The following is a 57671-nucleotide window of genomic DNA, read 5'->3' as shown; positions in this document are numbered from 1 at the left end:
CGATAACTTGGATGTATTTATCCTCGATGAGGAAAATCAACTAAGCCATTACGTGCAGGCGGGATCAAACATGGCCGAGTTGGTAAATAAAGTGAGCCATCACTATGTGTTCGATGAGCATTATGCTTCACGGGCCCGGTTTAATATTCCGCAATTTTTCCATTTAGTGCGGGTAGCCGGAGAGTTAACGGTGGCGCCTTTCGGTATCGATGTTAGCGATCAAGACACTGAGTTTTAGCTGGTTTTTAACATAAATAATGCGAGCCAAGGCTCCCATTATTGTTTTGCACTATTACGGTTTTGCACTACGACAGGCTTAGATTAGAAGCTAAGCTTAATGCCGCCTTGGCGCTCGATAGACTCTTGCACGAATGGCATAAACTCGCCGCCATTTCGTCCGTCCATCCATTTACCTTCAACAAAACCAAAGTGATATCCACCAAAGCGTGTGGCGACCCAAATCTCATGCAAAGGTTCTTGCTTGTTGATCACTATCTTAGAGCCATCAACAAATTCTAATTGCAATACGTTGCCACTGGCATCGATATCAAGATCGGCATCTTGCTCATCAATCGCAGTTTCAATCGCATTTTCTATGGCTTGGAACATGTCATCGGCGAGCTGGTGAAATTCTGTATCTGTCATGGCCATGCATTTCTGTCCTTTGCTTTCGTCAAGATGGGTGCGATTATAAGGCCATTAGTCACCAGATGCACAGATGTTGAGAAAAATGAGACTGTTTTTATTGTTATTGCTTGGTAGCCTATTCATTACTGCGTGCGGCCAGAAGGGCCCCCTCTATCGATCTCCGGCCACAGAGGTGAATCAGCCTAAAAAGGTTGAGGCGTCTAAACCAGAGCCTGAAGTAGAAGAGATTAAAACTGAAATTCGAGCCATCGAAGTACAAAAAACACAACAATAATAGCAGCTATAACTATCATCACTATCGCAGCGATAAAGCGCAGTAAGGAATCAGACATTGGATCACTTTCTCTACCAACAAAATGCCCTGCACGCCGAAGGCTGCCAGGTCGCCGACTTAGCTCAAACCTATGGTACGCCGCTGTATATCTATTCCCGCGCCACGCTAGAGCGCCATTGGCATGCCTTTAATAACGCCGTGTCAGATCATCCACATTTGATTTGTTACGCGGTTAAAGCTAATTCGAACTTGGCCGTACTGAATGTGTTGGCACGTTTAGGCAGTGGTTTTGATATCGTGTCGGGTGGTGAGTTAGCAAGAGTGATTGAAGCGGGCGGCGATCCCGCTAAAGTGGTGTTCTCTGGCGTGGGTAAAACTGCGGCTGAAATGGAACAGGCACTTAATCTGGGCATTTATTGCTTTAACGTCGAGTCGAGCGCCGAGCTTGAGCAGTTAAATTTGGTCGCAGGTCGTTTAGGTAAAGTGGCGCCAGTTTCCTTGCGAGTCAATCCCGATGTGGATGCGGGGACTCACCCCTATATTTCGACTGGTCTTAAAGAAAATAAATTTGGTATCGCTATGGATGAGGCCGAAACCGTCTTCGCCCGTGCCCATGCTTTGCCACATTTAAAAGTGAAAGGTGTCGATTGCCATATCGGTTCGCAATTGACCGAAATTCAACCTTTCCTCGATGCAATGGATCGTATGCTCGCGTTGATCGATCGTCTGGCTGAACAAGGTATCGTCATTGAGCATTTTGATGTGGGTGGCGGTTTAGGGGTGACCTATGATGCTGAAACTCCGCCGCATCCTGATGTGTATGCCGCAGCCATATTGGCGCGTATGGGCGACCGTCAACTGAAGCTAATCTTCGAACCGGGCCGTGCGATTGCCGCTAATGCGGGGATTTTTGTTACTCAGGTGCTATATCTGAAAGAAAACAGCGACAAGCGTTTTGCGATTGTCGATGGCGCGATGAATGACTTAATTCGCCCAGCACTTTACAGTGCATGGCAAAATATTATCCCAGTCGTGCCAAGGGACTCTGAGGCCTATGAGTTTGATATTGTTGGTCCAGTCTGCGAAACAGGTGATTTTTTAGGTAAAGATCGCAAGCTGGCTTTAGTGGCAGGGGATTTACTTGCTGTGCGTTCGAGTGGTGCCTATGGTTTTGCGATGGCCTCTAACTACAACACGCGTCCTCGTGCGGCTGAAGTCATGGTCGATGGTGAGCACGCTTTCTTAGTGCGTGAGCGAGAAAAATTGTCTCAGCTCTGGCAAGGTGAGCAACTCCTGCCGTAAACTAGAAAAATTATATTGATTCAGGCGCTTGGTTTCATACTTAATGAGCGGCGCCTCGGCTTAAAGGATAAGTATCTTGATCCAATTCACTAAGATGCACGGACTGGGTAACGATTTTATGGTGGTCGATGGGGTCACGCAGAACGTGTTCTTTTCGCCTGAGCAGATCCGCCGTTTAGCCGACCGTAACTTTGGCATAGGTTTCGATCAATTACTGTTGGTTGAGCCGCCCTATGATCCCGATTTAGATTTCCATTATCGCATCTTCAATGCCGATGGTACTGAAGTCGAACAATGCGGTAATGGCGCCCGCTGTTTTGCCCGTTTTGTGCGCAATAAAGGATTGACCAATAAGAGTAAAATCCGTGTTAGCACTTCATCAGGTAAGATGACTCTGCGTTTAGAGCGAGATGGCACAGTTACCGTGAATATGGGCGTGCCTATTCTTGAACCAAGTCTGATCCCCTTTAAAGCCAAGAAAGCCGAAAAAACCTATTTACTGCAAACACCACTGCAAACCTTTTTATGTGGCGCGGCTTCTATGGGCAATCCCCATTGTGTGCTCGACGTTGAAGATGTGGCGAGCGCCGCTGTTGCTGAAATTGGTGCCATGCTCACTAAGCATGAGCGCTTTCCCCGTGGTGTGAATGTGGGATTTATGCAAGTAGTAGATTCGGGCCACATTAAGCTGCGGGTGTATGAACGTGGCGCGGCCGAAACTTTGGCCTGTGGCACTGGCGCGTGTGCGGCCGTGGTTGTAGGTCAAGTGCAAGGGAAGCTCGGCCAGCAAGTGCGGGTGGATTTACCCGGCGGTACTTTAACCATCAACTGGGAAGGCGAGGGGAAACCTTTGTGGATGACGGGCCCAGCGCAGCATGTTTACGATGGACAAATTCAGTTATGACAGAGCCTTTGATGCCGCAGACGAATGTGCCCTTTGATGAGTTGATTATTCGCGAGTATCTGCTGGATAATCCTGATTTTTTCAATCGCTATCCTGAGCTATTGCTGGCAATGCGTCTGCCCCATCTGGAGCGCGGCGCCATCTCTTTGGTGGAACGTCGTCAAGAAATGCTGCGCCAGCGAGTCAGCCAGTTGGAAGAAGAGATCACCAGTCTGTTAACGATGGCGGCGCGCAACGAGAAAATTTACCAATTCAATACTGAGTTATCCTTCCAGCTACTGAATTGTGCCGATCTTGTGTCACTCAAAGAAGTGTTGGCCGACAGTTTAAAATTACAGTTTAATTTCAGTCATGTGCGTTTGATCAGCGTTCTCGATGCCGATATGAAGGCAATATGGGATCAAAGACTGCATAAAGGTCACTATTTTGGTCGGCTAACGCAACAAGAAGCCAAACGGTTATTTGGTAGCGAAGTGGGCTCGGTGGCACTGACTAAATTGTCGGAAGACAACCCAGTGATTTTTGCCATTGCTAGTCAAGATGTCACCCATTTTCATCCTGATATGGATAACATGCTGCTGGAACAGTTGCGGCGTTTACTGGCGCATATGCTTGCAAAGCTGTAACGGTCGTTGAGCTATAGTGCTCACCCAAAGCTTAGCAAAACCCACGAGGAAACCGATATGAGTACGCAAACAGGCGAAGTGTCGGCATTAAATACTCAATGGTTACAAACCTTTGAACGTTATCTGAGTACCGAGCGACAGTTGTCTGCCCATACAGTACGGAATTACCTTTACGAGCTTAATCGCAGTAGCGATCTTTTGCCCGAAGGCGTGCATTTACTCAATGTGAGCCGCGAGCATTGGCAGCAAGTGTTAGCCAAATTGCACCGCAAAGGTTTAAGCCCGCGATCGCTTTCTCTGTGTTTATCGGCGGTAAAACAATGGGGTGAATTTTTGCTGCGCGAAGGCGTGATTGAGCTTAATCCCGCCAAAGGCTTAAGTGCCCCCAAACAGACCAAACCTCTGCCGAAGAATATCGATGTCGATGCCATCAGTCACTTGCTGGACATTGAAGGTACAGATCCGCTGAGTCTGCGGGATAAAGCCATGATGGAGTTGTTTTATTCCAGTGGCTTACGTTTAGCAGAACTCGCCGCGCTCAATTTATCCAGTGTGCAATACGATTTGAAAGAAGTGCGAGTCTTAGGTAAAGGCAATAAGGAGCGTATCGTCCCTGTCGGTCGTTTAGCGATTGCTGCGCTGCAGAATTGGCTTAATTGCCGAAAGCAGATCCCCTGTGAAGATAACGCCTTATTTGTGACCGAAAAGGGCAAGCGACTCTCCCATCGTAGTATTCAGGCGCGGATGGCGAAATGGGGTCAAGAGCAGGCATTATCGGTGCGCGTACATCCCCATAAGTTGCGTCATTCCTTTGCCACTCACATGTTAGAAGCGAGCGCCGACTTGCGGGCGGTGCAAGAATTATTGGGTCATGCGAACCTAGCGACCACGCAAATTTACACCAGTTTGGATTTCCAACACTTAGCTAAGGTGTATGATAACGCCCATCCTAGAGCGAAAAAAAACACAGGATAAATAATGCGTTGCTATCTTAGACCTCAACATATTCAAGCGATCAGTTTCGATCTCGACGATACCTTGTACGACAATCTACCGCATATTTTAAATGCCGAAGCTGAGCTGGCGACGTTTCTGTTGCAGACTTATCCATTATCGCAGGCGTGGCAACCCCATGATTGGCGCAGGCTAAAACTGCAACTTTTGCAGCAAAATCGTGAGCTCGCCCACGACACTAGCGCAGCCCGTTTAGCTACGCTTCGCCAAGGTCTAATACAATTAGGGTATTCGGCGACTGAAGCCGAACGCGGCGCCGAGCAAGGATTAGCATGCTTTTATTTTTACCGCAGCCATTTCCAAGTGTCTGACGAAGTGCTCTTATTACTCAAGCGCTTATCGCAGCATTTTAGATTAGTCGGCATCACCAATGGCAATGTGGACGCCGAGCGGATTGGTTTAGGGGAAACTTTCGAGTTTGTGTTGCATCCAGGTAATGGCGTGCATATGAAACCCGCTAAAGACATGTTTGCATTAGCTTGCTCGCGGTTAAAGATTGCACCGCAACACTTACTGCATGTTGGTGATAGCATGAATGCAGACGTTCGTGGTGCTCGATTGGCGGGGTGCCAGTCTGTGTGGCTAAATCCCAGTTTTGGTCGAGTCGATTCCTTACCGATAGCCGCCTTGTTGCCCCATTTAGAAATAGCCTCCCTCGACGCTTTGACAAAAGTATTGGCTATCGACGCAAACTAGCTTTGCGTGCATTTTTAATCTGTATCTTTGGGTGATTGAGATCAAGGTTTGCCAGCCAAATTTGCACTAAAGTTAAGTTTTATATCACTAAAGTCACTGACTAAGGCTATTTTATGGCGCGTATCGGGTTGTTATTACTGCTCTCTTTATGTTGGATCGCGCCGGTATCGGCCCATGAGATCCATTCAGGTGGCGGTTTCATGTCGGGTTTTAATCATCCCGTATTGGGCTTCGATCACTTGCTGGCTATGTTGAGTGTGGGCATGTTGAGCACCCAGCTCGGTGGCCGCGCGATTTGGACTGTCCCCTTAGCATTTGTCACCTTTATGTTAGTGGGCGGGATTTTAGGTTTATATGCGATTGCCGTTCCCTTTGTTGAAATAGGTATTGCCCTTTCTGTGTTGTTGCTCGGTCTTGCTATCGCCTTCGATCGTCAAATTCCGCTGTTATTCGCCATGGCCTTTGTGGGCGTATTCGCGATTTTCCACGGGCATGCCCACGGCGCTGAAATGCCGGAATTGGCTAGCCCAGTCCTGTATGCCCTAGGGTTTTTATTTGGTACAGCAGTCATCCATTTAGGCGGCGTAATGATAGGCCTTGGAATGCAGCGGATGACAGGGCAACGCAATTTAATGCGCGTTACTGGCGTGGCGATTGCGGCCATGGGCGGCTATCTATTAGCAGGTTTTTAACGTAATAACAGGATGTTAGATTTACTGGATTAACGCGCCTTGAGTTGCTTCATGCAAAGATGGGCGCGGCGCAGCAGTAGATTGACCTGCCGACGGCTCGCATGCATGTCGGCATCTCCCACCCTAAAATAACTCCCAGTGTAAGGATCGCTGCCTACGTAGATAGGTTTTAGCTGCTCAGGCGCTAGTGGTACGCGGATACGAATGAGTTTTTTGTTCATAATTTCAATAATCTGTACATCCGAAATCGCTAAAAGATTGTGACTAGTGCGACTCGGGTCATCGAGGATTTCCCAAAATTCTTGTAAAACAGGAAGCGGATTGGGAATGCCTTCAATGCTGAAATGGCCACGCTCTTCCCGCACACCTAGGATGATCTCGCCACCCAAAGTGTTGGCAAAAGAGCTATAAGTCGCCCAAATGTCTTCGGGTAATTGACCTTGGCCATCGCGGCCACCTGCGAGTTTAAATTCTACTTGGGCCGATTCGTGCAAATTGGCAATATCATCGAGTGCAAATGATTGAAATGTCATGGCAGCTTATCCGTCAGCGACACATGACTTGTTGTAGCACGTCAACAATTGAAAGGCCAGACTTAGGTCTGGCCTCAAGGTTAAGCGGAAAATCTGTAATTTGGAGCCGCTACGGGATAAACATTTAATCAATTATTGATTCAGAACCAATGCCTTAGGAAAAAGAATATTGTTTTCTAAGTGAATATGCTGATGTAAGTCCGCCTCAAATTCCGCCAGAGTGGCATAACAAACACGCCATGTAGTGCACGCATATTCAGGTGGTGTGAAGTCGTTAGTGAGCTCGTGTAATTTTTGCAAAATCAAACCGACTTCTTCATGCTCATGTTGCATCGCATTGATGGGGTTGCCAATATGGCCAAAGCAAGCCTCAACCTGCTCTCCATGACTCATGGCGCGGATCGCCGGAAACAGTATTTTTTCTTCCTTCATTAAATGTGGCATTAAGTCTTCAACTAAGGCTCGTACCCAACCCGCAAAGGGAACGATTTCGGCATAGTGCTCACCGTGAGCGCGAATCATCTTTTCGGAATATTCGACTAATAAAGGGGCTTTTTCGCGCACGTATTGATGGTGCGTTGATTCTATATATTCGATAAGTTGATCTAAGGGTAATTGATTTAATTCATCTTCTTTGCTACCGGTAAGTGTTGCGGCATTCAGCGCAGCAACCACTTTTGCGGGATCTACATCTGCACGCTCACAGGCGACTGCCAGTGATTTACCCCCGCCACAACAAAAATCGATACCAAATTGACTAAACACATGTGCGCGGCGAAAGTCTTCTGCCACTAGTTCACCTATTTTTCGTTCTAGCCAATGATTGTGTTGAGAATTAAACCCATGGGGTGGGAGTTGTGCATCTTTTGAGACAGAAGTAGCAGACATGAGTAGCTCCAGAGCAGCAATAAAATTACATTCATATTATTTGCAGCTTTTAATCGTGGCAACTAAACCCGACTAAAATAGTCAGGATTTGCAGTTGATGTCACAGTCTATACTGAGAGATATCGCTTAAGGAGTAGCGAGAGCTGACTTAGTTTGGATGTAGCAAATTTACACTCGGGATTATTAATATGAGTTGATATTGCTGCTGGAATGGTTAGAGCGATATGAGGGGTTTGGTTTATTATTATATTTTGGACTCAGTGAGGTGTTGCAGACCCCGTAGTTGGCTGAACAGCACATCATTATAATCAACTGCTAATGGTTCGAGGGATGAGTGTTCTCCTGAGATATTCTTGGGCGGCTCAAACACTGGGTAGACTAGCCTTACTGCCATAACTAAAGTCCAGTATGAGCCTTGAATTTGCTTCAATTTTCATCATTAACGAAACACAACTGAACGAGCAACTTTAGATTAATTTTCATTAGAAAGGGATAAGGCTTACTGTTTTAACAAGGGAGATACGATGCTATCAACATCCCTAATCAAAGCGCTGATGCTCTTATACGTAACCACCTTCCATCGGCAAATATTAAATGTTAGGCCAGTTGCGTTAGCATGCTCAGCAGTTTTATTCATTGTTAACTTCAGTGGTCTAGTTCTTCTTTTACTTCGCTAATTTTTGGTTAAGTTTATCTATTCGTTTTTCATAATTATCTGTCCAGCCTTGCTTTAGAGCTTGTTTAGAGAGTTTTAATGCACCTTCAATATTGCCTTCTTTCTCAAGAATAATTGCTAACTGCTTGTAGCCTGTATGGGAGGGCAGCATTTGAAGTTCATCATAATAAGGATCTTTAATTCCCGTTATGTTCTGTAGTTTTTTTAGTTCTTTAGGTTTTTCGATATGACGAAATTTTTTGACCAACTTACTAGAGATAGATATTTGCATTAAGCAGAATTCTTTGGCTTTTTCATAATGTTCTGGGGCTGTTCTCAATGAGTAGTGATGCTTGATAAGTGATGCAAGGGCTAGGTGCACATCAATCAGGTTACTATCAGGTGCCGTATAACACTGGAGTAACTCGTTTTCTACTTTGGTTTGGAGAATATGCTTTGCTTCATCACCAGCAATGTAAGAAAGAGTAAGTAAAAGACTTAGTTTACCGAATCCATTGTTAGAGTCAGTTTTATCTAAATCTTGGTATAGGTAGGGAGTTTCGCCAATTGGTAAGCCCATAGGACGATAGTCGTTAGCAACTTGGTTTCTTTGACTTGCAGTTAGAGCTTGAAGCCACCATTCCTTAAGCTGATACTTATCTAACAAGTCCATAAAATCACCCTATTCAAGTGTGAAGGTGGGATACGAATTTCGATATAGCTCAAGTTGTTTGTTCATTGCGTTGAATAATAGTTCTTCCCCCATGAACATACACAGCAGCCTTTGATAAATGCACTCTATAAAGATTACGAGTACTGGGCAAGTAAGATAAATTCTAATACGAGTAGATCACTAACTGTGGGTTCAGGAGTGGGTTCAAAATGTAAAAAGGGTTAATCATTTCTGATTAACCCTTTTTAATACAACAGCTTAATCCTTGCGGATTAATTCATGCCGTATTTTTTCAATTTTTTACGCAGAGTACCACGGTTGATACCTAGCATGTTTGCTGCGCGGGTTTGGTTGCCACGAGTGTGTTGCATGATGATGTCAAGCAGAGGCGCTTCAACTTCGCTTAGCACCATTTCATAAACTTCTTGTGCTTCCTGACCGTCCAACTGTGCGAAGAAGTTAGTTACGGCACGCTTGACGGCGTCACGTAATAACTGGGGCTTGATAGTGCCGTTTGCTGTTTCGATTTTGCCAACGGTAAGCTGGTGAACTTCTGTGTTAGTTGTCTGATCAAACATTCTATTCTGCTCTTTATTAATTCTGTACTAATTCATCAAAATAACATTCCACGAGGGAATACTGTTCTGCAGCGGTTTCCAGCCGATTAAAGTCAGCCCTAAATTGGCGCTGAGCTTCTTGGTCTAGGTACCATCCCATATGTTTTCTGGCGAAGCGGATACCCTTGTATTCACCATATAAGTCATACAGTTTGGTGAGGTGTTCCAGCATCACTTGACGCTGTTCGGCAACCTCAATGGGCGCTAGCTTATTACCCGTTTCCAAGTAGTGCTGGATTTCTCTGAAAATCCAAGGCCGTCCTTGAGCACCCCGTCCTATCATCAAGGCATCGGCACCGGTGTATTCCAGCACAAAGCGGGCTTTCTCCGGACTGTCGATGTCCCCATTGGCGACAACAGGAATCGAGACATTCTGTTTGATTGCTTTGATCGTGTCGTACTCGGCGTTGCCTCTGTACATACATTGTCTCGTGCGGCCGTGAACGGCGAGCGAGGCGATGCCACAATCTTCTGCAATCTGGGCGATTTGAACACCATTCTTGTGCTCTGGCTCCCAGCCGGTGCGAATCTTTAACGTGACAGGCACGTTCACTGCGGCGACCACGGCTTGTAAAATCTCTTTTACCAGCGGTGGATTTTGCATTAGCGCCGAGCCTGCCAGCTTTTTATTCACTTTTTTCGCCGGGCAACCCATGTTGATATCAATGATGTGAGCACCTTGTTCGACATTGAACAAGGCGGCTTGCGCCATTAAATCAGGATCAGCCCCTGCAATTTGCACTGAGCGGATGCCTTCCTCGCCAGAATGCGTCATGCGCTGGCGGCTTTTATCTGTATCCCAAACCTCGGGATTGGATGAAAGCATCTCGGAAACCGCTAAGGCTGCGCCATAACGAAGACAAAGATTGCGGAAGGCTTGATCGGTGACACCTGCCATTGGTGCCACGATCAGCTGATTGTTCAGTTGATAGGGTCCAATCTGCATTTTATGTTTCACCTTAGCTCTTCAAAGGGGCGCTATAGTAGCCCTTTTTGTTGGCCGTGAAAAGGTCAATAAATGACCTAGAGGTAATTTTTTTTCTTGACTTTTAATTGACGAGAAGTCAGAGGTCAAATTGTTGGAAGCCAGCGGTGGCGCATGTTGCGCCACCCTTTAGCGCTATTTACGCTTACCTGTCAAGCGACTCCAATCTTCTTTGTGAGCCGCTGCGTCCATATCGAACCATTGGCTATAAAAGTCAGATATTTCTTGGGCTTGTTCTTTGAGGAGACCGGAAAGGGCAAGTTTGCCACCGGTTTTTACGCGTTCTGCGATCAAAGGCGCTAATTCTCGCAGAGGGCCTGCAAGAATGTTAGCGACCAGTACGTCGGCTTTGAGATCGGCGGGTTGGTCTTCTGGTAAGTACAACGCCAGCTTGTCAGCGACATCATTGCGCTCGGCGTTGGCACGCGAGGCGTCGATGGCTTGATAGTCGATATCGATACCTGTGACTTTTTTTGCGCCCAGTTTCAGTGCGGCTACGGCTAAGATGCCTGAACCACAGCCAAAATCGATCACTTCTTCATCGCTTAAATCTAAGCTGTCTAGCCACTCTAAACACAGTGCTGTCGTGGGATGAGTGCCAGTACCGAAGGCAAGACCCGGATCTAAGATCACATTGACTGCGGTTGGATCAGGGATTTCGCGCCAGCTTGGGCAGATCCATAAACGTGTGCCAAATTGGATTGGGTGGAAGTTATCCATCCATTCGCGTACCCAGTCTTTATCTTCAATTTGTTCGACTTTATGGCTGAAGTTCTCACCGAGGAAAGGCAAGGTTTTCAGCATGGCGATGGTCGGTGTCAGATCGGTTTCTGCATCGAATAAGGCCACTACCACGGTATCGCGCCACAGTGGGGTTTCGCCTAATTTAGGTTCAAAAATAGGGGTATCTTTACCGTCTTCGAAGGTGATAGAGACTGAACCTTCTTCCATGAGCAAGTCGCTGATGGTTTCAGCGTCATCGCTATTGGTGTTTATACGGAGTTGGATCCAAGGCATGGGGGCATCCTGTGACTGAGTGTTCATAAACTAAGGGTTCAAAATATCGCGGTATTGTATACCCAAACTATCCCAAAATGCAGGATGTAGCGGGAATTTAAAGCGCTTTAGGTAAGGTCGTTTGGTTATCACTAGGCTTTAGGTTCGACGACTGGCTATCCTGGTATTACGCTTTTGTCTATACAGACAAGGGGTTAGCTGGCGGGTATGGATTGGTGTTAAAAAACGAATTGTCAGTTTCATTATTTGATATAACACTATGAAAAGTATTGGTTAATTGGTTTTACCTTTGTTTGGTTTTGATACGTTTTTTGTGATCATCTTCTAAGAGTTTAACTCCGTCAGGTGAGTTGGCTCACGCTTTAAATCTGTGACACTCAAGCCTGATTTGAGTTGCTGCTATGGTGTAGTTTGCCAAGAGGTGCCAACGATAAACGACATAGGTTAATTCAAGATGACAAGCATAACTCGAGTTCACAATAGGGTGAGTACACCGCTAGGTCATCCTTGGTCGGCTAAGGCTGATAGGCTGCAGAGTGCGACAGGGATTATACTTGGCAGCTTTTTACTATTACACATGCATTTTGAATCGAGTATTTTGCTGGGTAAAGAGGCTTTTTATCGGGTCGTTCAGTTGCTTGAAGGTGGAATGTTTAGCAGCACAGGACATGGTTTTCCTATAGTCACTAAAGTGTTTTCAGTGTTTATGTTATTGGTGGTGATAGTACATGCTGCTGTGGCGCTGCGGCGTTTTCCGGCGCAGCTAGGGCAATGGCGAGCCCTGCGTTCGCACATGGGGAATATCAAGCATAAGGATACCCATGCGTGGTTTTGGCAACTGATCACTGGCTTTATCTTATTTTTCCTCGTTCCAGTTCATCTCTTCACTATGATTTTGAATCCCGAAATTGGCCCGCATTTATCGGCTGAGCGGGTTTATCACGATAATGCTTGGTTGCTGTATGCGCTGTTACTTCCCGCTGTAGTGGTACACGCCATGATTGGTCTCTATCGCGTGGCGGTAAAGTGGGGCATAACCACTAAACGTTCAGGTCTACGAAAAGTCGCTAAGGTGTTGATTATATATCTGCTATGCCTTGGGACTGCGAGCCTTGTTTCATATCTATTTATCGGTAGCGAGCTCGATATTCCTGTGCAGCCCTTCGTACCTGAGTAGGCTTTAAGCCAGCAGCAGGATTTTGTTTCACTGCTATTATTAAGCATTAGGTTAATTATTCAGCACTCAATTGATCTGGCTCACGTTTTCGTGTGGATGTGTGAGCGATATTAGTTTGCGATAAGACTTAATGAGATTGGCTCGATAAGGTCAACGGCGTGAGGCGATAGGATGGCGATCAAATTAAATATTAAAAAATGGAGTGCTTGGCTGGATTTAAGCCAGAGTTTGTCAGGGGTAATACTCGCAGTCTTTTTGTGGACCCACTTAGTGTTAGTGTCATCGATTTTATTGGGTGCGGATGCCATGAGTTGGGTGGCACGCACCATGGAGCTGAGTTTTCTGTCCGCTGATGGACACGGTTATCCTTGGGTAGTGACTTGTATTGCCATTGGTATTGCCATTTTGGCGTTAGTGCACGTGTTAGTGGCATTGCAAAAATTACCCATGAGTCTGCGTCAGCAAAGGGCTCTGCACCAACAAATGCAAGTGATCGACCACAGCGATACTCGCTTGTGGCGCTGGCAAGCCATTACTGGTGTAGTGATTTTACTGCTGTTGCCTGTGCATTTGTGGCTTATTGGCTCGGCTCCCGAAACCATTGGCCCTCAGGGAAGCGCCGATCGTATTTGGAATCAAGGTGTCTGGATGGTTTATCTGCCTTTGCTGCTCACTGTGGAGTTACATGCAGCAATTGGCATTTACCGTGTGGCTTTGAAATGGGGTGCGGCGCGGGATCTCAACAACCGCAGTCGATTACGTAAGATCAAGACCATAGTGAGCGTGCTATTTGTCACTGTTGGTGTCGCCTCACTTCTGGCATTTTTACCCTACGCGAGTTAATTCCGCTTTTAATCAATGATTAAGTTAATCAGTGAATAGAATGTCGAACATAAAAAAACAGCACAAAACAATAGACCCCATTAAGGAGCAGGCGTGAAACTGATTTATACCGATTCATTGGTGGTAGGAGCTGGGCTCGCGGGCTTAAGGGTCGCTATCGCTTCGAAAGAGCGTGGGCTTGACACTTTAGTTCTGTCACTCATTCCTGCAAAACGTTCCCACTCTGCTGCCGCTCAAGGAGGGATGCAGGCGAGTTTAGGCAATGCAGTTAAGGGAATGGGCGATGATGAGGATGTGCATTTTCAAGATACGGTAAAAGGTTCCGACTGGGGCTGCGATCAAGATGTTGCACGGATGTTTGCCCATTGTGCACCTAAGGCAGTACGTGAGCTGGCCAATTGGGGCGTTCCTTGGTCTCGGGTGACTGCTGGCCCAAGAGAAGTGATAGTCAATGCGCAAAAAGTCACGCTACATGAGGCGCAGGAAGCCCATGGATTGATTAATGCGCGGGACTTTGGCGGTACTAAAAAATGGCGCACTTGTTATACCGCCGATGGTACAGGTCATTCGCTGTTATACGCTATGGATAACAAAGCGATTTCCATGGATATTCCCGTCCATGAACGTATCGAAGCCTTGGCACTTATTCACGATGGTAAGCGTTGTCATGGCGTGATTGCTCGTTGTTTGATTACGGGTGAACTTAGAGCCTATGTGGCTAAGTCCACTACGATAGCCACTGGTGGTTATGGCCGAATTTATGAAGTGTCGACCAATGCGATCATCTGCGAAGGTATTGGCCAAGCGTTGGCATTGGAAACGGGCGTGGCAAGGCTTGGCAATATGGAGGCGGTACAATTCCATCCCACTGCCATTGTTCCCGTGGGCATTTTAACAACGGAAGGGTGCCGTGGTGATGGCGGCTTATTGCGCGATAAAGACGGTTATCGCTTTATGCCTGACTATGAGCCCGATAAAAAGGAGTTGGCATCGCGGGATGTAGTATCGCGTCGCATGACCGAACATATACGTAAAGGTAAGGGCGTTGATAGCCCTTATGGCCCGCATTTGTGGCTAGATATTACCCTTTTAGGTCGCAAGCATATTGAAACGAATCTTAGGGAAGTACAGGAAATTTGTGAGAATTTCCTTGGCATCGATCCCGCTAAAGATTGGATCCCTGTACGCCCAACTCAGCATTATTCTATGGGCGGTATTCGGACTAATGCCACAGGTGAAAGTCCGCAGCTTAAAGGCTTATTTAGCGTAGGTGAGGCGGCTTGTTGGGACATGCACGGCTTTAACCGTTTAGGCGGTAATTCGTTGGCCGAAACCGTGGTTGGCGGCATGATTATTGGTAAATATGTCGCCGATTTTTGTGAGAACAATAGCCTTGAGATCGACACTCAGCTTGCTGAACGGTTTATGCAGCAGGTGCAGAGTGAAATCGATGTGCTGGTCGAGGGTGATGGTCACGAGAGCGCCTTTGAACTCAAGCGCGAAATGCAGCGCATCATGATGGATTATGTGGGGATTTTCCGTAATGGCCCCGAGCTTGAAAAAGCGGTTGCCGAGCTAAAAGTGTTGCTCGAGCGTTCGTGTAAACTCGGACTTAAGTGTAAAAAGCGTCACGCCAATCCCGAGTTAGTTGAAGCCCTGCGGGTCAAGCGTATGCTAAAAGTGGCGCTAACCGTAGCCTGCGGGGCCGCAGCGCGAACAGAGAGTCGTGGTGCCCATGCTCGCGAGGATTATCCGCAGCGAAATGATCGAGACTGGCTGAATCGCACCCTGGCCAGCTGGCCTGATCCCGATGCACTCGAACCTGTGCTTAACTACGAAGCACTCGATGTGATGAAGATGGAGCTCCCGCCGGGTTATCGTGGTTATGGCATCAACAACGCCATAGTGCATCCCGATACCGAAAAGCGTGAACAGCAAATTGCCGAGATTTTAGCTGAGCTAGGTGATGATGCTGACCGTTATCAAAGGCAGCGGGCTCTTATGCCCTTTGAATTACCCGAGAGCTTACAACCCAATAATGAACGTTTAAGTGATACTTTAAAAAGTCCATCTGCCAATGCGTTAGGAGAAAAATCATAATGAGCCAAGGTCGCCAGTTAACCTTTAATATCTTTCGTTATGATCCGCAGGAGCCAAACGATAAGCCGAAAATGGTGCGTTATCAGCTTACCGAAACGCCGGGGATGACGGTATTTATCGCCCTTAATAAACTCAGGGAAGAACAAGACACTTCATTGCAGTTCGACTTTGTTTGTCGTGCTGGCATCTGTGGTAGCTGCGCTATGGTGATCAACGGTTTCCCGACGCTAGCTTGCCGCACCTTAACGGCCAAATACCCTAAGGGCGAAATCACCTTAATGCCGCTGCCAGGTTTTGAGTTGATTGGTGATCTCTCGGTTAATACTGGTAAGTTTATGCGGGAACTGGCCGAACGCTTAAAGCTGTGGTTACACCCTAAGGCCAATGATATAAGCGTGCATCGGCTTGAAGATCCTATGGATCCAGATGAAGCTGCGCGTTTGTATGAGCTAGAGCGCTGTGTTGAATGTGGCGTGTGTGTTTCTGCCTGTGCGACTAAACAAATGCGTGAAACTTTTGTCGGCGCTGTGGGCATGATGAAAATAGCTCGTTTTGAGATGGATAGCCGTGACGCTCGTACTGCCGAGGATTTTTACCATGTGATTGGCAATCAGGATGGCGTGTTTGGCTGCATGACTTTACTCGGCTGCCAAGACAACTGTCCTAAGGATTTGCCACACATGCAGCAAATCGCGTATTTACGCCGCAAGATGGCCATGACTTTGATTCGATAAGTGATAAATGATGAAAAGCGCCAACGTGTTTGGCGCTTTTTTGTTGATTAGCAGGCGTAGCTTTTGTGAATGTCAGCTCGATTGATTATGTCTGCGGTTTGAGCGACGAATGCTTGAAAGTGCGTACTCGCCATATGTTCATCCAGTGCGGCTTGGGATTGCCAAATTTCGTACATCCAGAAGATATTTTCATCATCTAATGAGTGATGCAGTTTATATTCGATGCAGCCAGCCTCGGTATGAGTGTCTGTCACGAGTTGCTTGAGTATCTTAAATAGCGTATCGCTTTGGCCTTGATTCGCTATGATTTGGGCAAATACTGTTATTTTCATTGGTTAAAACCTTCTAAAACAATTTTACCGATCGCTTTGCCAGACTCTATCTGAGCGTGAGCTTTGATTAAGTTTTGGGCATTAATGGTGCCGTAGTGTTCACCGAACGTACTCTGTAACTCGCCTGTATCGATAAGGGCGCTTAAGCGGTTGAGTAAGTGATGTTGCGCAATCATATCCTCGGTCTGATATAGGCTGCGGGTAAACATCAGTTCCCAGTGTAAGGATAAGCTTTTACGCTTAAGTTTCATCACATCTAATGGCCCCTTAGGATCATCGATTAATGCTAGTTTTCCTTGTGGCTTAAGCACTTGTACTATTTCATCAAAATGTTGATCGGTTTGGGTTAAGCTAATCACATGGGTCACATCAGTAATGCCAATATTCGCAAGTTCCTGTGAAAGTGGCTTGGTGTGGTCGATAACAGCATCGGCACCAAGTTTGTGCACCCAAGCGGCGGATTCTGGACGAGATGCAGTGCCTATCACTTCTGCACCTGTGAGTTTTACTGCAAGCTGAGTGATGATTGAACCCACACCGCCGGCCGCACCGATAATTAAAATACGGGCGTCAGTTGCCGAACCATCTTGGGGTAAAGCTAAACGGTCGAATAAAATCTCCCATGCTGTAATCCCCGTTAAAGGTAATGCCGCGGCTTGGGTATAGGTTAAACTTTTAGGTTTATGGCCGACAATTCGCTCATCAACCAATTGATATTCTGCGTAACTTCCGCTGCGACTGATATCGCCCGCATACCACACTTCATCGCCAACGTTGAAAAGACTGACTTTCTCACCAACTGCTTTGACGACACCGACCGCATCCCAGCCGATAATTTTGTATTCGCCTGCAGGTGCAGAGCTAGATGCACGGATTTTTGTATCAACCGGATTGACAGAAATGGCTTTGATTTCCACTAAAAGGTCAAAACCTGTCGCAGTTGGCTCGGCTAGCGTGATGTTTTCTAATGCATTTGGCGCTGTGATTGCACTTGCTGTCTGGTAACCAATGGCTTTCATGTTTATTCCTCTGGGTGTACTTGCTGGAGTCGACTTATTTGAGTGTACTTGTATCGTGTAGCCATTGTGTGGAATATTAGCCAAGAGATAAACAGGATAAAGTTTGTAATTTTTTCAAAGGATTTTTGATAATTATGCTAATTAATGATTTAGCTTTGTTCGTGCGAGTCGCTGATTGCGGCAATATATCTGCCGCAGCAGCCGAGATGGATATCTCCGCCGCTTCTGCCAGCGCGGCAATAAAACGGCTTGAAAAACAGCTCGATACTAGCTTATTTATCCGCACGACACGCAGCTTACGTTTGACTGTGCAAGGTGAACGTTATCTTATTCATTGCCGACGTGCGCTAAGCGATTTAGCGCTTGGCGAACAAGCTATCGCCAGTGATAAAGGTAAAATATCTGGCACCTTAAGCCTTTCGATTTCTTCAGACTTTGGTCGTAATCTGTTTGTGCCTTGGCTAGACGAGTTTTTGCTCGATTTTCCTCAACTGCAAGTGCGCTTGCACCTTGGCGACAATATCAGCAGTTTTTACCACGATAAAATTGATGTCGCCGTGCGCTATGGAAAACCGCAGGATTCTAACCAAGTGGCTTTCCCTATCTGTAGTGTTGATCGTGTCTTGTGCGCCTCACCTGAATATCTCGCCAAGTTTGGTGTGCTTAATTCATTAGAACAATTAGTTGAGCATAATTGCTTGTTTTATAAGTTGGATGATCGCACCCACGATCAATGGCTATTTAGGCGTGATGGTCAAGAATTCAAAGTGCGTGTCACGGGCAATCGTAGTGCTAATGATGCCGAGATTGCCCGCCGTTGGGCTGTGGCTGGCAAAGGGTTGGTATTTAAGTCGAGTCTAGATCTGGCCGATGACTTAATCTCAGGGCGATTAGTACGTTTGTTGCCTGAGTATCAAGGGGAGCCCGTCGATTTGTACTTAGTGTGCCCAGGACGTGAACATGTCACGCCTGTCGTGCTCTTACTACGGGAAATGCTCCGGCAGCGAACACAGGCTCTGAGTAAAAACTTGAGTAAAATATTAGCAGTGAAAAAATCTTAGATAACAAAAAAGCCGCATAATGCGGCTTTTAGTTTAGAGATTCACTGAGATTTAAGACTTAGTGCGTTTCATGGCGGTAAAGAACTCTTCGTTAGTCTTGGTCATCGCCAATTTATCGATTAAGAATTCCATTGCGCTGACTTCATCCATAGGATTGAGGATCTTACGCAGGATCCACATTTTTTGCAGTTCTTCTTGAGTCGTGAGTTTTTCTTCACGACGGGTACCGCTGCGGTTGAAGTCAATGGCTGGGAACACACGCTTTTCTGCCGCTTTACGTGACAAATGTAGCTCTTGGTTACCTGTACCTTTAAATTCTTCGTAGATCACTTCGTCCATCTTAGAACCCGTATCTACCAAGGCTGTGGCGATAATGGTCAAACTGCCACCGTGTTCGATGTTACGTGCCGCACCGAAGAAGCGTTTTGGACGGTGCAGGGCGTTAGCATCCACACCACCCGTTAACACTTTGCCCGATGATGGGATAACAGTGTTATAAGCACGGGCTAAACGGGTAATCGAATCGAGTAAGATAACGACGTCTTTCTTGTGCTCAACCAAACGTTTTGCTTTTTCAATCACCATTTCGGCAACTTGAACGTGACGGCTGGCTGGTTCATCGAAGGTTGATGCGATAACTTCGCCTTTAACGAGGCGCTGCATCTCTGTTACTTCTTCTGGGCGTTCGTCGATCAGCAATACCATCAATACCACTTCTGGGTTGTTGTAGCTGATGCTTTGAGCAATACCTTGAAGTAATAGCGTTTTACCGGCTTTTGGTGGTGCAACGATCAAACCACGTTGACCTTTACCAATCGGTGAGCATAAATCCAGAATACGCGCGGTAATATCTTCAGTTGAGCCGTTGCCGCGCTCCATACGCATACGCTCTTCTGCGTGGAGTGGGGTTAAGTTTTCAAAGAGGATTTTATTACGGGAGTTTTCTGGTTTATCGAAGTTAACTTCGTTGACTTTCAATAGAGCAAAATAACGCTCGCCTTCTTTTGGTGGGCGAATTTTACCAAAAATGGTATCACCCGTTCGCATGTTGAAGCGGCGAATTTGGCTTGGTGAGACATAGATGTCATCTGGACCAGCTAAATAAGAACCGTCTGAGCTGCGTAAGAAGCCGAAACCGTCTTGGAGTATTTCTAATACCCCACCACCGAAAATGTCTTCTCCACTTTTTGCGTGGGCTTTAAGGATTGAGAAAATAATGTCCTGCTTGCGAGCGCGGGCCATATTTTCGAGCTTCATATTTTCAGCTAGCGAGACTAGGTCAGAAATCGGCGTGTCTTTTAATTCAGTTAAGTTCATTTTGGGGGTCTTGTGTTACGCGACAAAGCTTACCGCGATCAATCAGTAAGGATGTAATTCAGGATAGTGATTGACGAGCGAGAAGAGGTTATTAGAAAGAATCTGGTTATTAAAGTAGCACTAACAAAGCGGGGCGTCCAGAAATTTAGGGAAATTCCGGCACAATTAATTTATAGCTTGTGCCGGAGGTCACTCATTACGACGTCAAATTAGATTTGAGCGTCGATAAACTCTTTCAATTGCGTTTTTGAGAGTGCGCCAACTTTAGTCGCGGCTAATTCGCCGTTCTTGAATAGCAGTAAAGTTGGGATGCCACGAACGCCATATTTCGCTGGAGAAACATTGTTTTGGTCAACGTTTAATTTAGCGATAGTCAAGCGACCTGCATATTCTTCAGACACATCGTCTAAAATTGGAGCGATCATTTTACAAGGACCACACCACTCGGCCCAGAAGTCTACCAATACTGGCAAATCAGACTTTAATACGTCGTTTTCGAAGCTGTCGTCACTCAGGTATATAATTTTATCGCTCATGATGTTCTCCAGTTTGGGTGCCATTGCTGGTTTGTTAATGGCTTACCATGTATATTGGGGCTGAAAAATAGCTTTTCAAGTTACCTTTTTATAATGTGGCTATTTCAAACGATCGAGTATCTTATTGCAACCTCAACAGGTAAGCTTGCGCTATGAGCGAAACACATCTATCTACCCAAAGGTTTGCCGACCTACCTCTACATCCTGAGGTTAAACAGGCCCTTGCCGAGAACGGCTTCGAATTTTGTACGCCGATCCAGGCGTTATCACTGCCTGTATTACTCCAATCAAAAGATATCGCAGGCCAAGCACAAACGGGCACTGGTAAGACAATGGCCTTTTTGGTCGCCACGTTTAATCATTTATTATCGACTCCCATACCTGAAGGTCGACTGATTAATCAGCCCCGCGCCATCATTATGGCCCCGACTCGCGAACTGGCGATTCAGATTGCCAAAGATGCGATTTTACTCGCTAAGCACACACACTTAAAAGTGGGTATTGTTTATGGCGGTGAAAGTTACGATGTGCAGCGTAAAGTATTAGATCAAGGTGTTGATATCTTGATTGGTACAACGGGTCGAATTATCGACTACGTCCGCCAAGGTATTATTGGCTTGAATTCAATTCAGGCTGTGGTACTTGATGAAGCCGATCGTATGTTTGATCTTGGTTTTATTAAAGATATTCGCTTTTTATTTAGACGTATGCCTGAGGCAAATCAACGTCTTAATATGTTATTTTCGGCAACCTTGTCCATGAAAGTACAAGAGCTGGCTTATGATCATATGAATGAGCCCGTTAAAGTCGAAATCGCCCCCGAAGAAAAAACCTCCAAAAACATCAAAGAAGAAATCTTCTATCCTTCCCAAGAAGAGAAGATGCGTTTGCTGTTGACCTTGATTGAAGAAGATTGGCCAGAAAAAGCCATCGTTTTCTCCAACACTAAGCACAGTTGCGAAACGCTTTGGTCTTGGCTTGAAGGTGACGGACATCGTGTGGGTTTATTAACGGGTGATGTGCCACAGAAAAAGCGTATTCGTATCCTTGAGCAATTTACCAGTGGCCAGCTAGATATATTGGTTGCTACCGATGTTGCGGCTCGCGGTTTACATATTTCTGACGTTTCACACGTGTATAACTATGATTTACCTGATGATTGCGAAGACTATGTTCACCGAATCGGTCGTACGGGTCGTGCGGGCAACAAAGGCATGTCGATAAGCTTTGCCTGTGAAGAGTACGCATTGAACTTGCCTGCAATCGAAAGCTATATCAATCATTCGATTCCAGTAAGTAACTACGACAGTGAAGCTTTACTGGCCGATATTCCTACGCCAGCGAAGATCCACCGTAAACACCCGAGCGGCACTCGAAACTTGCGTGATCGTTCAGGGGCAAGCCGCCCAGGTGCTCAACGCAGTGGTGCTCGCCCTCCTCGTCATGATAGGACACGTAGACATTCGTAAATGCCAACACCCGCTTATGCCGCTATAACATTAGGCTCAAATAGTTTTAATATGCTGATCGCCAAAACGCGTGGTGGTCAGCCGCATATTATTGCGAAATATAAACGCAAGGTGAGGCTCGCAGAAGGCATAGGCAACGATGGCAAATTAAGCCCCGATGTCATGCAGCGCGGCCTCGACTGTTTGAGTATGTTTGCCCAGATGTTGGTGCAACATAAGATTGAAGCAAACCATGTTGCTGTGATTGCAACTGCAACTCTTCGCTGTATTAGCAATGCTGATGAGTTTAATCAGCGTGCATTGCCACTCTTAGGTCATCCGATCGAAATTATCTCTGGTATGCGTGAAGCAGAGCTTATCTATCAAGGTATGGTGGCGACCACTTGTGGTCAAGGCCGTCGCTTGGTTATTGATATCGGTGGGGCGAGTACAGAGTTTATCATTGGCGATGGGCATCAAGTGCTGTTCAAAACCAGTTTACCCTTTGGTAGTGTGACTTATAATCGCCAATTTTTCAGCAGTTTGCCGCTGCAGCAGTTAGATTTCGATGATGCTAAGCAGCAAGTACTAATCGCATTAGCAGAGCATAGACAAACCCTACGTGATCTTGGTTGGCATTGTGTCGTTGGTGCCTCCGGGGCTGTACAGTCCGTGGTAGAAGTGTTACTACACCGAGGGTTATCTGAAACTATCACACTCGATGTGCTTACTCAGTTGAAGGCTGAGATCCTCGCTCAAGAAGATATTAGCTTAATGGGGATTGTTGGGCTTTGCAGTGAGCGAGCACCGACTTTTGCTGCGGGTGTCGCTATTCTATTGGCTTTGTTTGAGTTGCTGGGGATCGAGCATTTAGCCTTATCTGGCGGCGCATTACGTGAAGGTGTTTTAGTGATGTTAGCTCAGCGGATTATTGACGAAGTCGGCTAATATTTTATTAAAACATGATAAAAACTAAAGGCCGCGATGCGGCCTTTATTGTTTGTATATTCTTTGTACTGTGTCGATTATTTCAATAAATCGGCGAGATCTTTTTCTAAGGAAACTGTTGGGCGCTCTACGATGCGGCCAACTTCTTTACCTTGCTGCAGTACAATAAAGGTTGGAATGCGGGTAAAGTCGTATTTTGCGGCTAAGCCTTCGGGATCTTTTTTCGTTCGGTCGACACCAATATAGGTCACTTTAATATTGGGATTAGCGACTTCTTCCATAATACGGATAAAGCGCGGCGTTTCCCGGTGACAATCTGGGCACCAAGTACCAATAATCACTACAATTTCTGTAGGTTCAGTGATGCTTTTAAGCGGGGTGATTGCAGTGGTATCGACTTGATAGGTTTTATACCCTTCAGCAAACTCATTGAGATCTGTGACTAAATTTTGTGCTTCTACTATGCCAGTTAAAATCACTTCTTGTTTCTCCTCACTGCAGGTCGCAATTAAACCCTGTTGTTGTTCTTCAAATCCACAGCCACCATTGGCCAGTACCTGACAACTAAAAAATAAGGCGGTAGTGGCTAGGAATGCCTTAACGTTATTGTGCATGATGCGCCCTCGAAATCGAAGAGAAAGAATGAAATTCGATTCAAACATTATTCTGGATACGATTAAAGCGATTAATTGATTTGCTGCAAGCAAGATCACGCATTGCTAATATCTATAAGCTTAACGATCACAGAATTGCTTATTTTGTGGAGTTAAGGCATTGAAAAAGTTCATCCCCGAATCGCGATTCGGGGACAGAACACATTGAGAGGACAAGGTAAATGGCTGGATTACTGAGCCAGAATTTTTTCAAGAATAGGCTTATTAGCCTCGGGGAAGTCGTAATTGGTTAAGTCGGTTTTAGTGACCCAAGCGATAAGCTGACCTTCGAGGCCTTGAGCTGTGCCGTTAAATTCTGTGACTGAATGGATATCGAGTAGCACTTGTTTATCGGGATAGTCGAAACTCAACGCCATAAATGGCTGACTATCAGTGACATTGAGTGCGACTTCCTCTTTGAGTTCACGGATCAATGCCTGAGTTACAGTTTCGCCTGTCTCAACCTTACCACCAGGAAATTCCCATTTTCCACCTTGATGTAAATGATCTGGGCGTTTTGCCAACAGAATTTCACCGGCCGAGTTAGTAATAATGCCGACGGCAACATGGATGCGTTTAGTCATAATATTTATCGATTAATGAGTGGGTAAAAGTAAGTGCATTAAAGGCTTGAGCTGAGTTATTCGTGTGTAAACCCAAAATTACTCTTTAAAAAAATCGCCTTCATCGAGATCAAATTCATCAAATGCTTCTGGATCAAACTCGGCTTTGACTGGGATGACGTGTTTTTCTGACGCCCAATCGCCGAGATCGATCAACTTACAGCGCTCGCTGCAAAAAGGTTTAAATGCAGATTGTGGCACCCACTCGACAGGGGCTTTGCAAATAGGGCAGTTAACGGTCAATGGCATAATTGTTCTCTTGGTTAACGGCGATAAAGCGGCCGCCAATACTAATGTCTTTCAGGCCATTAGTGTAAAGGCTTCATGCACAGGTAGCCAGTAAGAAATCAATTGAACGGTCGGAGTGGCGTTGTTGTTCAAACTGTACAAAATGGATAGCGAAACGGTTTTTATGGCCGCTAATCGTAGGATAACACCCGTGGGAAGCATCGACTTTAACCCTTACCAAAGCAAGTGCTTGGGCACTGTCACCTTGATAAAAGCCTGCGTGGGCAACGGCATTGTCGTAATTGGACGTGCTACGAGTCAGTTGAAGTAGTAACGTAATAGGGGTAAGCAAAGGTTCGAAATGCGCTATCCAAGAGTGATAATCGTGCTGTTTTTCTTCCCAAGGTTTAGATAACCAATAATGCAGTTGCGGTAGGTCGAAGTTACAGCAAGCACCTGGCATGCCGAAGCGTTGTCGTAGCGCGGAAATAAATTTGTCTTGTTTTAATTGGCTGCCGAAGCGTTCAGGCTTTTGTAACGGTTCGCGGGCTTGGGTGAGGGCGTTGATATAGATATTGATTTGCTGGTGGTCGACGTGATCTAATTCTTGCCATTTGCTGAGTTGCAGCAAGTGCCGCTCAATATCTTTTAATACTTCATTGCGATAATCGCAGCGTTCAGATAATTCACAGAGGGAAAACAGCGGATAAAAACATCTATGTTGGTGGTCATTGCTTAGGTTACTTTGCAGCTGTTTATCGAGGTATTCGAGCCGCAAGTAGCTGCGAATTTTCTCGTTTAGGGGCTGTTCGTAAACTAATTCAGTCATGGGCGTTATGAGTACCAGATAGTTGTAAATAGCGTTGGTGCAATGCTAGCACCTCTCGTTTTAAGGCTGATATCTCTCCCTGATTATCAATAATGTCGTCGGCTCGGGCGAGTTTTTCGCTGCGGCTCAATTGGCTGTTAATGATGTTATTTACTTGAGATGCATCAACATTGTCCCTTTTTATGGTGCGGCTGATTTGCAACTCAGGCGAAATATCCACCACTAAAGTCCGATTGACTAACCTATCTAACCCGTTCTCAAATAGCAAGGGTACGACCATAATTACATAGGCTGAGGTTGCTTTTTCTACCTGCGCTAGCATTTCTTGGCGGATCATGGGGTGCAATAGCTGGTTTAACCATTCACGTTCTTCAGGGTGGCTAAATATCCGTTGCCGCAGTTTGGCGCGATCGAGTTCACCTTCTGGCGTTAACATCTCAGACCCAAAATGGCTAACGATGACCTCAAGCCCTTTTGAACCCTGAGCGACAACGTCGCGGGCAACGATATCGGCGTCGACTAAGGTAATGCCTTCTGCGGCGAATAAATTGGCGACAGTCGTTTTACCGCTACCAATCCCACCCGTTAAACCAACAATAAATTTGGACATAAAACTCTCTTAAAAGCTATGAAGGACGCTATGCTGCTAGGACGGACTTCGTCCTTACTGTCTACGGAACGGGCTTCGCCCTTACGGTAAGCGAAGCGTTAAGTGAGTGAGCTTGCGAACGTTCCGTTATCCTTAAGTGAAGCCTGTTCTATAACGTACTTAAGTACCAATCCACTATAGGTTGACCCCATATTAGGGCTATCCAGCCTGCGGCAGCAATATAAGGCCCAAATGGGATGGGATTACCTTGCTTGAGGCGTTTACTGACAATCATGGCGATGCCAACCACTGCGCCAACGAGGGACGAAAGTAAAATCACCAGCGGCAGCATTTGCCAGCCGAGCCAAGCACCGAAAACGGCGAGCAGTTTAAAGTCCCCATAGCCCATGCCTTCCTTGCCAGTGAGGATCTTAAATAGCCAAAAAATGGACCATAAGCTTAAATAGCCTGCTGCCGCACCGATAATGGCATCAGTTGGGCTCGCAAAGGTATGATTTAGATTGATGATCAAGCCGAGCCAAAGTAACGGTAACGTCATTTGGTCGGGGAGCAGCATCTCATCAAGATCGATACCAGTAAGTGCGACAAGTACAAATGTCAGTATGCTCGCAAAGACAAATTGCCAGCTTGGACCAAAGTGCCACGCTAAAGTCGCAACAAGTAGCCCCGTGATTAATTCAATTATTGGGTAGCGGGCGGAAATGGGGGCGTGACAGGCTGCGCATTTTCCCTTGAGCATTAACCAGCCGAATACTGGTAAATTATGCCAAGGTTTAATCGCCGTTTTGCACTTAGGGCAAGCAGAGCCCGGCACCACAAGATTATATTTTTCGGGGAAGCTATCTATCGGTGTATTGAGATTATCTATGCCTATTATTTTGACTATGTCTTCGTGGTATTCCTGTAAATACTGATTACATTCTTGCTGCCATTCCCGTTTCATCATCACAGGAAATCTGTGAATCACCACATTTAAAAAACTGCCTATGGTGGCGGCAAAAATAAAGCTTAGTGTAATAAAGAGCCAAGGACTCTGATCAAAAGAGTGGCCCAAAAGAGAGATAAATTCAGTCATTCAATTTCTTATATATTATTTGTGGAAGTGAGGTGTAATAACTAGCCGCCAACAATATTACCCATCTGGAAGATAGGTAAATACATGGCAACAATCAAACCACCCACAACAGTACCGATAACCACCATCATAATCGGTTCTATCAGACTTGATAAGCCATCAACTGCATCGTCGACCTGCATTTCATAGATGGTTGAGACTTTATTGAGCATGTTATCTAGCGAGCCGGATTCTTCGCCTATCATCACCATCTGCACTAACATATCGGGGAAGAGACCAGTGGTTTGCATCGCGACATTCATCTGCATCCCCGCCATGACCTCTTGGCGAATTTTTAAAATGGCTTTGCGATAGACCGCATTACCCGATGCGCCAGCGGCGGACTCTAAGCCATCAATTAACGGCACACCTGCGGCAAAGGTGGTAGCTAAGGTGCGGGCGAAACGAGCCATGGCACCTTTGTGTAAAATCGGTCCAATGGCTGGGATTTTAAGCACGGCTTCATCGACTCTATCTCGCACCATTTGCGAGTTTCGGTGCGCGCGTACAAACAAAAATACGCCGCCGACAATAGCGGCTAAAAAGATATACCAAGAGGATTGTAAGCCGCGGGAAATATGCAGTACCAGTTGCGTAAAAGCGGGCAGTTCTGCACCAAAGCCTTTAAAAATATCTTCAAACTGTGGCACCACAAAAAGAAGTAACAAAACCGTAACTAAAATAGCGACAATTACAACTGCAGCAGGATAAAACATGGCCTTCTTAATTTTTGATTTGAGCGCTTCCGTTTTTTCTCTGTAGGTTGCGACTCGATCGAAAACCAAATCGAGTGAACCTGAATGCTCACCCGCGGCGACTAAGTCAACATATAGTTCGTCGAAGTAACGTCTATGGGGGCGCATAGCATCGGATAAGGGAATACCCGATTGAATTTCGGTTAAAATAGTACCCAGTAATTCCCGCATTTTAGCTTTTTCATGGCCACGGCCGAGTAGTTCAAATGTCGTTACCAAAGGAACGCCTGCCGCCAACATAGTCGCGACTTGACGGGTCATCATTGCTATATCCATAGGGGTGATATTGGCTTCACCCAACTTAAATAGCGGAGAGGACTGCTTACGAACGCTCTTAGGGTTTACTCCTTGTGATTTAAGCTGGCTACGGATTTCGGCTGCGGTAGCACCTCTAAGCTCTCCTGCCGTTTTTTTGCCGTCGCGGTTAACGCCTTTCCATTCAAAGGTATAGATTTTGGGCTGGCTTTTTTGCTCGTTTTTTTTGCCGCGAGACTTTCTTACTGTTGTTGCCGTAGCCATAAATAATTCCTGTTGGTTGTAAAGCTAACAAGGGCGTCGCACGATAACTGCCCCTTCTAGGCTCTAGGCGCTAGAATCTAGAAGGGCGCAGCCCGCTCTGCAGTTAAAAACTGGTGACGCGATTGACTTCTGCAATACTAGTTACGCCATGAATTACTTTCAATAATCCTGACTGACGCAAATCCCGCATCCCTTGCGCTTTAGCTTGGGAGGCGATTTGTAAGGAGTTACCGCCTTCCATGATAGTACGCGCTATCTCATCGGACATCTTCATCACTTCGTAAATACCAACCCGGCCTTTGTAGCCAGCAGAGCAATGTTCACAGCCTACAGGTTTAAAGGTGGTAAAACCTTGTGTAATTTGTGTTTGAGAAAAACCTAAACGTAATAGTTCATGCTCAGGGATGATTTCAGCTTGCTTACATTCGGGGCAAAGTCGACGCGCCAAACGCTGGGCAATAATCAGGTTAACTGAGCTGGCGATATTATAACCGGGCACGCCCATATTGATTAAACGGGTCAAGGTTTCGGCGGCCGAGTTTGTGTGTAGGGTCGATAACACTAAGTGACCCGTTTGTGCTGCTTTAATGGCAATTTCGGCGGTTTCAAGATCGCGAATTTCACCTACCATCACCACATCGGGGTCTTGGCGCAGGAATGAACGTAAAGCAGAGGCGAAAGTGAGACCGGCTTTTAAGTTAATGTGAACTTGGTTTACACCCTCAAGGTTTATTTCTACCGGATCTTCGGCGGTAGAAATATTGCGCTCTTCGGTATTGAGAATATTTAATCCTGTATAGAGGGAGACTGTTTTACCTGAGCCTGTAGGGCCGGTCACTAAAATCATCCCTTGGGGTTTTGCTAACATCTCAAGGTAAAGTTTTTCTTGGTCGGGCTCGTAGCCGAGCTTTTCAATGCCCAATTGTGCGGAGGAAGAATCCAAGATCCGCATTACAATTTTTTCGCCCCACAGGGTCGGTAGAGTGCTGACCCGAAAGTCGATGGACTTAGTGCGGGAAAGCTTCATCTTGATCCGACCGTCTTGCGGTACGCGGCGTTCGGCGATATCAAGTTTCGACATTACTTTTAGGCGCGCTGATAAACGACCTGCAAGGCTTATAGGGGGTTCAGAGACTTCGTGTAAAATACCGTCGATGCGAAAACGAATGCGGTAGCGCTTTTCATAGGGTTCAAAGTGTAAATCCGAGGCTCCTTTACGAATGGCATCGGTTAGAATTTTATTGATATAGATAACAATAGGTGCATCATCGCTGGCCTCGCCTGCAGACTCTTCATTACGTCTGTCAGTGTCGGTAATTTCAATGCTCGCCAGTGCCGCTTCATCCATGCCGCCTAAATCTAGGCCGCTGATGTCTTCTTCGAGGATTTTTTCTAGCGCTTTAGCCAATTTATCTTCTTCAACCAGAATCGCTTCGGCGTGCAGGCCTGCACTAAATTGGAAATCTTCGAGGGCGGCAATATTGGTCGGGTCGGATGTGCCTATATAGAGGCGATTTCCCCGTTTAAACAGCGGTAAGCAACGGTGCTTTTCAATCAGTTTTTTGTTGAGGAAGTCCTCAGGAATCGAGGCAAGATCAAACTCATTGAGATCGAGTAGTGGCGTGCCATATTCCTCATAGCACATCTCAGCAATGGCACGGGCTGAAACCAGTTTACTTTGAACTAAAGTGCTTACTAATGCTTGCTTATTTTGACGGGATTTTGTGATGGCATTCGCCATCTGATCTTCATTTAGCAGACCTTTACGGATAAAGAGGGTCGATAACCCTAAATGCAGGCCTGTAGATGGCATAGAGACTCCAGTTGTAAACAAGTGTTGAAATAATAACGTCTTTATAGCATTTTGTCATATTTAGTCTAATGAAAAAGTTATCCTTGGAACAAACAAATTTATGGGTGCGGAAGTTCATTGATATAGTGAGGTTTAAAATATTATTTGCTTAATTTTCAACTTCTTGCTGTGGATCCCAATCGTTGTGGCCATCGTAAGTCTAGGAGCATACGTATAGCAAGGAACTTCCGAGATGTACCGTATGAAATCAATTTTTATTTTTAGCAGAAAAACATTAAAAATTTTGGATTTTTAAAGTTTTAATAAAAAGAAGAAGTTGCAAACTTTTATAGTCTTAGGTGAACGTTATGGAGGTGACTTAACATAAATTTGTATGATAATTAGTAAATTATAACGTTATAGCCATTAATTATTTGAGGAAGTCTGTATATGCAATTGGGAGCTTATTCTTGGGGACTATTAATTACATTTGCATGTATTTTCCTGCTCGGGACTGTATTTTCTTTTAATTTTTCTTATCTTGTTGGTATCGACAGTGAGTATGATCTAAAGCGTTTTCTTGTTATTGGTTTTATTTGGCTTGCTTCGTTGGGGTTATGTTTTGTTAAGGATGCTGAGTTCATAAGGCTTTCAAGGTTGACTAAGGTGTCTTTAACGATTTTTTTTGTATTGGCTATTGTATCTGCTTTTTTCAGTAAACATCCCTTTTGGGGAATGGTTGAAATAACTAATATCGGAATACTAATAATAGCATTTTACTTGTTTGCTTTGAGTATTAATTCGATGAAGCGCAGCATCTTGTATTTTGCCGTTTATGCGGGAGTTTTATTCTTTTCTGTATTGACGTTTGCTAAATATATTTTATTTTTATTCTTTTCTTATGCGGATGCACAAAGCTTCGATATTCATGGCTTGCTTACGGGTTATGTGAATGTCCGCTTTTTTAACCAACTGCAAGTAATGGTGACACCTCTGCTTTTTTTGCCTTTTTTTGTTCAAGGTTTAGCTAAGTTCAAACGAGTATCCATAGTTTTTGTTGCACTACATTGGGCTGTGTTGTTACAGACTGAAGCCCGGGGAGCTATGCTCTCGCTCATTTTTGCGTCAGTCGTGCTGTTTTTTTTTGTAGATGCAAATACCCGCAAACAATTTATTTCGACCATGTTGCAAACCATGTTATTTGGTATCTGCCTGTGGCTAGTATTTATCATCATAATTCCGTACTGGCTGATGGACAGTTCAAGTTTTCAGATTAGAACAGGGAGTTCTGGAAGGTTAGATTTATGGCTGTATGTTCTTAAATCTATTCCAGAACGTTTGTGTTTGGGTTTTGGGCCGATGAGCTTTACCTGGGCTGAAGGTAAACCATTACCACATGCTCATCCACATAATTCAGTGATGCAATTACTTTATGAGTACGGTGTTATCAGCAGTATCGTTTGCATAGCTTGGGTATTGAGTCGAATTTATAAGAGATTACGATATTTATATTTAGCAAACGACGTCGAGGTCATTCCTATTATTTATGCTCTGCTATCTGGGCTTTGTTATTCTTTGTTTAGCGGTGTAGTTGTTATGCCATTGGCGCAGTTGATGCTGGTTTTTGTGGTCGCCATGCAAGTGCAATATGGTTCATGTCGTGACTATAAAGCAAGTGTCGTAGTTAGGATGTTATTGTTTTTAGTCGTGAGTGTTATGGCGTTTGTTTTATTGAACACTTACAAGAATGAAGAGTTGCTCCCTGCCTTATTTCCTAGGATTTGGGTGAATGGATTGATTAGCTACTGAGTTATTATTCTATACTTTGGAGAATATAGATAAAGCCGCTCGTGTTCGCGGCTTTATCTTACTTAAAAATTTTACCTAGGAGCCTGCTTTGCAAGTGGCAGTTGTCCAAGTACAAACAATATTAGTTGGTGTAGCATCTTTTGCTATGAATGTTGAAGTTCCAGTTAGTCCTGCCAAAGTTGTAGGTAGAGAAGCTGGGGCAGTACATGCAGAAGCGTTATAGGTCGGCAAATTTGCAGCCGTAAATTCTGCGATTATAGCAGCAGAGAGGGCTTTAGTGTGTGTACTAGCTTCGCTTAGACAGGCATTGATTTTACCTTTATTTACATATTCTTTATAAGCAGGCAAAGCAACTGCTGCCAAAATACCGATAATGGCTACTACGATCATTAGTTCGATCAGAGTAAAACCCTGAGCTTTTTTATTTAATGCTTTGTTTAAATTCATGGCCTTCATTTTTCTCTCCAGCTAACTATTTAGTGACTTACTGTGGTTGAATAGAGTGTTTAACCTAACCGCTGTTTTACTCTATAAATTGTTTTATCTCATCAAACTTTATAACTCATTTATGTCAATAAAATCATTTATATGATCTATGTAACATTAACAGTACACCGATGATCTTGAATGACCCATGTGTAATGACTCATGCTGATTTATCCAAGCTAGCTTTGCTAAATTAGCACAAGGTTAATGCTGGGTTAGCGCTTGTTTGAATAAATGGTTTCGGCAACCGCACCTTAGGCTAACGTTTTCAAAAATATGCCTCTCAAAAAAGTGAACTAGGCAATTTTAAAAAGAATCCCAGTGCTGACCTTAGGTGAGGTTGACCAAACGGCCATCTCGCCTTGGTAAAAGTTAGTACAAAGTTAGGTAAAAGGAAACAAAAATTAAGTATAAAGTACTAATAAAGTGTTGTTTTTGTATAAAAGGCTAACTTATCGACAGGTTAGGTTATAACAACTTTTTGACAATATCAGTTTAGCTGGCGTGTGTCTCTATGTTGTCAAATTGGTGACATGAAATGGTGACGGGTTGGGTGCATCGTGAGGGTGAATGCTGAGTATGGTAGTGCAGGCACGATTTTGCATTTGGTTTGCAGGAGCCCTACAAAACAAAGGTATTTCGCCTTAATATTTTATGAGTGGAATGTGCTTACGGTACTTTGCGAGAACATTCCACTACCAGCTAACATCCAGCGGTTTTAAGCTTTTAATCTGAGTGATAAATCTAAGGCGCGAACATGCTTAGTGAGTGCGCCAACTGAGATATAATCCACCCCTGTTTTGGCGAATTCGGCTAGGGTATCTAAGGTGACATTACCAGAGACTTCGAGCTTAGCGCCGGCGCCTTTAGCTTTATATTGATTGTTCATTTCAACCGCTTCGACCATCTTAGTGATGTCGAAGTTATCTAACATTATGATATCTGTGCCAGAGTCGAGTGCTAAGGCGAGCTCTTCGAGTGATTCCACTTCGACTTCAACGGGTTTATTCGGGTACAAGCTGCGGGCGGTATCTACGGCTTGGCGAATACCGCCACAGGCCATAATGTGGTTTTCTTTAATCAAAAAAGCATCATATAAACCAATACGATGGTTTTTTCCGCCGCCGCAGGTGACGGCATATTTTTGTGCCGTGCGTAGGCCTGGAATTGTCTTGCGAGTATCTAACAAACGAGTGTGAGTCCCCGCCAGTTTATCGACATAATGTTTGGTTAAGGTGGCAACACCAGAAAGTGTTTGGATAAAGTTCATTGCCGTGCGTTCGCCAGTGAGAATAGCGCGCGCAGGACCTGATAATTCACATAATAGCTGGTTGGGTAATACTAGATCGCCATCATCCACATGCCAATGCAGTGCGACTTCACCACCGAGTTGGTTAAAAACCTGCTCTGCCCATGCTTTACCACAAAAAACGCCTTCTTCACGGGTGATTAAAGTGGCTTCAGCGTACTTATCGGCGGGGATCAACATTGCTGTGATGTCGCCATAAGCGATGGCTTTGGTTTGATCGTTGATTTCGGTGCCACCTAAGTCTTCACTGAGGGCAGATTTTACTGATTGGCGGATATCGTTTTCTAACATAAGCGGAGTCCTTGCATTACGGCCTACTTGCATTTTAGGTTAAGATTACCACGGCCTTAGGTCTCACGGAACAGGTTGGAAGATTGAGCAAAAGGAGTAAGCTGCAGCCTTATTTAAATTGAGAGTGGATGGTTTGCTCCATGATCTCAATGTTAAAAGATAGCTCAGTCAGTTCCGTGCGCAGGGTTTCTTCTTTGCTTGGAGGAATACTGTTAGAGTAAGCCAGTATATGTGGCATAGAGGATAAGCTCATAATGCGGTTTGATTCGGGTTGGTGTGATAGTGCGAGGCGTTGTGAGTCGCCACATTTTAATCAACGTCCCTTGAATGAAGTGAGTTTGTTAGTGATCCACAATATTAGTCTGCCCGCAGGCTGCTTTGGATTACCTTACATTGATCAATTATTTCAAGGGTGTTTAGATATTAATGCCGATTCCAGCTTTGCACCGCTCAAGGGCTTGCAAGTGTCGGCGCACTTTTTGATCCGCCGCCATGGCGAGCGTGTCCAATATGTAAGCTGTAATGACAGGGCTTGGCATGCTGGGGTGTCTCGTTATGGTGAGAGAGAGAATTGTAATGATTTTTCCATTGGCATTGAACTGGAAGGCACAGATACTGAGCCTTACACTCCTGAGCAATATCAGTCACTCATCGAGTTAACACAAGCCTTACTGGTAGAATATCCATTGCTGAGTATTGAACGGATTGTGGGTCATTGTGATATTGCGCCAATGCGGAAAACGGACCCAGGGCAAAGTTTTGATTGGGAAGGATATTTAGGCAAGTTAAAGGAATATACTCAGGCGTTGCGCTCTTAGTTAATCACTTAACTTTTTGGATTTTAGACGTATTCCATATAAACCTAGACTATTTATGGACAAATTATAGAGGTACAGCCCATGGCATTATTTTCACTCTTGGTCGCCATTTTAGTGGAGCGACTTAAATTTCTTCCTTCATCATGGCAATTTGATCGTTTACTGCAATCCTATCAGACAACATTTTTCGGTGATAAAGCGTCACTGACAAGCGTGATGATGGTGCTGGCGTTAGTGTTACCAGCCTTGTTGGTATATGTTTTATCTTGGTTAGTGGCGGGAATGTTTTGGGGCTTATTAAGTTTAGCCCTATGGATTGTTGTGGCAGTGGTTTGTTTTAACCATCAGAAACAGCGTGATATTTTCAAAAAATATATGCAAGCGGCTTGTCGCTCAGACGTCCAAGCTTGTTACCATTATGCCGCCGAACTCGATTGTAGCGAGTGTTTAGATGCTGTATCCGAGAAAGACCTAGGTGCCAAAGTGGGGCAAAGTGTTGCTTGGATTAACTATCGTTATTATGGTGCCGTGGCGCTGTTTTTCATTTTTTTAGGTCCAGTCGGTGCGGTACTGTATTGCACGGTACGTTTTTATGCCGAAGAGAATGCCCGTAAATCCCTAGAGTTACCCTTAGTCAACGAAGTGATTACGATACTGGATTGGTTACCGAGTCGGATTTTCGCCTTTGGTTATGCCCTAAGTGGTCAATTTAGTGAAGGTTTAGCGGCGTGGCGCCGTAATGGATTGACCTTAAATGTGAGCGCTCACACTGTGGTGGCTGAAACGGCATTAGCGGCACAACCTTTACCTGAGGTCGCAAGTGCACCTATATGTGTACAATCAACCTTAGCATTATTAGTACTCAGTAAACGTAACTTTACACTTATTGTTGCAGTACTTTCATTACTGACCATTTTTGGATTGGTGAGTTAAAAGAAGGACGCTTCGCAGCGAGAATCGAGAACGCTTCGCTGCTAGGGTGTCGTTGTGCTCCTTCTAGTCTAGAATCTATCCGCTGCGCTTTTGGCAGCGCCTAGTGGGCGAAGTCCGTGCTTTTGTCAAATGGTCTGACCCCATAAACATTTTTTTCCGCTATGCTCTCTCTTCGTGAGTGCTTTTGATCGAGATCGCTTTTAAGGAGTGATCTTCAATCTGGACATCAAAACGCTGATTTGATAAAGTGCGCTCACTCAAAAAAATTGGTAAGACCAATTTACAACGGAGCTGAGCGCCTGATGGCCTATAGTAAAATTAATCAGCCAAAAATTTCTGACGTGATCATGGCGCAATTAGAGCAAATGATCTTAGAGGGGAGTTTACAGCCCGGTCAGAAGTTACCGCCTGAACGCGAACTGGCGATCCAGTTTGAAGTGTCTCGACCTTCTTTGCGTGAAGCTATTCAAAAGCTTGAGGCAAAAGGACTGTTAATGCGCCGCCAAGGCGGTGGTACTTATGTCAAAGAACAACTCTGGCAGACCCTTGCCGATCCTATTGTTGAACTGATGAATTCAGATCCAGAGAGTCAGTACGACTTACTGGAGTTCCGCCATGCCACCGAAGGCATGATGGCCTATTTTGCGGCCCTGCGTGGTACCGACGCCGATATGCAAAATATCAAGCGTATGATCCTCGAGGTGGAAGCCGCCACCGATATCGAACAAAAAGCTGCTGCGATTGTGCGTTTTTATCGTGCTGTGGCGGAAGCGTCACATAACGTGGCTATGTTACACCTCGTTCTTAGTTTAACCCCTGTGCTGCATCAAAATGTGGCGCAAAACCTGGAGCTTTTAAGCCGCCGCGAAGAAGCTTCTACTATGGCTAACGATCACAGACGGGCCTTGCTCGCTGCCATCGTTCGTCGTGATCCCGACGCCGCCAGAGAAGCCTCGAATGAACACTTAAGTTACATCGAAGAGGTGATGTTATCTGTGCGGGAAGAAGATAGCCGGTTGCAGCGAAGCTTGCGCCGTTTAAAGAGTGGCGCTTAAGTTCTGTGATTTAGCTGCTAGCTAAATCGGAATATGCCGCAAACACCATTCATTATCATGTATATAGAGAAGGACAGTGTCATGTCTGAAGATATGCTACAAGACGTAGATCCGTTAGAGACTCAGGAATGGGTTGATGCCCTGCAAGCCGTGTTGGAACAGGAAGGCCCAGAGCGCGCGCATTTTTTACTAGAAAAGCTGATCGATAAAGCGCGTCGTAATGGCACTCACTTGCCTTATAACGCCACAACGGCTTACCTGAACACTATCCCTGCGGGTCAAGAGCCGCACATGCCTGGCAACCAAGAGATGGAACGTCGCATTCGCGCCATCATCCGTTGGAACGCTTTAGCTATGGTGCTTCGTGGTTCTAAGAAAGATTTAGAATTAGGCGGCCATATTTCAAGCTTCGCCTCAAGCGCGACTATTTATGACGTATGTTTTAACCACTTCTTCCGCGCACCCAATGAAAAAGACGGTGGCGATTTAGTGTATTTCCAAGGCCATATCGCCCCTGGTATTTATGCGCGTTCATTCTTAGAAGGTCGCTTAAGCGAAGACCAACTGGCTAACTTCCGTCAAGAAGTGGATGGCAAGGGTCTGTCTTCATACCCACATCCAAAACTGATGCCGGATTACTGGCAATTCCCAACAGTTTCTATGGGCTTAGGTCCTATCCAAGCGATTTATCAGGCGCGTTTCCTGAAATATCTGACTGACCGTGGTCTGAAAGATTGTTCAGCACAAACTGTTTACTGTTTCTTAGGTGACGGTGAGTGTGATGAGCCAGAAGCCTTAGGTGCGATTGGTTTAGCGGCCCGTGAAGAATTAGATAACTTAGTCTTCATCGTTAACTGTAACTTACAGCGTCTTGATGGCCCTGTACGTGGTAACGGTAAGATCATCCAAGAACTTGAAGGCGAATTCCGCGGTGCAGGCTGGGAAGTCGTTAAAGTGATTTGGGGTCGTTACTGGGATCCATTATTGGCCCGTGATACAAGCGGTAAGTTACTGCAGTTAATGGAAGAAACCGTTGACGGTGAATACCAAAACTGTAAAGCCAAAGGTGGCGCTTATACTCGCGAACACTTCTTTGGTAAGTATCCTGAAACGGCCGAAATGGTTGCTAACATGTCAGATGATGACATTTGGCGCTTAAACCGTGGCGGTCATGATCCTGTGAAAGTGTACGCTGCCTTAGATCACGCACAAAAAACCAAAGGTCGCCCAACGGTGATTTTAGCCAAGACTGTAAAAGGTTACGGTTTAGGTGATGCGGGTGAAGGTAAAAACATCGCTCACAACGTGAAGAAAATGGGTATTGAGTCTATCCGTTACTTCCGCGATCGTTTCAATATTCCGATCCCAGATGACCAGTTAGAAGATCTGCCTTTCTATCACCCAGGTCCAGATTCTGAAGAAGTGAAGTACATGATGAGCCGTCGTGAAGCGCTGCATGGTAGCGTGCCACAACGTCGTCAAAAGTTCACCGAAGAGATGGAAGTGCCGTCACTGAAGATTTTCGATTCGATTTTACAGGGCTCTAACGGCCGTGAAATTTCATCGACTATGGCATTCGTTCGTGTTCTGACAGCTCTGCTGAAAGACAAGAAAATTGGCAAAAATATTGTGCCAATTATTCCTGACGAAGCGCGTACTTTCGGTATGGAAGGTTTGTTCCGTCAAGTGGGTATTTATGCTCACGAAGGCCAAAAATATATTCCGCAGGATTCTGACCAAGTTGCTTACTACCGTGAAGATAAAACCGGCCAAGTATTGCAAGAAGGGATTAACGAACTCGGCGCTATGTCTTCATGGGTATCAGCAGCGACGAGCTACTCAGTCAACGATACACCTATGATCCCGTTCTACATCTACTACTCAATGTTCGGTTTCCAACGTATTGGTGACATGGCTTGGGCTGCGGGTGACATGCGTGCTCGTGGTTTCTTAGTGGGCGGTACTTCAGGCCGTACAACGCTTAACGGCGAAGGTTTACAGCATCAAGATGGTCACAGCCACGTATTGGCGAACACTATCCCTAACTGTATTACTTACGATCCAACCTACGGCTACGAAATCGCTGTTGTAGTACAAGATGGTATCCGTCGTATGTACGGCGAGAATCAAGAAGATATCTTCTACTACTTGACCACAATGAACGAAAACTATGAGCAACCAGCCATGCCAGAAGGCGCGGAAGTGGGCATAGTGAAAGGTATCTACAAGTTAGAAACGGTTGCGGGTTCAGGTAAAGGCAAAGTTCAGTTAATGAGCTGTGGCACTATCCTTGAACAAACTCGTAAAGCGGCGCAAGCACTGGCGAAAGACTTTGGTATTACTGCCGACGTATTCAGTGTGACCAGCTTTAACGAATTGACCCGTGATGGTCAAGCCGCTGAACGTTGGAACATGCTGCACCCAACCGAAACGCCAAAACAAGCCTATATCAGCCAAGTGATTTCAAGTGATGCACCTGCAATCGTCGCGACTGACTATATGAAGATTTACGGCGAACAGTTACGTGCTTATATTCCTACCGATTACAAAGTATTAGGTACTGACGGTTTCGGTCGTTCAGACAGCCGCGAGAATCTGCGTCACCACTTCGAAGTGGATGCTAAGTTCATCGTTATTGCGGCACTGAAATCACTGGTTGATCGCAAAGAGCTGCCTGTCGATGTGTTAGCAAAAGCCATTAAAGAATATGGTATCGACGCTGACAAGATCAATCCACAGTACGCGTAAGAGGCAATAAAAATGGCTGAATTAAAAGAAGTTTTTGTTCCTGATATCGGCGGCGATGAAGTGCAAGTGATCGAAATTTGTGTGGCTGTGGGTGATACCTTAGCGGCAGAAGAATCGATTCTTACCGTCGAAAGCGACAAGGCGACTATGGATATTCCAGCGCCTTTCGCCGGTGTTTTAGCCGAATTGAAAGTGGCTGTGGGCGATAAAGTATCTGAAGGTACTTTGATTGCTATGATGCAAGCGGCGGGCGCGGCAGCTGCCGCTCCGGCTCCAGTTGCAGCACCCGCTCAGGCGGCACTAGCATCTGCAACGGTTCATGCGGCTCCTGCCACTGTGGCTGCTGCTCCTGCCACTGTGGCTGCTGCTCCTGCGACGGGCGCAACCAAAGTGGTTGAAGTCACTGTGCCAGATATCGGTGGCGACACTGATGTATCGGTTATCGAAGTCCTGGTTGCTGTCGGTGACAAGATTGAAGTTGATAGCGGTTTAATTACCCTAGAAACAGACAAAGCGACGATGGACGTGCCATCACCTTTCGCGGGTGTGGTTAAAGACGTTAAAGTTGCAGTTGGCGATAAAGTGTCGCAAGGCTCTTTAGTCATCATGCTTGAAGTGGGCGGTGCTGCACCTGCTGTGGCTCCAAGCGTTAGCGCGCCAGCTGCAACTGTGGCTCAGGCGGCTCCTGCCGCTACGGTAGCGCCAGTGGCTACTGCACCAGCGGCAAGTGTGGTTGCGGTAAAAGAAATTCAAGTGCCGGATATTGGCGATGCCAGCAATGTCGATGTGATCGAAGTGCTCGTGTCTGTCGGTGATGAAATCACTGCCGACCAAGGTTTGATTACGCTTGAAACTGACAAAGCCACCATGGAAGTGCCAGCGCCATTTGCCGGTAAACTGCTGTCTTTGACTGTTAAAGTGGGTGACAAGGTTTCTCAAGGTAGCGTCATTGCGACGATTGAGACTACTTCTGTTGCAACAGCAAGTGCTCCAGCACCTGCTGCACAAGCGGCGGCTCCTGCTCCAGTGAGCGCGGCGCCCGTTGCTGCACCTGCAAGCCGTCCACCAGTACCCCATCACCCAAGCGCAGGTACACCTGTGTCTACTGGTGCGGTACATGCGTCTCCTGCTGTACGTCGTTTAGCCCGTGAGTTTGGTGTCGACTTGACCCAAGTGACAGGTTCTGGACGTAAAGGTCGCATCATGAAAGAAGACGTGCAGGCGTATGTGAAATACGAACTGTCGCGTCCGAAAGCGACTGCGGCAACTTCTGTTGGTTCAGGTAATGGCGGTGGTCTGCAAGTGATTGCAGCTCCTAAAGTTGATTTCAGTAAGTTTGGTGAAGTGGAAGAGATTCCATTAAGCCGTATCCAGAAGATTTCTGGCCCTAACTTACACCGCAACTGGGTAACTATCCCTCACGTGACTCAGTTCGATGAAGCTGATATCACTGAAATGGAAGAGTTCCGCAAGCAGCAAAACGATGTAGCGGCGAAGAAAAAAGCCGATTACAAGATCACGCCTTTAGTGTTTATGCTGAAAGCTGTGGCTAAAACGTTGCAACAGTTCCCTGTGTTCAACTCGAGCTTAAGCTCTGATGGCGAATCACTGATCCAGAAGAAATATTTCCACATCGGTGTGGCGGTTGATACGCCAAACGGTTTGGTTGTGCCAGTCGTGCGTGACGTGGATAAGAAAGGCATTATCGAGTTATCTCGTGAACTGGCTGATATCTCTATCCGTGCCCGTGATGGCAAGCTGAAATCTGCTGATATGCAAGGTAGCTGTTTCACCATTTCAAGTTTAGGTGGTATTGGCGGTACGGCGTTTACGCCTATCGTGAACTACCCAGACGTGGCGATTTTAGGTGTGTCTAAATCTGAAATTAAGCCTAAGTGGAATGGTAAAGAGTTCGAACCTAAATTGATGTTGCCGCTGTCACTGTCATACGATCACCGCGTGATCGATGGTGCCATGGCTGCACGTTTTAGTGTAACGCTGTCAGGAATTCTGTCCGATATTCGTACTTTGGTTCTGTAAGCATATAAGGCTGCTCATCTTGAGCAGCCTTTTGTTTATTGTGATCAGTATCAAACACAGGTTAAAATGCGCCCACCTTACGCGCTGGCGCATTTTCGGTTGGCAGGATAGCTCCTCCAACGGATTGAATGAGAATTAGAGGAAAACATGAGTAACGAAATCAAAACTCAGGTAGTGGTATTAGGTGCAGGTCCTGCAGGTTATTCTGCGGCTTTCCGTGCTGCTGACTTAGGTCTGGAAACCATCATAGTTGAACGTTTTAGCACTTTAGGTGGCGTGTGTCTTAACGTGGGTTGTATCCCATCTAAAGCCTTACTGCACGTTGCTAAAGTTATCGAAGAAGCCAAAGCGGTTGCCGCTCACGGCGTGGTCTTCGGCGAGCCAACTATCGATTTAGATAAGTTACGTGGCTTTAAAGAAAAAGTCATTGGCCAATTAACTGGCGGCTTGGGCGGCATGTCCAAAATGCGTAAAGTTAACGTGGTTAACGGTTTTGGTAAATTCACTGGCCCTAACACGCTAGAAGTGACGGCTGAAGATGGCACTGTGACTAAAGTGACTTTCGAGCAAGCGATCATTGCTGCGGGTTCTCGCCCAATCAAACTGCCATTTATTCCGCATGAAGATCCACGTATTTGGGATTCGACTGACGCATTAGAACTGAAAGAAGTTCCAGGCAAGTTGTTAGTGATGGGCGGCGGTATTATCGGTCTAGAAATGGGTACTGTGTACGCTTCTTTAGGTAGCCAAATCGACGTGGTTGAGATGTTCGACCAAGTGATCCCTGCGGCTGATAAAGATGTGGTTCGCGTATTTACTAAGCAAATCAAGAAGAAGTTCAACCTGATCCTTGAAACTAAAGTCACAGCGGTTGAAGCCCGTGAAGACGGTATCTATGTTTCTATGGAAGGTAAGAGCGTGCCAACTGAAGCCGTTCGTTACGATGCCGTATTAGTGGCTATTGGCCGTGCACCTAATGGCAAGTCGTTAGATGCTGAAAAAGCAGGTGTTAACGTTGATGAGCGTGGCTTTATCAAGGTTGATAAGCAACTGCGTACTAACGTACCGCACATTTATGCTATCGGCGACATCGTTGGTCAACCCATGTTGGCTCACAAAGGCGTGCACGAAGGCCATGTAGCGGCTGAAGTTATCGCTGGCATGAAGCACTACTTCGATCCAAAAGTCATTCCATCAATTGCTTACACTGACCCTGAAGTAGCTTGGGTTGGTTTGACTGAGAAAGAAGCGAAAGAGCAAGGTATTGCTTACGAAACCGCAACTTTCCCATGGGCTGCAAGTGGTCGTGCGATTGCGTCAGATTGTTCTGAAGGCATGACTAAGCTGATTTTCGACAAAGACACTCACCGCGTGATCGGTGGTGCTATTGTGGGTGTTAACGGCGGCGAGCTGTTAGGCGAAATCGGTCTAGCGATTGAAATGGGTTGTGATGCTGAAGATTTAGCATTAACCATTCACGCTCACCCAACACTGCACGAATCAGTAGGCTTAGCGGCTGAAATGTACGAAGGTTCTATTACTGATTTGCCAAACCCAAAGGCAAAGAAAAAGTAATTTAGCTGTCGATTAAAAAAGCGCTCACTTGAGCGCTTTTTTATTGCCTGTATTTTTTTGTAACTTTTATGTAAACAAGCGGATGAATTGAAGGGATTGAGCTGCTACAGTACAGTTATGGTATGCGGTAAGTTGTCACATGCAAACAAAAATAATTAGAACAATTCTGACATGTTTCATCCTTTCACTGATTAGCGTCCATTCGGCTTGGGCGGGCGGCTTTGTGCAGCGTGTTTTTACTGATAGAGACGGTTTAGCTGTCACCAGCATCCGAGGTTTAGCCTTAGATGACTACGGTTTTGTATGGGCAGCGACTGAGCAGGGCTTGTATCGGGTCAGTAATTCTAAGGTGCGGCGTATTGATAAAATTGGCACGGAATCACGGCTTGCGGATGACTTTTTAACGACAGTGGTAAACATCGACCGAGACAAGTTATTGGTCAGCACCAATGCCGCGATTTACCTTTACGATATAGTACAAAATCAATTTACCGCGTTTGGTTCTCCCTATCTATTCCCGCAGTTTCCAGGTGGTGCGCTGATATCGGCAGCCCGCAAGAATAGCAAAACATGGCGATTATTAATTGATAATGGTCAGATCTATGAGTTTTCCCCTTCAAAGTCTGAACTGCGCCTTATCACCCAATTAGCTGTTAATCGCGACCTTCCTTGGCGCAAGTTATTGCTTATGCCCAATGGACACATGTTGGTTGCGGGGCAGTTGCAACTAGAGCTCCTCGATAACAAGGGCGAACGGCTGTTCCAATACCCTTGGACCGAATCTATGGGCAGTATTCTCGATATGTTGGAGGATACTCAACATAGGATCTGGATTGCGACAGGGCGTGGTGTTTATCAATTAGATCAAATCGCTCATCAAATTACACCTGTGCCAGAATTACCCGATTGGAGCACAGCGATCATTGAAGATGCTAAAGGGTATTTGTGGTTTGCCAGTCGTATTGGCTTGTTAAAATGGTCGCCTGAGACGCGGTTGATTGAGAATTATCAGCAAGAGTTGAAGGCTGAGGCCAACATGGAAACGCTGAAAGCCATGTTGTTTGATGATGCAGGCTTGATGTGGGTTGGAGGCTCTGGTGATGGATTGGCATTGTTAGCGTCACCGCCTGATTTCATTCTTGATACTTATGCGGCAGATGAACCCTATCAGCTGAGCGATGCCATGACCTGGTCTGTACATGCCAGTGATGAAGGGGTTTGGCTCGGTTCTTCCAGTGTAGATTTTGTTGCTAAGGGCAGTAAAAAAGCGGTTAACATTCCGATTGAGGGGTTTAATCCCCACGAAAGTATTTATGATATTAGTGAGTTTGAGGACCATTATTTACTGATCTCAACAACCAGTGGTCTTTTTGTTATTGATAAAGAGACCTTGCAAGGAAGCAGTTTTTCTAAATGGACTCACGGTCAGGATGACTTTAAAAATAAGCTCATATATAAAACTTATCGGGATCCCAAACTGAAAGGACGCGTCTGGATTGCGACTACCACGGGACTCTATTTTTGGGAAATGGGACTCTATGAGCCCCAGCCATTTGATATTGATAAGTCATCGAACGAATTTGATGGCCCCAAGCGGCCTGTGATCCGCACTATTTATCGCAGCTCTGACGGTCGTCTTTGGGTTGGCGGTAAAAAAGTCTTTGGTTACATAGACAGTCAAAACGAGTTTCATGATCAACGGCACTTATTTAATGCTTTTGCGGCACAACCAACGATTAGCCATATTGAAGAAATGTCCCCGGGAATTATCTGGTTTGGTTCCTATGAAAAAGGTTTGTTTGAATATCAGCAGCAGACGGAATCGTTAGTTTCACTGACTTCCGAATGGCAATTAAATTGTAGTTCAGTGTTTTTTATTCAAAAGACCCCTAAGTCAAATCTTGTGGGTTGTGCTGATTCTTTGATTCGTCAGGATATTCAAACGGGCAATATCGCCATGTTTAATCAACTCGATGGTTTGATTTCCGATGAAATGAACGAGGGCGCTTATTTTTATTCGCCAAAAACAGGCTTTTACTTAGGAACACCTGAAGGTGTGATGCGACTCGATGTCAATAGGCTGGTCAATCGTATAACCGATGACCATGTGATGCTTGAATCTGTCTCTGTGTACTATAACAACACGACAGAAGTATCCTTGTTGCCGCGTAACCTGATGACCATCAAACCCGATGCGAATATGGTGAGTTTTCAAATCACTAACTTAGATTATCTCGATGATTCGCCAATTCAATTTAAATACCGATTACGTTATCAGGATGAAGATAGCCATTATGTCTTGTTGCAGGGGGAATCTCAGATCAACCTCGCAGGATTAGCGGCGGGTGGCTATGTGTTAGATGTTTTAAGTCAAGTTAATGGGATATGGTCAGATAAGCCGTTCTCTTATCCTTTTTATGTTGAGCAGCATTGGTGGTTATCCCAAGGTTTTAAAGGTATTTTGCTGCTGTTATTTTCAATTATTGCTTTAAGTCTTGCTTGGTATCGACAACGACAGATCAATACATTTAAGCAGATGAATCTGGCATTAACGGAAAGTGAGGACAGGTTAAGGCAGTCTTTGCGCGGCAGTGACTCAGATCTCTGGGAGTGGCATAAAAATACTCAGGCATTTCACCTTGATAATCGCGGTTCGGTGCTTGGTACGCATGCCAATGAGATTGTGGTGAGCTTAGAGGATTTGCCTGTGCATCCGCAGGATAGGGAGAAAGCTCTCGCTCAGTGGGACAACATGATGGCGGGTGAGATTGACCGATTCGAGGCCGAATATCGCTATCAGCGTAAGGACGGTAATTGGGGATGGCTGAGGGTTAGAGGGCGGCCAGTTGCTCGCAATAAGCACTCAAATGAAATTGAACGGGTCGCGGGTATTTATAGCGATATTACTGTGCAACGCCAGCTAGAAGATGAAATTAATTTATTGGCGAAAGCGTTTGGCAATACCTCTGAAGGTGTGTTGATTTTAGATGTCGAAGGCGGTATTCGCGTTGCGAATTACGCTGCGCAACAAATTATTGGTATAGATTCTGACGACTTAGTTGGGCAACCATTTGCACAATTCGTACAGATGAATGACGGATTAGCATCGGAAATCAAGCAACTTCTCCGTGATAGTCAGTCTTGGACCGGAGAGCGGGAGTTAATCCGTGCCAATCAGCAACTCTGTCCTGTGTGGCTAAACGTGTCGGTGATGCAAAGCATTAACGGGAAAGTAACCCACTATGTGGTGGTATTTTCTGATATCACGGAGCGTAAACGTACTGAAGCCGATTTACGCCGTTTGGCTAATTACGATGTGCTTACTGGTTTGCCAAATCGCTCCTTATTTTCTAGCCGTCTATTACAGTCGATTCAAGCTGCGCAGCAAACAGGTGAGAAACTGGCGCTACTGTTTTTAGATCTCGATAGATTTAAGCATGTTAATGATTCCTATGGTCATAGCATGGGCGATGCTCTGCTGGTCGAAGCATCAAGCCGACTGCAATCTTGTATTTCCAGCGAGCATTTACTCTGTCGTTTTGGTGGCGATGAATTTGTGATTTTACTCCGTAATGCAAACAGCATTGACGATATTAACCATGTCGCCGAGCGCCTGTTGGAGCAAATTGTCGCGCCTTTTAAGTTATATGGTCGGGAATTTTATATTTCGACCAGCATAGGCATCAGTATTTGGCCCGACGATGCGGTGCAGCCTGAGGCTTTTATCAAGAATGCCGATCTTGCTATGTACCATGCCAAAGAAGAAGGGCGAGGGAATTTCCAATATTATTCCTCGGAGCGTAATGCTCAAGCCCTCTATCATTTACGGCTTGAGGCCGATTTACGCAAAGCCATAGAACGGCAAGAGTTCGAGCTTTATTACCAGCCGCAAATTGATATTTTGCGTAATGATAAGCTCATAGGAATGGAAGCATTAATTCGCTGGAAACATCCGTTGGACGGCTTTATTCGTCCCGATATTTTCATTAAAGTTGCTGAGGCTTGCGGTTTAATTGTTGATATTGACCGCTGGGTATTAAGACAAGCCTGTGTGCAGGGAGCCAATTGGACTAAGCGCTATGGCTCGGGCTTTAAGTTGTCGGTTAATATTTCGGCGGTGCATTTTAGGCAGCCAGATTTTATTGAAGATATCCAAAGAATTTTACAAGAAACCCAAATGCCAACAGCATCTTTAGGATTAGAAATCACCGAAGGCGTATTGATGAAGGAGTTGCATGTCGCTAAAGACCATCTTACTCGATTGAAATCTTTGGGGATCGAGGTTGCCATCGATGACTTTGGTACTGGGTATTCTTCACTGGCTTATTTGCGTAATTTTGAAGTCAATACCCTAAAAATTGATCGCTCCTTTTTGATTGATATCGCCACTAATACCGCAGATCAGGCGATTGTGAGCAGTATTATTGAATTAGCCCGTAACCTTAAATTAAATGTGGTTGCTGAAGGGATTGAGACGGTTGAGCAGTTAGAGCAAGTCTTTAGCCGTGGCTGTTATATTATTCAAGGGTATTATTTTGCTAAACCTATGTGCGTTGATGATTTTGAGCGCTATTTAGAGACAGATAACAAAATCGTCTCTATTGATCATTAAGCTAGAAACATAGTCTATTATTGGCTCGCGAATACTTAATATTTGTACCGCTGATGGGCAATCGTCTGCACGATATAAGCCAGTGAGCTTGAGATGTAAACGTTATCGTCTTCAGTGGTGATGGATATTTTGTTTAGCGGTTTATTCAATTAAACTTCATCTGTTTGTATAAAGAGTACACAAACTTATCACTAGTCGGTCCAGATAAAATATGACTGACGGTTAAATCGATAAGTTTGTTAATATAACTCGGATTTTTATCCCATAAAAAGTAGCCTCACATGATGCGTCAACTACTCGCTTCTATTATTTTGTGTTTATGTGTTACCCCGTCTTTGGCTGCAGAGCGCCTTAAAATTGGTGTCGTACTCAGTGGTGGTGGTGCTAAAGGCGCCGCTCACGTGGGCGTGCTCAAAATATTAGAAGAACATAACATCCCCGTTGATTATATCGCGGGCACCAGCATAGGCGCCTATGTCGCTGGCATGTATTCACTGGGTTACAGTGCGAGTGAAGTGGAAGCTATCATGATGGGGGTCAACTGGGACAGTGGCTACTCGGACACCATACCGCGCAATATTTTGAGTTACAGGGATAAACAGTTACGCGACCGTTACAATATTCCGTTAAACATTGGCTATAACGAAGGCCAAGTGAGGGCGCCAAGTGGTCTGCTACGTGGTCAGACTATGTCACAACTTTTACGTCAGTCGACAGATCTGGTACAGCAATTTGGTCATTTTGATGATTTAGCCATTCCCTACCGAGCGGTTGCAACCGACTTAGAAACTAGCTTACCTGTGGTGATTAGTCATGGCAGTATGGTTAAAGCTATGCAAGCGTCTGCAACTGTACCTGGTGCACTTCAGCCCGCACAAATTGAAGGCAAGTTATTGGTCGATGGTGGTATTGCCAATAACATGCCCGTCGATGTGGTTAAGGCCATGGGAGCCGATATTATTATCGCCGTCGATATTGGCTCGCCTCTGGTCAAAAAAGATAAATTAGACAGTACTATCGCAGTGCTCGATCAGCTCTCTAATTTTTTGACCAATGCCAGCACTGAAAAACAAAAACAATTACTGACAGATAAAGATGTATTGATCCGACCCGCGATTGACGCCCTCAGCACCACTGATTTCACTATTATGCCGCTGGCATTAACCCTTGGAAAAGAAGCCGCTAATGGTCAGCTTTATAAGTTGAGCAGTATGAGCGTGAGCCCTGAGGAATATGCCGCCTACGTCGAGGCTAAAAAAGCCAAAGGTAAATTATTAATGGCGGATGTACGTCATCCCATTAATGAAATCGTATTTGAAAACCAATCTAAGGTGAGTTTGAATCTCTTGACGGAAACCTTGAATATTAAACCTGGGCAAGCTGTATCTAAAGACGAGCTTAATGAGGCGTTAAAGCGTATTTACTCCCTCAATAAATTTGAGCGTGTCGATGCTGAATTTGTAGAAGGTGAGGATGGCCGCATACTCACAGTCACCACTAAGGCTAAGTCTTGGGGGCCGAATTATTTCCAACTGGGCTTTAATTGGGAGGATGACTTTAATTCAGAATCTGCCATCAGTTTTGACATGGCTTATACCATGACCGATTTGACCTTTAATGGTGGAGAGTGGCGCAATGAGGTCAAACTCGGCATTGAAAAGTTGTTTGCAACTGAGTTTTATCAGCCTTTAGACAGGGACCAACAGTTCTTTAGCCGTGCCCGCTATCAATACGATACCCGTGATTGGGACTTATACGATAATAACAGTCGTATCTTAACCTTCGACAAGAAAACCCATACGATTGAATTAGGCATAGGTTATAACTACACCTTACAAGGGATGATTGAGTTAGGCTTAGTCGCAGAGAAGGGGTCGATAGTCAATGATGTTTGGCTAACGCAGGACTTAGATTTTAGTTCCTATGGTGCTTACTTTAGGTTCGGTTACGATAGCTTAGATAGCATTAGCTTTCCAACATCAGGTAATCGCGTAACCTTAAACGTTTACGTGCGCAATGAAGATTTCAATGACAGTATCGACGATAATCAAAACCAATTTAGTGTGCAAATAGAGGCCGACTGGAAAGGTGCCTTGAGTGTCGGTAACCACGCTTTTGTTGGTAAGGCATCAATTGCTACCAACAATAATGATGGGGTCAATACGCTGCATTTATCTGAGCTGGGAGGATTCTTAAACCTGTCTGGTTACCATAAAGACTCAATTATGGGCGCACATAAAGTGTTTGGCGCCTTTATTTATCAATATGATCTCGGGCGTGATGCCCTAGGTATGACAGATTATCCTCTATACCTAGGTTGGAGCTTAGAGGCGGGAAATGTCTGGGACGAGCGCACTGATGTCACTCTGACCGATCTGATTTATGCATCGAGTCTTTATATCGGTACTGATACTTCCATGGGACCCGCAGCACTTGGTTTTGGGATCACAGATCTTGGCGATAAGTCTTTCTATTTATTTGTGGGTAAAAACTTCTAGTTTGAGATTTGTGTAAAGGACTTAAGGGCATGACTGAGGTTGTGCCCTTACTTTTTGGTCGATGGAAAAACTATAAGCGTCATCCCTATGGAAGTTATCTTGCCGAAATAGCTAAGAGTGACGCTAAAGTGTCATATCCTTTTACAAAATCTTACTACTGTGAGGCGAGCCAAAATGCTAAGGTTTTGCGGGAAAAATAATAACTCTCAACGGAAGCTGGGGAAAACAATGAAGAAGATAAGCACACTGGCACTGAGTATCGCCTTGAGTTTAGGTTTAGCGGCTTGTAGTACTGAGCCTAAAACTGAAGCCGTCGCGGTGTCTGGCATTGAATTGCAAAACTTTGATGCCTCAGTTCGCCATCAAGATGATTTCTATTACAGCGTTAACGGAAAATGGTTGGCAAATACGCCTATTCCTGCTGACAAATCTAACTATGGCGCGTTTTCTGTGTTGTACGACCAAAGCCAAGATGCATTGAAGAAAATTATCGACGAAGCGGCCGCTAAAAAGAATCCTGCCGCAGGCTCGAATGAGCAGAAAATCGGTGATTTCAATGCCAGTTTCATGAATACCGATTTACTTGAAACATTAGGTGTTACTCCGCTTAAGCCATTGCTGGCCGATATCGCTGCCGCAAAAACGCACGCTGACTTACCAGCCGTTATGGGCAAATTACTGACGACGGGTTCTGGTATTCCCTTTGGTTTTTACGTCAATAATGACGCTAAAAACTCAACTCAGTATGCGGTGTATTTAAGCCAGTCAGGCCTTACGCTACCGGATCGAGATTATTACCTAAAAGATGACCCTAAGTTTGCCGCTAATCGTCAAGCCATGGCGAAGTATGTGACAGAGATACTGACTGAAGCGGGTTACAAGGACGCTAAACGTGCGGCTAAAAACGTCGCTGACATCGAAATGATGATCGCTAAAAGTCAGTGGAGCCGAGTCGAATCCCGTGATGCCAACAAGGCATACAACAAGTTAGATCGTGCTGAACTGCAAAAGTTAACCGGTCAATTCGATTTTAATGCCTTTGCTGCGAGTGCGGGCTTAGGCGATAAAGTGACTGAAGTGATCGTGCGTCAGCCCTCTTATTTTGAAAAACTCGGCGCCAGTTTTGAGACATTCCCTGTATCGGCTTGGCAGGATTATCTTGCGTTCCACTTAGTGGATAGCTACGCCGAGTTACTGAGTAAAAACTTTGTTGATTTGAACTTCGCCTTTAAGAGCAAAACCTTAATGGGTATCGAAGAGCAGCAGCCACGCTGGAAAAAAGCAGTTGATGGTGCTGACCAAGTGATTGGTGAGTTAGTGGGTGAAGAGTATGTTAAGCAATACTTCAAGCCAGAAGCTAAAGCGCGCATGGAAACCATGATCAAAAACTTGATTAAAGGTTTTGAAGTCAGCATTAATGAACTCGAGTGGATGACGCCAGAAACCAAAATTGCCGCTCAAGAAAAACTGGCTAAATTTACCTACAAAATTGGCTATCCAGATAAATGGAAAGATTACTCAGGTTTAGATATTAAGGCTGACGAGTTAGTGGGTAACTACATGCGTTACGCTCAGTTTGAATATCAAGATATGATCAACAAGCTAGGCAAGCCAATTGATCGGACCGAATGGGGCATGACACCACAAACGGTGAATGCTTATTACAGTCCAGTTAAAAACGAAATTGTGTTCCCTGCTGCGATTCTGCAACCGCCATTCTTTAATATGGATGCCGATGATGCCGTTAACTACGGTGGTATCGGTGCCGTGATCGGCCATGAAATTAGCCATGGTTTTGATGACCAAGGCGCTAAATACGATGGTGATGGCAACCTGCGTGATTGGTGGTCAGATAAAGACAGAGAGGAGTTCCAAAAGCGCGGTAAGCAGTTGTCTGCCCAATACTCAGGTTATGAGGCAATGCCCGGCAAGTTTGTTAATGGTGATTTGACTTTAGGGGAAAACATCGGCGACTTAGGTGGTTTAACTGTAGCGGCACGTTCGTATTTGATGAGCCTTAACGGCAAACCTGCACCTGTGCTCGATGGTTTAACGGGCGAGCAACGCTTCTTTGTGGGTTGGTCGCAAGTATGGCGCCGTAATTACCGTGATGAAGAGCTGAGCCGTCGTTTGCTGACAGATCCGCATTCACCAAGCCATTATCGTGCCATGGGTACGCCACGTAACGTGGAAGCCTTCTATAAGGCCTTCGATATGAAAGAAGGCGATAAAATGTATTTAACACCAGATGAACGTGTAAAAATTTGGTAATAAATTCAGTAGATTGAAATAAAAAAGCCAGACAATGTCTGGCTTTTTTATTGATGACCATAATCTATGATGCTGCCGATTAATGTCCATAACCTAAGGATTCAATTTTTGTGACTTTATTATCAGTGGCATACAGGCGACGCATTAAGCGTGTTGGTCCAAAGTCATAGGTCCATTCTTGATACTCAGTTGGCAACTTGCTGGGATCGATCACCCTGTCTCCGTTAGCGTTGAGATAAGTCGCGGGTAAACTGTATTCTCGAATATCACTGGGCGAGCCGCATTTATCCTGCACAGTCGTTAAAGTATCGCCCGTATTGATCACTTGTTGTTTACAGTGCATGGTCTCACCTGCGCTAGCGGGTAAACAGGTGGACATGAGTATTAAACCCATGGGCAGTATTAAGGATAGGTACTTCACATTGAATTCCTTCTGGTGCATACACCATTCTGTCATTTATCCGTAGGGCAAAGACTAAGCTTATCTGCCCTGCAGAAACTCGGTGTGTTGTGACGTTATTTTGCCAAAATTGTTGTTAATGCCAACAAACTCTCGACCTGATGATGGGCGATAATCCACTTAGCATCGCCTCTTTGTTCTGGCGCAGGGATCGCGACCGTTTGCATGTTGGCTGCTCTGGCGGCAATTAAGCCGTTAAAGGAATCTTCGATGGCAAGACAACAACGGGGATCAACATCTAACGCCTTAGCGCAATTCAAATAAACTTCTGGGTGGGGTTTGCCGTAGGTGAGGCCCTCGGCCGATTGCACTGCCATAAATTTATCACAGAGTCCTAGCTTAGAAAGAACTGCCTCAATAATAGTGTAGAACGACGAGGTCGCTAAGCCGATTTTAAGGCCAAGCGCTTGGCAGTGATCAATCGCTTCGTGGACGCCCAGCATAGCTTCGCCGCTAACCAGAATTTCATTTGCAACTTTATCAACAATCGTTTGGCTGACCTTGGCATTATCATAGTGTGGCCAAGGTGCCTTGTGGTACCAATAATCGACGCATTGATCGATGCGTAAGCCCGTGGTTTGTTGAATCGTTTCTATCGTCACTGGCACGCCGAGTGCGGATAACACTTCATACTCGACTCGCTGCCATAGGGGTTCTGAATCGATTAAAACGCCATCCATATCAAAAATAACGGCTTGAATGCTAAGGGATGTCATTGGTACTCCGATGGACTAAGGAAATAACTGAGATATGTAGTAAATTAAGCCTGAGTGTAAGTTCTCGCACTGCATCTTAAAAGCCAAAATGCAGCAAGATGAGAAAAATTTATACCTATTTGCTCTGGGGCGCGGAAAATTGCTTGTTCGATTTAAAATTAATGAAATATTGTTAACTATTTGTAGTGTATGGTTTTTTGTCTGTTTTCAAACTATTGTCTAATTTCACTTGTTTTAATCTTCCCGTAAGTTGGCATTCGCCGCCGGATTTAGTCTTTATTTCGCTTTTTGCCGAGTGTGACCTGATTCATACTTTTGCAAAGCTGTAGTATACTGCAGGCCGGAAATACGGGTCGATCATGTCGGACTGTCAGCTTCAATTAAGAAGACGTGCAGTTTCGTTGTTAGAGCGCCAAACAAAGAGGAATGTTGCCGTGCTAGAAGCATATCGTAAACACGTCGCAGAACGTGCTGCAGAGGGCGTAGTCCCTAAGCCATTAGATGCACATCAAGTGGCTGAACTGGTTAAGTTAATTCAAAACCCACCCGCAGGTGAAGAGGCTTTCGTTCTCGACCTGCTTGAAAATCGAATTCCCCCAGGTGTTGATGAAGCCGCTTATGTTAAGGCTGCTTTTTTAGATGCGGTTGCCAAAGGCACTGAAAAATCACCGATTCTGTCTGCTGAGCGTGCTACTGAGTTATTAGGCACAATGCAAGGCGGCTACAACATCGAACCTCTGATCGCGCAGCTGGATAATCCAGCGTTAGCACCTTTAGCCGTTAAAGCGTTATCTCACACTCTGCTGATGTTTGATTCTTTCCACGATGTGGTTGAGAAGATGGAAGCGGGCAATGAGTTTGCTAAGCAAGTGGTTGAAGCGTGGGCGAATGCAGATTGGTATTTAAGCCGTCCAAAACTGGCCGACAAAGTCACTCTGACAGTATTTAAAGTTTCTGGTGAAACTAACACCGATGACTTGTCACCTGCACCAGATGCATGGTCACGTCCTGATATCCCATTGCACGCGTTAGCTATGCTGAAAAACGCCCGTGATGGTATCGAGCCTGATGTTGCTGGTGCCGTTGGCCCAGTGAAAAAAATCGAAGCATTAAAAGCACAAGGTCATCCATTAGTATATGTGGGTGACGTTGTGGGTACGGGTTCATCACGTAAATCTGCGACTAACTCAGTACTGTGGTTTATGGGCGATGATATTCCATTCGTACCTAACAAGCGCGCTGGCGGTTTCTGCCTTGGCGGTAAAATTGCACCGATTTTCTTCAACACTATGGAAGATGCGGGCGCTCTGCCAATCGAGCTTGACGTAAACAAAATGGAAATGGGCGATGTGATTGACATCTACCCATACGCCGGTGTGGTTAAGCGTCACGACAGCGACGAAGTGATTTCAGAATTCAGCTTAAAAACTGAAGTGCTGTTAGACGAAGTGCGTGCTGGTGGTCGTATTCCACTGATCATCGGTCGTGGTTTAACTGACAAAGCCCGTGAAGTATTAGGTTTAGGCGTATCTGACGTATTCGTGCGTTCACAAGACGTGGCTGATACTGGTAAGGGTTACACTCTAGCGCAGAAGATGGTCGGTAAAGCATGCGGCGTAGCTGGCGTGCGTCCTGGCCAATACTGCGAACCTAAGATGACCTCTGTTGGTTCACAAGACACCACAGGTCCTATGACCCGTGATGAGCTGAAAGATTTAGCTTGTTTAGGTTTCAGTGCTGATTTGACTATGCAGTCATTCTGTCACACTGCGGCTTATCCAAAGCCAGTGGATGTGAACACACATCATACTCTGCCAGATTTCATCATGAATCGCGGCGGTGTATCACTGCGTCCAGGTGACGGTGTTATCCACTCATGGTTAAACCGTATGCTGCTACCTGATACCGTTGGTACGGGTGGTGACTCACATACGCGTTTCCCAATTGGTATTTCATTCCCAGCGGGTTCTGGCTTAGTAGCGTTTGCTGCTGCGACTGGCGTTATGCCACTCGACATGCCTGAATCCGTATTAGTGCGCTTCAAGGGCAAAATGCAACCGGGTATCACACTGCGTGATCTGGTTCATGCTATCCCATTAAAAGCCATTGAACTGGGCATGCTGACCGTTGAGAAGAAAGGTAAAGTAAACATCTTCTCTGGTCGCGTACTGGAAATCGAAGGCTTAGAATCACTGAAAGTTGAACAAGCTTTCGAACTGTCTGATGCTTCAGCTGAGCGCTCTGCTGCCGGTTGTACCATCAAGTTAGACAAAGAACCTATCATTGAATACCTGAACTCAAACATAATCATGCTCAAGTGGATGATCGCTGAAGGTTATGGCGATCGTCGTACGATTGAACGTCGTATCAAAGGCATGCAAGAGTGGTTAGCCAATCCTGAGCTGATGAGTGCTGATAAAGATGCTGAGTACGCTGCAGTAATCGAAATCGACTTAAATGACATCAAAGAGCCAATCCTGTGTGCGCCAAACGATCCTGATGATGCCGTTTTACTGTCATCTGTTGCGCAAACTAAGATTGACGAAGTGTTCGTAGGTTCTTGTATGACCAACATCGGTCACTTCCGCGCAACCGGTAAGATGCTAGACAAGTTTGCTAAAACCCTGCCAACACGTCTGTGGATTGCACCACCGACTAAGATGGATAGAGATCAGCTGACTGAAGAAGGCTACTACGCGATTTTTGGTCGTGTAGGCGCGCGCATCGAGATCCCAGGTTGTTCACTGTGTATGGGTAACCAAGCACGTGTAGCTGAAGGTTCAACTGTGGTATCGACTTCTACCCGTAACTTCCCTAACCGTTTAGGTACAGGTGCTAACGTTTACTTAGCCTCTGCTGAACTGGCTGCGGTTGCTGCGCTGTTAGGTCGTCTGCCGTCACCTGAAGAATATCAAGAATACGCTAAAGAGTTAGACGCAACTGCAGCTGACACATACCGTTACTTGAACTTTGATCAAATCGAGTCTTACACAAAAAAAGCATCGGAAGTGATCTTCCAGACAGCTGTGTAATCGATTGCCGTTAAGGTAACTTGATGTAAAAAGCCAGCGTAAGCTGGCTTTTTTGTGGGTTTGTTTTATTTCTACATCTATATGCATATATGCACCAATGAACCCTATCATAGTCATGCCTTCAGTTCTTACATCACAAACTCGCTACTTACTAATGGTCACGCGTTGTCGTCATTAAAAATCCATTTAAGCCGATCCGTAGGTCAATCTCACGCTTAGCCCCGTTTAATCTTCTTTTTAAAAGACGAAAGTCTTCTATTTTCATAACTATCAACAAATCATCTGATGGCTTTTGGCTATACATAATGCGAAACAGAGGCGCAGCCTTGACTGAGTTGTGGATAACTTTGGGGGTAAGTGGTGGGTATGATGTGACTAGATTAGATAATTAGAATTAACTGCAAATTTCCTTAAAATAGGGGTTGCACAAAATCCTCTGCTGCCTATAATGCGCATCCACTGACACGGCAGACAGCGTTAAGCAGCCTGATGTGACAGTTCATCGATGAGTTTACTAATTGATGAGTGTTGAGAAAGTTTGCAAAAACTCCTTGACGCGAAACGGGAAATGCGTAGAATACGCAGCCCTAGCCAACTGGAAGCGTTCGACGCTCAGTGTGGTACTCACCTTCTCTTACGAGGCTGAGTTGCTCTTTAACAAGATAAAACAAGAAATCTGTGTGGACACTCACAGGTGTTGAGTTAATCGAAACTGCTTAACCTCCGGGTTGGCAGTCAAAAATTTAAATCAATGTAACAATGAGTGTTCATAGCAATATGTACATAATTTTGGTTCCGCTTTTTTAAAAGCGGAAACAAAAAATCAGAATTCATTGAGCCGCTGATTCCTTCGGGA

General features: G+C 45.4%; 50 protein-coding genes (1 of these 50 running past the window's edge). 27 read left to right on the top strand and 23 right to left on the bottom strand.

Features of this window, described 5'->3' with window-relative positions:
* On the top strand, positions 1-238 hold the 3' portion of the coding sequence (locus ACHA99_RS17935) for a class I adenylate cyclase (protein WP_173496189.1). 2174 nt of this gene lie to the left of the window's left edge; the window shows 238 of its 2412 coding nt (coding positions 2175-2412); the start codon falls outside the window, past its left edge; the stop codon is at positions 236-238.
* An 83-nt stretch (positions 239-321) separates the two neighbouring features.
* Here the strand turns inward: ACHA99_RS17935 and cyaY are convergent, their stop codons facing one another.
* Entirely contained in the window at positions 322-651 is a 330-nt protein-coding gene (gene cyaY / locus ACHA99_RS17930) for an iron donor protein CyaY (protein ID WP_105250439.1), read from the bottom strand.
* Positions 652-730: 79 nt separating this feature from the next.
* Between cyaY and ACHA99_RS17925 the strand changes: the two genes are divergently transcribed.
* The 7 genes from ACHA99_RS17925 to ACHA99_RS17895 all read left to right on the top strand — a co-directional run bounded on the left by ACHA99_RS17925 (position 731) and on the right by ACHA99_RS17895 (position 6156).
* Positions 731-922: a lipoprotein gene (locus tag ACHA99_RS17925; protein WP_168825920.1), complete on the top strand. Its 192-nt coding sequence runs from the start codon at positions 731-733 to the stop codon at positions 920-922.
* 57 nt (positions 923-979) lie between these two features.
* The gene (gene lysA, locus ACHA99_RS17920) at positions 980-2224 is read left to right on the top strand and encodes a diaminopimelate decarboxylase (RefSeq protein WP_393944201.1); all 1245 of its coding nucleotides are present in this window, start codon (positions 980-982) and stop codon (positions 2222-2224) included.
* 76 nt (positions 2225-2300) lie between these two features.
* On the top strand, positions 2301-3128 hold the full coding sequence (gene dapF, locus ACHA99_RS17915; protein ID WP_105250436.1) for a diaminopimelate epimerase: 828 nt from the start codon (positions 2301-2303) through the stop codon (positions 3126-3128).
* A complete protein-coding gene (locus ACHA99_RS17910) occupies positions 3125-3754 on the top strand; it encodes a DUF484 family protein (RefSeq protein WP_131523371.1) in 630 nt (209 codons plus the stop codon). Before dapF ends, ACHA99_RS17910 begins: the two co-directional genes overlap by 4 nt.
* 57 nt (positions 3755-3811) lie before the next feature.
* Entirely contained in the window at positions 3812-4729 is a 918-nt protein-coding gene (gene xerC / locus ACHA99_RS17905) for a tyrosine recombinase XerC (protein WP_393944198.1), read from the top strand.
* 3 nt (positions 4730-4732) lie between these two features.
* Positions 4733-5464, top strand: a complete 732-nt coding sequence (locus tag ACHA99_RS17900) for an HAD-IA family hydrolase (RefSeq protein ID WP_393944197.1) — start codon at positions 4733-4735, stop codon at positions 5462-5464.
* A 113-nt stretch (positions 5465-5577) separates the two neighbouring features.
* The gene (locus tag ACHA99_RS17895; RefSeq protein ID WP_113940843.1) at positions 5578-6156 is read left to right on the top strand and encodes a HupE/UreJ family protein; all 579 of its coding nucleotides are present in this window, start codon (positions 5578-5580) and stop codon (positions 6154-6156) included.
* Positions 6157-6185: 29 nt separating this feature from the next.
* Here ACHA99_RS17895 and ACHA99_RS17890 read toward each other — a convergent pair whose 3' ends face one another.
* The 6 genes from ACHA99_RS17890 to prmA all read right to left on the bottom strand — a co-directional run bounded on the left by ACHA99_RS17890 (position 6186) and on the right by prmA (position 11524).
* On the bottom strand, positions 6186-6689 hold the full coding sequence (locus ACHA99_RS17890; protein WP_105250431.1) for a helix-turn-helix domain-containing protein: 504 nt from the start codon (positions 6687-6689) through the stop codon (positions 6186-6188).
* Positions 6690-6821: 132 nt separating this feature from the next.
* The gene (ric, locus tag ACHA99_RS17885; RefSeq protein WP_393944194.1) at positions 6822-7577 is read right to left on the bottom strand and encodes an iron-sulfur cluster repair di-iron protein; all 756 of its coding nucleotides are present in this window, start codon (positions 7575-7577) and stop codon (positions 6822-6824) included.
* Between the two features lie 665 nt (positions 7578-8242).
* Positions 8243-8905, bottom strand: a complete 663-nt coding sequence (locus ACHA99_RS17880; protein WP_393944192.1) for a hypothetical protein — start codon at positions 8903-8905, stop codon at positions 8243-8245.
* 272 nt (positions 8906-9177) lie between these two features.
* Positions 9178-9483, bottom strand: coding sequence for a DNA-binding transcriptional regulator Fis (fis, locus tag ACHA99_RS17875; protein ID WP_006083371.1), 306 nt, complete (start codon positions 9481-9483; stop codon positions 9178-9180).
* A gap of 16 nt (positions 9484-9499) precedes the next feature.
* Positions 9500-10468 carry a tRNA dihydrouridine synthase DusB gene (dusB, locus tag ACHA99_RS17870; protein WP_105250428.1) on the bottom strand — a complete coding sequence of 323 codons (969 nt, stop codon included), beginning with the start codon at positions 10466-10468 and terminating at the stop codon, positions 9500-9502.
* 174 nt (positions 10469-10642) lie between these two features.
* Positions 10643-11524: a 50S ribosomal protein L11 methyltransferase gene (prmA, locus tag ACHA99_RS17865; RefSeq protein ID WP_105250427.1), complete on the bottom strand. Its 882-nt coding sequence runs from the start codon at positions 11522-11524 to the stop codon at positions 10643-10645.
* Positions 11525-11978: 454 nt separating this feature from the next.
* Between prmA and ACHA99_RS17860 the strand changes: the two genes are divergently transcribed.
* From ACHA99_RS17860 to ACHA99_RS17845, 4 genes are all read left to right on the top strand, one after another.
* Positions 11979-12701, top strand: a complete 723-nt coding sequence (locus ACHA99_RS17860; RefSeq protein ID WP_393944189.1) for a fumarate reductase cytochrome b subunit — start codon at positions 11979-11981, stop codon at positions 12699-12701.
* Between the two features lie 171 nt (positions 12702-12872).
* The gene (locus ACHA99_RS17855; RefSeq protein WP_263183125.1) at positions 12873-13544 is read left to right on the top strand and encodes a fumarate reductase cytochrome b subunit; all 672 of its coding nucleotides are present in this window, start codon (positions 12873-12875) and stop codon (positions 13542-13544) included.
* 93 nt (positions 13545-13637) lie between these two features.
* A complete protein-coding gene (locus tag ACHA99_RS17850; RefSeq protein WP_393944187.1) occupies positions 13638-15644 on the top strand; it encodes a fumarate reductase flavoprotein subunit in 2007 nt (668 codons plus the stop codon).
* Positions 15644-16378, top strand: coding sequence for a fumarate reductase iron-sulfur subunit (locus tag ACHA99_RS17845; protein WP_105250423.1), 735 nt, complete (start codon positions 15644-15646; stop codon positions 16376-16378). Before ACHA99_RS17850 ends, ACHA99_RS17845 begins: the two co-directional genes overlap by 1 nt.
* A gap of 47 nt (positions 16379-16425) precedes the next feature.
* Here ACHA99_RS17845 and ACHA99_RS17840 read toward each other — a convergent pair whose 3' ends face one another.
* Positions 16426-16710: a putative quinol monooxygenase gene (locus ACHA99_RS17840; protein WP_168825853.1), complete on the bottom strand. Its 285-nt coding sequence runs from the start codon at positions 16708-16710 to the stop codon at positions 16426-16428.
* A complete protein-coding gene (locus tag ACHA99_RS17835; protein WP_173247891.1) occupies positions 16707-17729 on the bottom strand; it encodes a zinc-binding alcohol dehydrogenase family protein in 1023 nt (340 codons plus the stop codon). The genes ACHA99_RS17840 and ACHA99_RS17835 overlap by 4 nt, the downstream gene beginning before the upstream one ends.
* Positions 17730-17863: 134 nt before the next feature.
* Here ACHA99_RS17835 and ACHA99_RS17830 point away from each other — a divergent pair, with 134 nt between their 5' ends.
* A complete protein-coding gene (locus tag ACHA99_RS17830; protein ID WP_393944184.1) occupies positions 17864-18790 on the top strand; it encodes a LysR family transcriptional regulator in 927 nt (308 codons plus the stop codon).
* A 51-nt stretch (positions 18791-18841) separates the two neighbouring features.
* Here ACHA99_RS17830 and rho read toward each other — a convergent pair whose 3' ends face one another.
* Complete coding sequence (rho, locus tag ACHA99_RS17825) at positions 18842-20107, bottom strand: transcription termination factor Rho (RefSeq protein ID WP_011787892.1); 1266 nt, start codon at positions 20105-20107, stop codon at positions 18842-18844.
* 209 nt (positions 20108-20316) lie between these two features.
* Positions 20317-20643, bottom strand: a complete 327-nt coding sequence (gene trxA / locus ACHA99_RS17820) for a thioredoxin TrxA (RefSeq protein ID WP_105250415.1) — start codon at positions 20641-20643, stop codon at positions 20317-20319.
* A 152-nt stretch (positions 20644-20795) separates the two neighbouring features.
* On the opposite strand from trxA, the gene rhlB reads away from it, so the two are divergent.
* Positions 20796-22112: an ATP-dependent RNA helicase RhlB gene (gene rhlB, locus ACHA99_RS17815; protein WP_063884693.1), complete on the top strand. Its 1317-nt coding sequence runs from the start codon at positions 20796-20798 to the stop codon at positions 22110-22112.
* Positions 22113-23039 carry an exopolyphosphatase gene (locus ACHA99_RS17810; RefSeq protein WP_393944181.1) on the top strand — a complete coding sequence of 309 codons (927 nt, stop codon included), beginning with the start codon at positions 22113-22115 and terminating at the stop codon, positions 23037-23039.
* Positions 23040-23116: 77 nt separating this feature from the next.
* On the opposite strand, the gene ACHA99_RS17805 is transcribed toward ACHA99_RS17810, so the two are convergent.
* The 8 genes from ACHA99_RS17805 to pilB form a co-directional block, all read right to left on the bottom strand.
* On the bottom strand, positions 23117-23653 hold the full coding sequence (locus ACHA99_RS17805) for a thioredoxin family protein (protein WP_263186435.1): 537 nt from the start codon (positions 23651-23653) through the stop codon (positions 23117-23119).
* Between the two features lie 230 nt (positions 23654-23883).
* Positions 23884-24276, bottom strand: a complete 393-nt coding sequence (mutT, locus tag ACHA99_RS17800; RefSeq protein ID WP_131523409.1) for an 8-oxo-dGTP diphosphatase MutT — start codon at positions 24274-24276, stop codon at positions 23884-23886.
* A 78-nt stretch (positions 24277-24354) separates the two neighbouring features.
* Positions 24355-24564: a DNA gyrase inhibitor YacG gene (yacG, locus tag ACHA99_RS17795; RefSeq protein ID WP_006083355.1), complete on the bottom strand. Its 210-nt coding sequence runs from the start codon at positions 24562-24564 to the stop codon at positions 24355-24357.
* Between the two features lie 73 nt (positions 24565-24637).
* Entirely contained in the window at positions 24638-25372 is a 735-nt protein-coding gene (zapD, locus tag ACHA99_RS17790) for a cell division protein ZapD (protein WP_393944178.1), read from the bottom strand.
* Positions 25365-25982 carry a dephospho-CoA kinase gene (gene coaE, locus ACHA99_RS17785; protein WP_393944176.1) on the bottom strand — a complete coding sequence of 206 codons (618 nt, stop codon included), beginning with the start codon at positions 25980-25982 and terminating at the stop codon, positions 25365-25367. Before coaE ends, zapD begins: the two co-directional genes overlap by 8 nt.
* Before the next feature lie 148 nt (positions 25983-26130).
* On the bottom strand, positions 26131-27057 hold the full coding sequence (locus ACHA99_RS17780; RefSeq protein WP_393944174.1) for a prepilin peptidase: 927 nt from the start codon (positions 27055-27057) through the stop codon (positions 26131-26133).
* A gap of 41 nt (positions 27058-27098) precedes the next feature.
* Complete coding sequence (locus ACHA99_RS17775) at positions 27099-28370, bottom strand: type II secretion system F family protein (protein WP_393944172.1); 1272 nt, start codon at positions 28368-28370, stop codon at positions 27099-27101.
* A 103-nt stretch (positions 28371-28473) separates the two neighbouring features.
* Positions 28474-30183: a type IV-A pilus assembly ATPase PilB gene (gene pilB, locus ACHA99_RS17770; protein WP_393944170.1), complete on the bottom strand. Its 1710-nt coding sequence runs from the start codon at positions 30181-30183 to the stop codon at positions 28474-28476.
* Positions 30184-30612: 429 nt separating this feature from the next.
* Between pilB and ACHA99_RS17765 the strand changes: the two genes are divergently transcribed.
* The gene (locus tag ACHA99_RS17765) at positions 30613-31971 is read left to right on the top strand and encodes an O-antigen ligase family protein (protein WP_393944168.1); all 1359 of its coding nucleotides are present in this window, start codon (positions 30613-30615) and stop codon (positions 31969-31971) included.
* A 75-nt stretch (positions 31972-32046) separates the two neighbouring features.
* Here the strand turns inward: ACHA99_RS17765 and ACHA99_RS17760 are convergent, their stop codons facing one another.
* Both ACHA99_RS17760 and nadC read right to left on the bottom strand, forming a co-directional pair.
* Positions 32047-32427, bottom strand: coding sequence for a prepilin-type N-terminal cleavage/methylation domain-containing protein (locus tag ACHA99_RS17760; protein WP_393944166.1), 381 nt, complete (start codon positions 32425-32427; stop codon positions 32047-32049).
* 748 nt (positions 32428-33175) lie between these two features.
* Positions 33176-34057, bottom strand: a complete 882-nt coding sequence (gene nadC / locus ACHA99_RS17755) for a carboxylating nicotinate-nucleotide diphosphorylase (protein ID WP_105250404.1) — start codon at positions 34055-34057, stop codon at positions 33176-33178.
* A 254-nt stretch (positions 34058-34311) separates the two neighbouring features.
* On the opposite strand from nadC, the gene ampD reads away from it, so the two are divergent.
* From ampD to ACHA99_RS17705, 10 genes are all read left to right on the top strand, one after another.
* On the top strand, positions 34312-34875 hold the full coding sequence (gene ampD / locus ACHA99_RS17750) for a 1,6-anhydro-N-acetylmuramyl-L-alanine amidase AmpD (protein WP_393944164.1): 564 nt from the start codon (positions 34312-34314) through the stop codon (positions 34873-34875).
* 81 nt (positions 34876-34956) lie between these two features.
* A complete protein-coding gene (ampE, locus tag ACHA99_RS17745; RefSeq protein ID WP_393944162.1) occupies positions 34957-35808 on the top strand; it encodes a beta-lactamase regulator AmpE in 852 nt (283 codons plus the stop codon).
* A gap of 302 nt (positions 35809-36110) precedes the next feature.
* Positions 36111-36863: a pyruvate dehydrogenase complex transcriptional repressor PdhR gene (gene pdhR, locus ACHA99_RS17740; protein ID WP_105250401.1), complete on the top strand. Its 753-nt coding sequence runs from the start codon at positions 36111-36113 to the stop codon at positions 36861-36863.
* 81 nt (positions 36864-36944) lie between these two features.
* Positions 36945-39611 (top strand): pyruvate dehydrogenase (acetyl-transferring), homodimeric type, encoded by a 2667-nt coding sequence (gene aceE / locus ACHA99_RS17735; protein ID WP_105250400.1) that lies wholly within the window; start codon positions 36945-36947, stop codon positions 39609-39611.
* 12 nt (positions 39612-39623) lie between these two features.
* Positions 39624-41651: a pyruvate dehydrogenase complex dihydrolipoyllysine-residue acetyltransferase gene (aceF, locus tag ACHA99_RS17730; RefSeq protein WP_393944159.1), complete on the top strand. Its 2028-nt coding sequence runs from the start codon at positions 39624-39626 to the stop codon at positions 41649-41651.
* A 147-nt stretch (positions 41652-41798) separates the two neighbouring features.
* Positions 41799-43226, top strand: coding sequence for a dihydrolipoyl dehydrogenase (lpdA, locus tag ACHA99_RS17725; protein WP_393944157.1), 1428 nt, complete (start codon positions 41799-41801; stop codon positions 43224-43226).
* Positions 43227-43365: 139 nt separating this feature from the next.
* Positions 43366-47838 (top strand): EAL domain-containing protein, encoded by a 4473-nt coding sequence (locus ACHA99_RS17720; protein WP_393944155.1) that lies wholly within the window; start codon positions 43366-43368, stop codon positions 47836-47838.
* A gap of 281 nt (positions 47839-48119) precedes the next feature.
* Positions 48120-50336, top strand: coding sequence for a patatin-like phospholipase family protein (locus tag ACHA99_RS17715; RefSeq protein WP_173913156.1), 2217 nt, complete (start codon positions 48120-48122; stop codon positions 50334-50336).
* A 29-nt stretch (positions 50337-50365) separates the two neighbouring features.
* Positions 50366-50536, top strand: a complete 171-nt coding sequence (locus ACHA99_RS17710; RefSeq protein ID WP_393944153.1) for a hypothetical protein — start codon at positions 50366-50368, stop codon at positions 50534-50536.
* Between the two features lie 28 nt (positions 50537-50564).
* A complete protein-coding gene (locus ACHA99_RS17705) occupies positions 50565-52607 on the top strand; it encodes a M13 family metallopeptidase (protein WP_393944151.1) in 2043 nt (680 codons plus the stop codon).
* 79 nt (positions 52608-52686) lie between these two features.
* Here the strand turns inward: ACHA99_RS17705 and ACHA99_RS17700 are convergent, their stop codons facing one another.
* Positions 52687-53028: a DUF2845 domain-containing protein gene (locus ACHA99_RS17700; protein ID WP_028759308.1), complete on the bottom strand. Its 342-nt coding sequence runs from the start codon at positions 53026-53028 to the stop codon at positions 52687-52689.
* A 95-nt stretch (positions 53029-53123) separates the two neighbouring features.
* Positions 53124-53783: a hexitol phosphatase HxpB gene (gene hxpB / locus ACHA99_RS17695; RefSeq protein WP_393944149.1), complete on the bottom strand. Its 660-nt coding sequence runs from the start codon at positions 53781-53783 to the stop codon at positions 53124-53126.
* Between the two features lie 434 nt (positions 53784-54217).
* On the opposite strand from hxpB, the gene acnB reads away from it, so the two are divergent.
* The gene (gene acnB / locus ACHA99_RS17690; protein ID WP_393944147.1) at positions 54218-56815 is read left to right on the top strand and encodes a bifunctional aconitate hydratase 2/2-methylisocitrate dehydratase; all 2598 of its coding nucleotides are present in this window, start codon (positions 54218-54220) and stop codon (positions 56813-56815) included.
* Positions 56816-57671 lie beyond the last annotated feature (856 nt).

The organism is Shewanella sp. S23-S33 (assembly GCF_043359565.1).
Classification (GTDB): domain Bacteria; phylum Pseudomonadota; class Gammaproteobacteria; order Enterobacterales; family Shewanellaceae; genus Shewanella; species Shewanella oncorhynchi.
Note: the sequence above shows the minus strand (reverse complement) of the source record. Positions and strands in the feature narration are given on the sequence as shown.

Coding starts and splice junctions, on each gene's coding strand:
- ACHA99_RS17880 (WP_393944192.1), bottom strand. CDS start 8,905: ATGGACTTGTTAGATAAGTATCAGCTTAAGGAATGGTGGCTTCAAGCT.
- xerC (WP_393944198.1), top strand. CDS start 3,812: ATGAGTACGCAAACAGGCGAAGTGTCGGCATTAAATACTCAATGGTTA.
- prmA (WP_105250427.1), bottom strand. CDS start 11,524: ATGCCTTGGATCCAACTCCGTATAAACACCAATAGCGATGACGCTGAA.
- ACHA99_RS17705 (WP_393944151.1), top strand. CDS start 50,565: ATGAAGAAGATAAGCACACTGGCACTGAGTATCGCCTTGAGTTTAGGT.
- cyaY (WP_105250439.1), bottom strand. CDS start 651: ATGGCCATGACAGATACAGAATTTCACCAGCTCGCCGATGACATGTTC.
- ampE (WP_393944162.1), top strand. CDS start 34,957: ATGGCATTATTTTCACTCTTGGTCGCCATTTTAGTGGAGCGACTTAAA.
- ACHA99_RS17860 (WP_393944189.1), top strand. CDS start 11,979: ATGACAAGCATAACTCGAGTTCACAATAGGGTGAGTACACCGCTAGGT.
- coaE (WP_393944176.1), bottom strand. CDS start 25,982: ATGTCCAAATTTATTGTTGGTTTAACGGGTGGGATTGGTAGCGGTAAA.
- ampD (WP_393944164.1), top strand. CDS start 34,312: ATGCGGTTTGATTCGGGTTGGTGTGATAGTGCGAGGCGTTGTGAGTCG.
- aceF (WP_393944159.1), top strand. CDS start 39,624: ATGGCTGAATTAAAAGAAGTTTTTGTTCCTGATATCGGCGGCGATGAA.
- ACHA99_RS17840 (WP_168825853.1), bottom strand. CDS start 16,710: ATGAAAATAACAGTATTTGCCCAAATCATAGCGAATCAAGGCCAAAGC.
- trxA (WP_105250415.1), bottom strand. CDS start 20,643: ATGAGCGATAAAATTATATACCTGAGTGACGACAGCTTCGAAAACGAC.
- ACHA99_RS17910 (WP_131523371.1), top strand. CDS start 3,125: ATGACAGAGCCTTTGATGCCGCAGACGAATGTGCCCTTTGATGAGTTG.
- fis (WP_006083371.1), bottom strand. CDS start 9,483: ATGTTTGATCAGACAACTAACACAGAAGTTCACCAGCTTACCGTTGGC.
- ACHA99_RS17895 (WP_113940843.1), top strand. CDS start 5,578: ATGGCGCGTATCGGGTTGTTATTACTGCTCTCTTTATGTTGGATCGCG.
- ACHA99_RS17900 (WP_393944197.1), top strand. CDS start 4,733: ATGCGTTGCTATCTTAGACCTCAACATATTCAAGCGATCAGTTTCGAT.
- rhlB (WP_063884693.1), top strand. CDS start 20,796: ATGAGCGAAACACATCTATCTACCCAAAGGTTTGCCGACCTACCTCTA.
- lpdA (WP_393944157.1), top strand. CDS start 41,799: ATGAGTAACGAAATCAAAACTCAGGTAGTGGTATTAGGTGCAGGTCCT.
- ACHA99_RS17760 (WP_393944166.1), bottom strand. CDS start 32,427: ATGAAGGCCATGAATTTAAACAAAGCATTAAATAAAAAAGCTCAGGGT.
- ACHA99_RS17805 (WP_263186435.1), bottom strand. CDS start 23,653: ATGCACAATAACGTTAAGGCATTCCTAGCCACTACCGCCTTATTTTTT.
- yacG (WP_006083355.1), bottom strand. CDS start 24,564: ATGCCATTGACCGTTAACTGCCCTATTTGCAAAGCCCCTGTCGAGTGG.
- ACHA99_RS17830 (WP_393944184.1), top strand. CDS start 17,864: ATGCTAATTAATGATTTAGCTTTGTTCGTGCGAGTCGCTGATTGCGGC.
- ACHA99_RS17890 (WP_105250431.1), bottom strand. CDS start 6,689: ATGACATTTCAATCATTTGCACTCGATGATATTGCCAATTTGCACGAA.
- ACHA99_RS17775 (WP_393944172.1), bottom strand. CDS start 28,370: ATGGCTACGGCAACAACAGTAAGAAAGTCTCGCGGCAAAAAAAACGAG.
- mutT (WP_131523409.1), bottom strand. CDS start 24,276: ATGACTAAACGCATCCATGTTGCCGTCGGCATTATTACTAACTCGGCC.
- ACHA99_RS17765 (WP_393944168.1), top strand. CDS start 30,613: ATGCAATTGGGAGCTTATTCTTGGGGACTATTAATTACATTTGCATGT.
- ACHA99_RS17715 (WP_173913156.1), top strand. CDS start 48,120: ATGATGCGTCAACTACTCGCTTCTATTATTTTGTGTTTATGTGTTACC.
- ACHA99_RS17710 (WP_393944153.1), top strand. CDS start 50,366: ATGACTGAGGTTGTGCCCTTACTTTTTGGTCGATGGAAAAACTATAAG.
- zapD (WP_393944178.1), bottom strand. CDS start 25,372: ATGACTGAATTAGTTTACGAACAGCCCCTAAACGAGAAAATTCGCAGC.
- aceE (WP_105250400.1), top strand. CDS start 36,945: ATGTCTGAAGATATGCTACAAGACGTAGATCCGTTAGAGACTCAGGAA.
- pilB (WP_393944170.1), bottom strand. CDS start 30,183: ATGCCATCTACAGGCCTGCATTTAGGGTTATCGACCCTCTTTATCCGT.
- pdhR (WP_105250401.1), top strand. CDS start 36,111: ATGGCCTATAGTAAAATTAATCAGCCAAAAATTTCTGACGTGATCATG.
- dusB (WP_105250428.1), bottom strand. CDS start 10,468: ATGCAGATTGGACCCTATCAACTGAACAATCAGCTGATCGTGGCACCA.
- ACHA99_RS17780 (WP_393944174.1), bottom strand. CDS start 27,057: ATGACTGAATTTATCTCTCTTTTGGGCCACTCTTTTGATCAGAGTCCT.
- ACHA99_RS17845 (WP_105250423.1), top strand. CDS start 15,644: ATGAGCCAAGGTCGCCAGTTAACCTTTAATATCTTTCGTTATGATCCG.
- ric (WP_393944194.1), bottom strand. CDS start 7,577: ATGTCTGCTACTTCTGTCTCAAAAGATGCACAACTCCCACCCCATGGG.
- ACHA99_RS17720 (WP_393944155.1), top strand. CDS start 43,366: ATGCAAACAAAAATAATTAGAACAATTCTGACATGTTTCATCCTTTCA.
- hxpB (WP_393944149.1), bottom strand. CDS start 53,783: ATGACATCCCTTAGCATTCAAGCCGTTATTTTTGATATGGATGGCGTT.
- nadC (WP_105250404.1), bottom strand. CDS start 34,057: ATGTTAGAAAACGATATCCGCCAATCAGTAAAATCTGCCCTCAGTGAA.
- ACHA99_RS17855 (WP_263183125.1), top strand. CDS start 12,873: ATGGCGATCAAATTAAATATTAAAAAATGGAGTGCTTGGCTGGATTTA.
- ACHA99_RS17925 (WP_168825920.1), top strand. CDS start 731: ATGAGACTGTTTTTATTGTTATTGCTTGGTAGCCTATTCATTACTGCG.
- ACHA99_RS17835 (WP_173247891.1), bottom strand. CDS start 17,729: ATGAAAGCCATTGGTTACCAGACAGCAAGTGCAATCACAGCGCCAAAT.
- ACHA99_RS17810 (WP_393944181.1), top strand. CDS start 22,113: ATGCCAACACCCGCTTATGCCGCTATAACATTAGGCTCAAATAGTTTT.
- rho (WP_011787892.1), bottom strand. CDS start 20,107: ATGAACTTAACTGAATTAAAAGACACGCCGATTTCTGACCTAGTCTCG.